Source organism: Arthrobacter sp. Sr24 (assembly GCF_054511175.1).
In genome coordinates this window covers 1-50,113 of record NZ_JBTNDB010000024.1, presented here as the reverse complement: position 1 = coordinate 50,113, position 50,113 = coordinate 1, and the positions used below count along the sequence as shown (strand labels likewise).

Annotated in this window: 49 protein-coding genes, 1 tRNA gene, 1 other RNA gene and 2 pseudogenes; 33 read left to right on the top strand and 20 right to left on the bottom strand. The window is 59.5% G+C overall.

Annotated elements, in window-relative coordinates; all coding sequences use genetic code 11:
- Window positions 1-134: 134 nt before the first annotated feature.
- The 3 genes from epsC to msrA all read right to left on the bottom strand — a co-directional run bounded on the left by epsC (window position 135) and on the right by msrA (window position 2,528).
- Complete coding sequence (gene epsC / locus ACX80D_RS14355) at window positions 135-722, bottom strand: serine O-acetyltransferase EpsC (protein ID WP_459323549.1); 588 nt, start codon at window positions 720-722, stop codon at window positions 135-137.
- Window positions 723-963: 241 nt separating this feature from the next.
- On the bottom strand, window positions 964-1,899 hold the full coding sequence (gene cysK, locus ACX80D_RS14350) for a cysteine synthase A (protein WP_459323548.1): 936 nt from the start codon (window positions 1,897-1,899) through the stop codon (window positions 964-966).
- Between the two features lie 104 nt (window positions 1,900-2,003).
- Window positions 2,004-2,528 carry a peptide-methionine (S)-S-oxide reductase MsrA gene (gene msrA / locus ACX80D_RS14345; protein WP_459323547.1) on the bottom strand — a complete coding sequence of 175 codons (525 nt, stop codon included), beginning with the start codon at window positions 2,526-2,528 and terminating at the stop codon, window positions 2,004-2,006.
- Between the two features lie 87 nt (window positions 2,529-2,615).
- Between msrA and ACX80D_RS14340 the strand changes: the two genes are divergently transcribed.
- From ACX80D_RS14340 to ACX80D_RS14295, 10 genes and pseudogenes are all read left to right on the top strand, one after another.
- A complete protein-coding gene (locus ACX80D_RS14340; protein ID WP_459323546.1) occupies window positions 2,616-3,716 on the top strand; it encodes a Nif3-like dinuclear metal center hexameric protein in 1,101 nt (366 codons plus the stop codon).
- 66 nt (window positions 3,717-3,782) lie between these two features.
- Window positions 3,783-4,520 (top strand): zinc ribbon domain-containing protein, encoded by a 738-nt coding sequence (locus tag ACX80D_RS14335; protein ID WP_459323545.1) that lies wholly within the window; start codon window positions 3,783-3,785, stop codon window positions 4,518-4,520.
- Between the two features lie 87 nt (window positions 4,521-4,607).
- Window positions 4,608-4,793: a hypothetical protein gene (locus ACX80D_RS14330; protein ID WP_459323544.1), complete on the top strand. Its 186-nt coding sequence runs from the start codon at window positions 4,608-4,610 to the stop codon at window positions 4,791-4,793.
- Between the two features lie 112 nt (window positions 4,794-4,905).
- Window positions 4,906-5,697: a hypothetical protein gene (locus ACX80D_RS14325; RefSeq protein WP_459323543.1), complete on the top strand. Its 792-nt coding sequence runs from the start codon at window positions 4,906-4,908 to the stop codon at window positions 5,695-5,697.
- A gap of 58 nt (window positions 5,698-5,755) precedes the next feature.
- Window positions 5,756-7,807: a hypothetical protein gene (locus tag ACX80D_RS14320; protein WP_459323542.1), complete on the top strand. Its 2,052-nt coding sequence runs from the start codon at window positions 5,756-5,758 to the stop codon at window positions 7,805-7,807.
- Window positions 7,808-7,989: 182 nt separating this feature from the next.
- The gene (locus ACX80D_RS14315) at window positions 7,990-9,285 is read left to right on the top strand and encodes a serine hydrolase domain-containing protein (protein ID WP_459323541.1); all 1,296 of its coding nucleotides are present in this window, start codon (window positions 7,990-7,992) and stop codon (window positions 9,283-9,285) included.
- A gap of 72 nt (window positions 9,286-9,357) precedes the next feature.
- Window positions 9,358-10,722, top strand: a complete 1,365-nt coding sequence (locus tag ACX80D_RS14310) for a histidine kinase (protein ID WP_459323540.1) — start codon at window positions 9,358-9,360, stop codon at window positions 10,720-10,722.
- A pseudogene (locus ACX80D_RS14305) lies at window positions 10,722-11,042 on the top strand (sensor histidine kinase); the annotation flags it as partial. The gene ACX80D_RS14310 and the pseudogene ACX80D_RS14305, both read left to right, overlap by 1 nt.
- A gap of 56 nt (window positions 11,043-11,098) precedes the next feature.
- Window positions 11,099-11,749: a response regulator gene (locus ACX80D_RS14300; protein WP_459323539.1), complete on the top strand. Its 651-nt coding sequence runs from the start codon at window positions 11,099-11,101 to the stop codon at window positions 11,747-11,749.
- Window positions 11,750-11,930: 181 nt separating this feature from the next.
- Window positions 11,931-13,187, top strand: a complete 1,257-nt coding sequence (locus ACX80D_RS14295; protein WP_459323538.1) for a serine hydrolase domain-containing protein — start codon at window positions 11,931-11,933, stop codon at window positions 13,185-13,187.
- Between the two features lie 31 nt (window positions 13,188-13,218).
- Here ACX80D_RS14295 and ACX80D_RS14290 read toward each other — a convergent pair whose 3' ends face one another.
- Window positions 13,219-13,983: a YaaA family protein gene (locus tag ACX80D_RS14290; protein WP_459323537.1), complete on the bottom strand. Its 765-nt coding sequence runs from the start codon at window positions 13,981-13,983 to the stop codon at window positions 13,219-13,221.
- Window positions 13,984-14,203: 220 nt separating this feature from the next.
- On the opposite strand from ACX80D_RS14290, the gene ACX80D_RS14285 reads away from it, so the two are divergent.
- From ACX80D_RS14285 to ACX80D_RS14270, 4 genes are all read left to right on the top strand, one after another.
- The gene (locus ACX80D_RS14285; RefSeq protein WP_459323551.1) at window positions 14,204-15,679 is read left to right on the top strand and encodes a glyceraldehyde-3-phosphate dehydrogenase; all 1,476 of its coding nucleotides are present in this window, start codon (window positions 14,204-14,206) and stop codon (window positions 15,677-15,679) included.
- 128 nt (window positions 15,680-15,807) lie between these two features.
- Window positions 15,808-16,191, top strand: an RNA gene (rnpB, locus tag ACX80D_RS14280) — RNase P RNA component class A.
- 613 nt (window positions 16,192-16,804) lie between these two features.
- The gene (locus tag ACX80D_RS14275; protein WP_459323536.1) at window positions 16,805-17,065 is read left to right on the top strand and encodes a GlsB/YeaQ/YmgE family stress response membrane protein; all 261 of its coding nucleotides are present in this window, start codon (window positions 16,805-16,807) and stop codon (window positions 17,063-17,065) included.
- A gap of 188 nt (window positions 17,066-17,253) precedes the next feature.
- Complete coding sequence (locus tag ACX80D_RS14270) at window positions 17,254-18,054, top strand: HNH endonuclease family protein (RefSeq protein WP_459323535.1); 801 nt, start codon at window positions 17,254-17,256, stop codon at window positions 18,052-18,054.
- A gap of 48 nt (window positions 18,055-18,102) precedes the next feature.
- Here the strand turns inward: ACX80D_RS14270 and ACX80D_RS14265 are convergent, their stop codons facing one another.
- From ACX80D_RS14265 to orn, 6 genes are all read right to left on the bottom strand, one after another.
- Entirely contained in the window at window positions 18,103-19,707 is a 1,605-nt protein-coding gene (locus ACX80D_RS14265; RefSeq protein ID WP_459323534.1) for a peptide chain release factor 3, read from the bottom strand.
- Between the two features lie 180 nt (window positions 19,708-19,887).
- Window positions 19,888-20,748: an acyltransferase domain-containing protein gene (locus ACX80D_RS14260; protein ID WP_459323533.1), complete on the bottom strand. Its 861-nt coding sequence runs from the start codon at window positions 20,746-20,748 to the stop codon at window positions 19,888-19,890.
- A gap of 244 nt (window positions 20,749-20,992) precedes the next feature.
- Window positions 20,993-22,444, bottom strand: a complete 1,452-nt coding sequence (locus ACX80D_RS14255; RefSeq protein WP_459323532.1) for a sugar porter family MFS transporter — start codon at window positions 22,442-22,444, stop codon at window positions 20,993-20,995.
- 187 nt (window positions 22,445-22,631) lie between these two features.
- Complete coding sequence (def, locus tag ACX80D_RS14250; protein ID WP_459323531.1) at window positions 22,632-23,204, bottom strand: peptide deformylase; 573 nt, start codon at window positions 23,202-23,204, stop codon at window positions 22,632-22,634.
- Between the two features lie 116 nt (window positions 23,205-23,320).
- Window positions 23,321-23,393, bottom strand: a tRNA-His gene (locus ACX80D_RS14245).
- 169 nt (window positions 23,394-23,562) lie between these two features.
- Window positions 23,563-24,165, bottom strand: coding sequence for an oligoribonuclease (orn, locus tag ACX80D_RS14240; protein ID WP_459323530.1), 603 nt, complete (start codon window positions 24,163-24,165; stop codon window positions 23,563-23,565).
- Between the two features lie 117 nt (window positions 24,166-24,282).
- Here orn and mptB (ACX80D_RS14235) point away from each other — a divergent pair, with 117 nt between their 5' ends.
- On the top strand, window positions 24,283-25,833 hold the full coding sequence (mptB, locus tag ACX80D_RS14235) for a polyprenol phosphomannose-dependent alpha 1,6 mannosyltransferase MptB (RefSeq protein WP_459323529.1): 1,551 nt from the start codon (window positions 24,283-24,285) through the stop codon (window positions 25,831-25,833).
- Between the two features lie 38 nt (window positions 25,834-25,871).
- Here the strand turns inward: mptB (ACX80D_RS14235) and ACX80D_RS14230 are convergent, their stop codons facing one another.
- Window positions 25,872-27,086, bottom strand: a complete 1,215-nt coding sequence (locus ACX80D_RS14230; RefSeq protein WP_459323550.1) for a hypothetical protein — start codon at window positions 27,084-27,086, stop codon at window positions 25,872-25,874.
- A 76-nt stretch (window positions 27,087-27,162) separates the two neighbouring features.
- Window positions 27,163-28,629 (bottom strand): glycosyltransferase 87 family protein, encoded by a 1,467-nt coding sequence (locus ACX80D_RS14225; RefSeq protein ID WP_459323528.1) that lies wholly within the window; start codon window positions 28,627-28,629, stop codon window positions 27,163-27,165.
- A 258-nt stretch (window positions 28,630-28,887) separates the two neighbouring features.
- Between ACX80D_RS14225 and mptB (ACX80D_RS14220) the strand changes: the two genes are divergently transcribed.
- The gene (gene mptB, locus ACX80D_RS14220; RefSeq protein ID WP_459323527.1) at window positions 28,888-30,519 is read left to right on the top strand and encodes a polyprenol phosphomannose-dependent alpha 1,6 mannosyltransferase MptB; all 1,632 of its coding nucleotides are present in this window, start codon (window positions 28,888-28,890) and stop codon (window positions 30,517-30,519) included.
- A 37-nt stretch (window positions 30,520-30,556) separates the two neighbouring features.
- On the opposite strand, the gene ACX80D_RS14215 is transcribed toward mptB (ACX80D_RS14220), so the two are convergent.
- Complete coding sequence (locus ACX80D_RS14215) at window positions 30,557-31,267, bottom strand: DNA alkylation repair protein (protein ID WP_459323526.1); 711 nt, start codon at window positions 31,265-31,267, stop codon at window positions 30,557-30,559.
- A gap of 327 nt (window positions 31,268-31,594) precedes the next feature.
- Between ACX80D_RS14215 and ACX80D_RS14210 the strand changes: the two genes are divergently transcribed.
- Both ACX80D_RS14210 and ACX80D_RS14205 read left to right on the top strand, forming a co-directional pair.
- A complete protein-coding gene (locus tag ACX80D_RS14210; RefSeq protein WP_459323525.1) occupies window positions 31,595-32,641 on the top strand; it encodes a Gfo/Idh/MocA family protein in 1,047 nt (348 codons plus the stop codon).
- 455 nt (window positions 32,642-33,096) lie between these two features.
- On the top strand, window positions 33,097-33,597 hold the full coding sequence (locus ACX80D_RS14205) for a universal stress protein (RefSeq protein WP_459323524.1): 501 nt from the start codon (window positions 33,097-33,099) through the stop codon (window positions 33,595-33,597).
- A 58-nt stretch (window positions 33,598-33,655) separates the two neighbouring features.
- Here the strand turns inward: ACX80D_RS14205 and ACX80D_RS14200 are convergent, their stop codons facing one another.
- The gene (locus ACX80D_RS14200; RefSeq protein ID WP_459323523.1) at window positions 33,656-34,120 is read right to left on the bottom strand and encodes an SRPBCC family protein; all 465 of its coding nucleotides are present in this window, start codon (window positions 34,118-34,120) and stop codon (window positions 33,656-33,658) included.
- A gap of 141 nt (window positions 34,121-34,261) precedes the next feature.
- Here ACX80D_RS14200 and ACX80D_RS14195 point away from each other — a divergent pair, with 141 nt between their 5' ends.
- The 3 genes from ACX80D_RS14195 (at window position 34,262) to ACX80D_RS14185 (ending at window position 36,054) form a co-directional block, all read left to right on the top strand.
- Window positions 34,262-35,173: an oxygenase MpaB family protein gene (locus tag ACX80D_RS14195; protein WP_459323522.1), complete on the top strand. Its 912-nt coding sequence runs from the start codon at window positions 34,262-34,264 to the stop codon at window positions 35,171-35,173.
- 82 nt (window positions 35,174-35,255) lie between these two features.
- The gene (locus ACX80D_RS14190; protein ID WP_459323521.1) at window positions 35,256-35,717 is read left to right on the top strand and encodes a DUF3817 domain-containing protein; all 462 of its coding nucleotides are present in this window, start codon (window positions 35,256-35,258) and stop codon (window positions 35,715-35,717) included.
- Between the two features lie 19 nt (window positions 35,718-35,736).
- Window positions 35,737-36,054, top strand: a complete 318-nt coding sequence (locus tag ACX80D_RS14185) for a hypothetical protein (RefSeq protein WP_459323520.1) — start codon at window positions 35,737-35,739, stop codon at window positions 36,052-36,054.
- Here the strand turns inward: ACX80D_RS14185 and ACX80D_RS14180 are convergent.
- The 3 genes from ACX80D_RS14180 to ACX80D_RS14170 form a co-directional block, all read right to left on the bottom strand.
- Entirely contained in the window at window positions 36,032-36,319 is a 288-nt protein-coding gene (locus ACX80D_RS14180) for a transcriptional regulator (protein WP_459323519.1), read from the bottom strand. The genes ACX80D_RS14185 and ACX80D_RS14180 overlap by 23 nt on opposite strands.
- An 18-nt stretch (window positions 36,320-36,337) precedes the next feature.
- On the bottom strand, window positions 36,338-36,769 hold the full coding sequence (locus ACX80D_RS14175; protein ID WP_459323518.1) for a hypothetical protein: 432 nt from the start codon (window positions 36,767-36,769) through the stop codon (window positions 36,338-36,340).
- A gap of 68 nt (window positions 36,770-36,837) precedes the next feature.
- Window positions 36,838-37,800, bottom strand: coding sequence for a hypothetical protein (locus ACX80D_RS14170; protein WP_459323517.1), 963 nt, complete (start codon window positions 37,798-37,800; stop codon window positions 36,838-36,840).
- Window positions 37,801-38,506: 706 nt separating this feature from the next.
- Between ACX80D_RS14170 and ACX80D_RS14165 the strand changes: the two genes are divergently transcribed.
- The 3 genes from ACX80D_RS14165 to ACX80D_RS14155 all read left to right on the top strand — a co-directional run bounded on the left by ACX80D_RS14165 (window position 38,507) and on the right by ACX80D_RS14155 (window position 40,683).
- The gene (locus ACX80D_RS14165) at window positions 38,507-38,638 is read left to right on the top strand and encodes a hypothetical protein (RefSeq protein ID WP_459323516.1); all 132 of its coding nucleotides are present in this window, start codon (window positions 38,507-38,509) and stop codon (window positions 38,636-38,638) included.
- Window positions 38,639-39,001: 363 nt separating this feature from the next.
- A complete protein-coding gene (locus ACX80D_RS14160; protein WP_459323515.1) occupies window positions 39,002-39,652 on the top strand; it encodes an alpha/beta hydrolase in 651 nt (216 codons plus the stop codon).
- A complete protein-coding gene (locus ACX80D_RS14155) occupies window positions 39,649-40,683 on the top strand; it encodes an LLM class flavin-dependent oxidoreductase (RefSeq protein WP_459323514.1) in 1,035 nt (344 codons plus the stop codon). Before ACX80D_RS14160 ends, ACX80D_RS14155 begins: the two co-directional genes overlap by 4 nt.
- A gap of 115 nt (window positions 40,684-40,798) precedes the next feature.
- On the opposite strand, the gene ACX80D_RS14150 is transcribed toward ACX80D_RS14155, so the two are convergent.
- Entirely contained in the window at window positions 40,799-41,770 is a 972-nt protein-coding gene (locus tag ACX80D_RS14150; protein WP_459323513.1) for an acyl-CoA thioesterase, read from the bottom strand.
- 166 nt (window positions 41,771-41,936) lie between these two features.
- Here ACX80D_RS14150 and ACX80D_RS14145 point away from each other — a divergent pair.
- From ACX80D_RS14145 to ACX80D_RS14130, 4 genes and pseudogenes are all read left to right on the top strand, one after another.
- A pseudogene (locus ACX80D_RS14145) lies at window positions 41,937-42,983 on the top strand (NAD(P)-dependent alcohol dehydrogenase).
- A 199-nt stretch (window positions 42,984-43,182) separates the two neighbouring features.
- Window positions 43,183-43,578, top strand: coding sequence for a hypothetical protein (locus ACX80D_RS14140; RefSeq protein ID WP_459323512.1), 396 nt, complete (start codon window positions 43,183-43,185; stop codon window positions 43,576-43,578).
- Between the two features lie 471 nt (window positions 43,579-44,049).
- Window positions 44,050-44,253 (top strand): hypothetical protein, encoded by a 204-nt coding sequence (locus ACX80D_RS14135; RefSeq protein WP_459323511.1) that lies wholly within the window; start codon window positions 44,050-44,052, stop codon window positions 44,251-44,253.
- A gap of 220 nt (window positions 44,254-44,473) precedes the next feature.
- Window positions 44,474-45,553 (top strand): NADH:flavin oxidoreductase, encoded by a 1,080-nt coding sequence (locus ACX80D_RS14130; protein ID WP_459323510.1) that lies wholly within the window; start codon window positions 44,474-44,476, stop codon window positions 45,551-45,553.
- 854 nt (window positions 45,554-46,407) lie between these two features.
- On the opposite strand, the gene ACX80D_RS14125 is transcribed toward ACX80D_RS14130, so the two are convergent.
- Together ACX80D_RS14125 and ACX80D_RS14120 are read right to left on the bottom strand one after the other, a co-directional pair.
- Complete coding sequence (locus ACX80D_RS14125; protein WP_459323509.1) at window positions 46,408-46,722, bottom strand: alcohol dehydrogenase catalytic domain-containing protein; 315 nt, start codon at window positions 46,720-46,722, stop codon at window positions 46,408-46,410.
- Entirely contained in the window at window positions 46,715-47,308 is a 594-nt protein-coding gene (locus tag ACX80D_RS14120) for a TetR/AcrR family transcriptional regulator (RefSeq protein WP_459323508.1), read from the bottom strand. Before ACX80D_RS14120 ends, ACX80D_RS14125 begins: the two co-directional genes overlap by 8 nt.
- Window positions 47,309-47,385: 77 nt before the next feature.
- On the opposite strand from ACX80D_RS14120, the gene ACX80D_RS14115 reads away from it, so the two are divergent.
- The 5 genes from ACX80D_RS14115 to ACX80D_RS14095 are packed head-to-tail and all read left to right on the top strand — an operon-like array spanning window position 47,386 to window position 50,063.
- Window positions 47,386-47,775, top strand: coding sequence for an MmcQ/YjbR family DNA-binding protein (locus ACX80D_RS14115; protein ID WP_459323507.1), 390 nt, complete (start codon window positions 47,386-47,388; stop codon window positions 47,773-47,775).
- Window positions 47,772-48,131: an MmcQ/YjbR family DNA-binding protein gene (locus ACX80D_RS14110; protein WP_459323506.1), complete on the top strand. Its 360-nt coding sequence runs from the start codon at window positions 47,772-47,774 to the stop codon at window positions 48,129-48,131. Before ACX80D_RS14115 ends, ACX80D_RS14110 begins: the two co-directional genes overlap by 4 nt.
- Window positions 48,128-48,256 carry a hypothetical protein gene (locus ACX80D_RS14105; RefSeq protein WP_459323505.1) on the top strand — a complete coding sequence of 43 codons (129 nt, stop codon included), beginning with the start codon at window positions 48,128-48,130 and terminating at the stop codon, window positions 48,254-48,256. Before ACX80D_RS14110 ends, ACX80D_RS14105 begins: the two co-directional genes overlap by 4 nt.
- Before the next feature lie 3 nt (window positions 48,257-48,259).
- Window positions 48,260-49,450, top strand: a complete 1,191-nt coding sequence (locus ACX80D_RS14100) for a replication-associated recombination protein A (protein ID WP_459323504.1) — start codon at window positions 48,260-48,262, stop codon at window positions 49,448-49,450.
- Window positions 49,451-49,493: 43 nt separating this feature from the next.
- The gene (locus ACX80D_RS14095) at window positions 49,494-50,063 is read left to right on the top strand and encodes a carboxylesterase family protein (RefSeq protein WP_459323503.1); all 570 of its coding nucleotides are present in this window, start codon (window positions 49,494-49,496) and stop codon (window positions 50,061-50,063) included.
- Window positions 50,064-50,113: the final 50 nt, after the last annotated feature.

Below are 50,113 nucleotides of genomic sequence, written 5' to 3'. Positions count from 1 at the left end.
CCCTCTCGTTCGACGACCCGGCCAGTCGCCCTCCCCTCTCAGACCCCCCCTCGCCCCCCCGCCGTCGTACTCCAGCAGGTGCCGTTTCTGGCAAGCTCGAAGCGGGAGCCTCGCCGGGGTGGGCCCAGGGAATATCAGATCCACATGGCGGGGTCAATGTACTCCGCGGGATCTACTGCCGGGGCCATTTCCTTGCGGGCGTCGCGGTGCCGGATGGTGGCAGGGATGCCGGTCAGAATGGACGCTGCAGGAGCATCCTTGACCACCACGGAATTGGCGCCGACGGCAGAATCGTCGCCGATGGTGATGGGGCCCAGGACCTTGGCGCCAGCACCAATGGTGACTCGGTTGCCGATGGTGGGGTGGCGCTTGGTTTTTTCAAGCGAGCGCCCACCCAGGGTCACGCCGTGGTAGATCATGACGTCGTCGCCAATTTCACTGGTTTCGCCAATGACCACACCCATGCCGTGGTCAATAAAGAATCGCCGGCCCACCGTGGCGCCGGGGTGGATCTCAATGCCGGTGGCGGAGCGGGTGAGCTGAGAGAGGACCCGGGCCGGGAAACGCAGGACCGGAACGGCCCACATTTTGTGTGTCAGCCGGTGCACCCAGATGGCATGCAGGCCGGAATAGACAAACAAGTTCTCCATGGAGCCCCGGGCCGCCGGGTCATGTGACCGGGCCGATTCTAGGTCTTCACGCATTCTGCCGAAAAATCCCACAGACTTCCTTCAGTTTATTGCCGTCACCTGGTGTCGGCGGAGTTTGCCATGCATTTGGGGCCACAGACCAGAAGACCCGCATTACTGACATAGCGTCAGTAATGCGGGAAAAATTCCAGTAACCACAATGTGGACTTCTGGGCCCACGCGCGGTGGATGTGCCCCGCGCGCGAAGCCCCCCTAGGTTCAGGTCACTTGCGCCCGTGAACCATCCGCCCGTGAACCTTCGGGGATTTGGTGCTTAGCCCCGGATGTCATCGTAGAGCACAGTTGAAATGTAGCGTTCGCCGAAGTCGGGAACCACGGCAACGATGAGCTTGCCGGCGTTTTCTTCACGCTTTGCCAATTCGATGGCAGCCCATATTGCGGCACCAGCGGAAATACCGCCCAGGATGCCTTCTTGGTTTCCGAGTGCTCGGGAGAACGCCACGGAATCTTCAAGGGTGGCGTCCAGTACCTCGTCGTAGATGTCCTGGTCTAGGATCTCGGGGATGAAGTTCGCGCCCAAGCCTTGGATCTTGTGCGGACCGGGTGTGCCGCCGTTGAGGATGGCTGAATCGATGGGCTCAACCGCCACAACCTTCAGACCCGGCTTGCGTGATTTCAGGTACTGGCCAGCACCTGTGATGGTGCCGCCGGTGCCGATGCCAGCAACGAAAATGTCCACGGCGCCGTCGGTGTCGTCCCAGATTTCCACACCCGTGGTGGTGCGGTGAATGTCGACGTTGGCCTGGTTGGCGAACTGCTGGGCCCAGATAGCGTTCTCGGTGGTGGCGACGATTTCCTTCGCCTTCTCCACAGCGCCACGCATGCCCTCAGACCCCGGGGTCAGTACGATATCGGCACCATAGGCGCGCAGCATGACGCGGCGCTCGGTGGACATGGTCTCCGGCATGGTCAAGATGACCTTGTAACCGCGTGCGGCGCCCACCATGGCCAAAGCAATTCCGGTGTTGCCGGAGGTGCCTTCAACAATGGTTCCACCGGGCTTGAGCACACCAGCGGCTTCGGCGGCGTCAACAATGGCGACACCGATCCGGTCCTTGACGCTGTTGGCCGGGTTGTAGAATTCCAGCTTCACAGCGACCGTGGCGTTAAGGCCCTCGGTCAGGCGGTTCAGGCGCACCAACGGTGTGCCGCCAACCAGCTGGGTGACATTGTCATAAATACGTGCCATGAGTGGTCCTTAATAAGTCTGTGAAGCGGAGGAGTGCGTGAGTTCGCGCGGGAACTAGTGACGCTGTACTTAGTCGTCAGCGTATCCAGTACCTTAGTTTGGTTCTAGGCAGTGAGCCACTTCGCGTAATGTTTTCTAACTTTAGAGATTTTTGGGTTGATAATGACCTGGCAATAGCCAACCTCTGGGCGCCGAGCGTAAAAGTCCTGGTGATCCTCGGTGGCTTCATAGACCACACCGAGCCGGGACACCTCGGTCACGATCGGATCCGACCACAGCGGCTGGTTACGTTCGATCGCTGCCCGGAACTCTGCTTCCTCGGCCTCATCGCGGTAGTACAGGACTGAGCGGTACTGAGTGCCGACGTCGTACCCTTGGCGGTTCAAAGTGGTGGGGTCATGCTGGATGAAAAACATGTCCAAAATGACCTCCGCCGGAATGATGGTCTCGTCGAAAGTCACGGAAACAATCTCGGCGTGCCCGGTCATTCCTGTGCAAATTTGGTCATAACTCGGGTTGGGAAGGGCTCCGCCGGTGTAGCCGGACACCACCGATTCCACGCCGCGGGTCATCTGATATACGGCATCTAGGCACCAAAAGCAGCCGCCGCCCATTACAAAAGTCTTCATGGTCATTTATAAGTCATTAACGGCTCTCAAGATTCCCGTGCGGCACCGATGTGTCCTGTACCTCCTGCCCGCCAGTAAGCTAGAAGTATGAGCAAGGAACCAACTTTTCCCACGTCCGACGACGGAAGTGATGCAGGTGCCCACCTCGCCGTCACTCCGGAACTGTCGGTAGTTGGCGCGGACGCCACTTTTTCTGGCGCGGAAACTTCTGATGAGCCCGCCGCTGCCGACTTGATCGGTGACGACGAAGGCGGCACCGACATGCTGGAATCGGAAGAAGACGTCTCGGAGGATTCTTTCGGCTCTGGCCTCGAACCTGTGCAGGGCACTGAGCTTGTGGCTCCTCTACAAACCCCTGTTCTTTCCGATGTCCTCCTCGCTGCAGAAGAACTGTGGCCGGAATCGCTCGCAGAGGATTGGGACCGCGTGGGCCTGGTGGTGGGGCGTCTGGAAGCCAGGGTAGAGCGGATCATGTTTGCCGTGGACCCCACACTTGAGGTCATTGAAGAAGCGTTGGAGTGGGGAGCCCAGCTGCTCATCACCCACCACCCGCTGCTACTCAAGGGCGTTAATTCAGTGGCCGCCACCACCGGCAAGGGCCGGGCCATTCATAGCCTGATTGAGGGCGGTTGCGCTTTGTTGACGGTGCACACCAACGGCGACAGTGCTGTGGGTGGTGTCTCTGATGTTCTGGCTGACATCTTGAAGCTGGATGAGGTCCTGCCACTGATGCCCGCGCCCAATGGTTTGGCTGAAGAGGGGATTGGCCGGGTGGGGTTCTTGCCCGCTCCTGAAAAGCTCGGTGACCTAGCCGCCAAAGTGTTTTTGACTCTGCCCGCCGTGGCCGGGGGAGTGCGGGTTTCTGGAGATAAGGATGCGCTAGTTCGCAAAGTTGCTGTGTGTGGCGGTGCTGGGGACAGCCTCTTCGATGCGGTGCGAGCCAGCGACGCTGATGTTTTTGTCACCGCCGATCTGCGCCACCACCCGGCCTCCGAGGCTCGAGAAGCGCGCCTTGATGGCAGGCCCTACCTTATTGATCTTTCACACTTTGCCAGCGAATGGTTGTGGCTACCTAACGCCATGGTTGCTCTTGGCAACGTCCTCGGTGACCAAGGCTTTGAGGCAGAACTGGCGCTGAGCCAGACCAACACGGACCCCTGGGACTTTATTCTGACTCCCGGGAACTAGGCTTGAACTAAAGCAGACAGCGCATCACCTTGATGCAACAGGATTTGATGCAACTGGAGGATTTACATGGCTAAGGCAGCACCGGCCGAACAAATGCGTTTACTCGAGGTCCAAGTACTGGATGGAAAGTTACGCGCACTCGATGTCCAGGCAAAAGCGTTGAAGGAAGATCCCAGACTCCCGGATCTGCATGCTGGCGTCACCGTGGCCAAGAGCGATTTAGTGGTCCTGGACACGGCTGTCAGCGACGCTCAGCGGGCGCTGACCAAGTCCGAAGACGATGTGGCCGCCGTGGTGGCCCGGATTGAGCGCGATGAGGCCAGGCTGAACAGTGGCACTGGCCTGTCCAAGGATCTAATGGCGCTGCAGAGCGAAATCGAGTCCCTGACACGGCGCCGCAGTGAACTTGAAGACACTGAGCTCGAGGCCATGGAAGCTTTTGAGGAAGCCACCGCTAAAGCTACGGCCGAACGTGATCTGGTCACCCAGATGCAAAGTGTCCTCGATGAGGTGCTCGATGAGGTCCGCAGCAAGCTTGGCGGACTGAAGATGGAACGAGATGCCATTCTGGCAGAACGGGCCGAGCTGGCAGCTACCTTTGATCCCGCACTCATGGCGATCTACGAGCGTTCCCTGGCTAAGTACGGTGTGGGCGCAGCGCGCTTGTTCCACGGCAAGTCCGAAGGCTCCGGCATGCACATTAGCGCCGGCGACTTGGCTGAGATTAAGAAGGCCAGCCCGGAAACAATCGTGATGTGCCCGGATTCCGGTGCCATCCTGGTCCGCTCGGAGGAGTGGAGCTAAAACCGGCACGGACTCAGCGGTAGCTCACCCCGGCCCGGTGTTGTTGCACAAATGCCGCCGTTTGGGACAAATCCCATGGATCAAACCATGGCATTTGTCCCAAACGGCGGCATTTTCATTGAGTCTGGGATTGGTGTTCTGTTCTCCGCCCCAGGCTGTGGCCCAATCCACGGCTTAGCCACTGAGGATGATATTCGGCGACGTGGGTCCGGACACCACCCGGCCTGCCTGGAAAATGCCGACATGCTCGAGATAGAACTCGTGACGCCCTAACCTGCACATGGACGACAGTATCTAAAAAGTAGCCGAACACCCGTTTTTCAGCCTCCACAGTGGGGACCCAGGTCTCTAGTCCGCTGGCCGCGCAGTCCGTAGCGTTGCTGCCATGAGTGAAAACATTTCGCCGAATGACCGGCGATTTAAGAGTCGGGGAAAGATCATCGCAGCGATTGTCGCGGTGGTGCTGTCGGGCGTCTGCGCTGCCGTGGGCGTCAACGCTGCGATGACAGGGGCATCAGAGCACAAGGCGGGCGCCCCGATGGTGGATCTGAGACCGCCCGCGACCGCCGAGCAGGCCTCCGCCCTAACCCTGCCGGTGCTCGATTCCTGGCTTGAAGAAGACTTCGAAAACTCATGGATCGTTGTCGCGAACACGCTCGAGCATGTTGCACACGCGCTCGATCAAGCGGCGGAGGACCCAGAACAATACGCCAATTGGGTGCCTCGGTTCGAGCAAGTCATCACACTCGCAGATGCGGTGTCGGGAGGTGACCAGGCGGGTGCGAAGGCCGCCTTTGATCCACTATTGGCAGCAGAACCCGGCCCCTACGACGACGCAGTCGTCGATGCCGCCATGTCAGAGGATCCATACGCCGACGCCGAGGCGTATCTGCTGGAGCTCGACGCGGCAATTGCCGCAAAGGATCGTGGCGCCACCCGGAAAGCTGTGGCCAACACGGCTGTATCGCTCTCCGAAGTTGTGCTCATGACGCAGCTGGACCTGTCCGCCGACGACGCACCGGAAGCGCTTGAACGGCTGCTGCCGGCATTCCACGCGATTGATGACGTCCAAGACGTCGTACTGCATGGCCACGCGAGCGATGCAGCGGCTGCAGCGACCACGCTGCACACCGAGCTGGCTGCCTTCCGTAGCTGGCAGCTGAGCCTGGCTTCTTAGGCAACTGCTCCATCCGCTTGGCACTTGCCCCTCTTTGACAATATCTAGGAACCCTCCCATGAGTGAAGCGAACACCATCCGATCACGCAGCCGCCGGTGCGCCGCTGCCTTTAGTGCCCTGGCTGTAGCGGCCGTGTTCCTCGTTGGCAGCCCCAACGCGGCGTGGGCCGTGGACGCCGTGGAAACGCCAACGCCGGCGCCCTCCATTGCCGTGCCGGCTACGAGTGAGCCTGCGCCGGCTCCAGCCTCGAGTGAGCCTGCGCCGGCTCCTGCGGCAGAAGACACCGCCGACGGGATCCCCGAAACACCTAAGGTACTGCCGCGCGCGGTGCAGACCATTGAACGCAAGGCGGTGCAGACGCAAGCGAACGGTGTCCACCTGCGGTACACCTTTGGATCCGACGTCTACCCCTATCATCCCCAGATCAACTACGACGGAACCGGCGGCGTCGGTCCTGTCCAGGACGTAAATGAATGGGTAGACGGGGAAGGACGCCACCTGCAGTGGAACTACCCCATGCCGACGGCCGAAGGACACCACACGGTTGTCCTCACGGTGCAACTGAACGACACCGGCACATTAACCGATTATTCGGCGCAGTACACCTCCGTGGTGAGCCGCACCGGAGGGTCACTTGCGGTAGACACTGAATGCGCCGTCCTCTACAAGGGGTCCGTGATCGACATCGATGATGATTCGCCCTTCGGCTGTGAAGGCAGTTCTGTTTCAGGCCAATCCGGGGTACTGGTGGCCGGTGGTGAGGTCGGAATTTATTCCTGGGCTGACATCACCGGAACCATCCGTGTCAGCAATGTTGACGACAGTGCTCCGAAGTTGTCCCTGGACAAGGGAATCTTCGGAACGGCGAACCAGGATCACCGCATCGTCATGAACGGCACAGAGTGGTACCCCTTCGACGGCGCTGGGATACCGGTGAGGGACGCGAAATATGCCACCATTTCCAGTGGGGAGTCCCTAACATGGACGGCATCGGCGCTGAACTCGCCGCACAAGCATGCAGAGCCGCTTACGCACGCACAGGCTTATTTTGTTTATGAGATCTTGCTAGACGGCGCTTCGAGCGGCTACTGGGTGAAAGGTTTCGCCGAGAATTACAAGTCGCATGTGAGGTGGTTTCCGAGTGCGGACTGTGAGATCTACTCCGGAGATCCCAACAATGCAGGAACTCTGGTGGCCGGTGACACTCCGTTCACCTGCGAACCGACCGCGATGACCAAGCCAAATATCAAGTGGAATGACGATACAACGTTTGTTGTGCAGATGGCTGCGGTGGATACGTTGAACGGCCAGGTGGAGGCGGTGCAGCGCGGAATCATAGAGGCTTGCGGTTCCGCTGACGGCCAATGCGTTCTCACCCAGGGCGGAGTGGAACACATCACCGCAGAACCTGCTGTTCCGAACCCGAGCAAGGGAAGTATGCTCTACGCCAACGGGTCCGGTACTAGCGGTAAGCAGGACTTCGATTTCACCTTTTCGAGGGAGGTAACCAACAACTTTGAGCAAATGTTCGGCGTCAAGGTTGGGTATGAGCAAGAGGCCGATGAGATAGTTGGCAAGTCCAAGACCAGCATCGAGGTCAGCTCGGAAACAACATTTGGTTATGAGCTCACCAACAAATTTGACGTGAGTCAAGGTGGCGAGGCAGAAGTGCCATTCTGGTCTGTGGGAGCCTTCTACTACACCGACAAAATGGACCGCTATTCCTCGGATGTGTACTTCTTGGGCGAAGGGGACAACTGGTATCGGGCTACCGGCGGCAAAATCACGGTCCCCATCAAAGCTGACGACACACCAAAATCTCCACCAGGAGCGCTCGCCGAGCCTGCTGCTGCGGGAACAGCTGTCGGCGCCGTCACCTACTGGTGTACCTGGATGGAGGACTCCGCGGACAAGATCGTCGGAAAAGTCATCGCAGATTATGATGCTGCACACCAAGTTCAAGTAGGAGATCGAACGGTCAGTAACTATGCCGAAGAACTGCAAATCTGCAAAGTGCCCAGCGAATGGGGCAAGCTGACCGAGTCGGCGTTCAAGGGGGCGGAGCGCAAGCTGAAATGGGAGGTCTTGCAGGAGTATCTCGGGAGCTAGGCACCGGAATTCCCTCAGCAAGTGAGCACGGCAGCTCATCCAGAGCTGGTTATCAAGGCGGGGTGTTCCGATGGTCACGAGACAGCGGCGCACCCCGCAGCATGGACCTAGGTCTATGGTTGAGCGGTCGATGAACGGAAAGAATGGTTCTGGGCACTGCGTTGCCCGGAATGGAGTGCCCCATGAAAGTCCGATCCCGGCTCACCCTCGCACCTGCTACGGCCGGGCTAATGGTTCTGTTGGCTGCCTGCGGTGGTGCGCCGCCAGCCGCATCTGACCCATCGACATCGACCACATCTGCCCAGGCAGGAACTGTCAGCTGCGTGGCTGACCCGGGAGCCGTCGTCGCACGTCACACTGGAGCATCTGCCACGCAGCCGCTCAGTGCCGCGAAGGCGCAGGCCCTTGATGCTGCTGCAGCCCGGGGCTTCACCGATGCCGCGAGCGAGGGTGCCGTTGTGGCGGTGCGCAGTCCGGAAGGCACCTGGCAAAAGGCCTATGGACTCTCGGACCCGGATGCCAAGGCTCCCATGACCACCGGGGTGCATCAGCGCATTGGATCTGTCACCAAGACTTTCACGGGCACCGTGGTCCAGCAGTTGGCACAGGATGGGCGGCTGAAACTTGATGATCCGATCGCTAATTTTGTACCCGAGGTGCCCAACGGGGAAGCCATCACCGTGCGCATGCTCTTGAACATGACCAGTGGAATTGCCAGCTACACCGTGGATGAAGGCTTCATGGTGTCGCTGTTTAACGATCCAACCCAGACGTGGACACCGGAAAGTCTGCTTGCCATGGGCCTCGCCCTGCCACCGCTGTTCGCACCGGGGGAGCAGTTCAATTACTCCAATACGAACTTCATTTTGCTGGGCAAAGTGGTGGAAAAGGTGACGAGCAAGCCCTTTGATCAGGTGTTGGAAGAGATGATCCTGACACCGCTTGAATTGAATGCCACATCCATGCCCGGCGGCGGCGATCCCTACCCGGATCCGCATGCTCAGGGATTCACGTTGCAGGGCACCGCCGAAGGCGTCGCAACACCGGTCAACAGCAGCGAGTGGAACCCCACTTGGGCGTGGACCGCCGGACAGATGGTCTCAACTGTTCAGGACTTGCTGGTCTACGGGCGGGCCTTGGGCACGGGTCAAGGTTTGCTGGAGCCTGTGGCACAGATTGAGCGCCTAACCTCCTTCCCTGACGGAGACGGCTATGGATTGGCCTTCGGCTGCATCGACGGCTGGGTGGGACACACAGGGGAGCTTCCCGGCTACAACACCTCAGTTTTCTACGACACAGACACTGACACCACCGTAGTGGTGGCGGCCAATAGTGACATCCCCTCCGGAGCATGCGCAGAGTCGAAAACGCTACCGGATACCCCACAGTCGCTGCCTTGCATGGACCCAGCCACCCGCATATTTGAAGCCGTTTCGGTGGCCCTTGGCCATGAATTCTCACCGGTACCTAAACAATGATCTCCAGAGACACCGCGGCCAGCTGGCGTCCTACGTTCATACCGCCGTTGGCCGGCCGGTAGATTGGGTTCCATGGCCCAGAAGGCACCGCGTTTAAAGCTCGCCAGATCCCTTGACCGTTCTCTCGTTGTCATCTTTGTGGCCGGTTTTTCCTTGGCTGCCATGCAATGGTTCCTGCTGCCCGTAGCTGGTCCGATGGGCCATGTGATGGTGCTCTTTCCTGTTGTTACGGTGGTCTATCTGCTGGCCGGATTGCGGGCGTGGCACCGGCGCCCGGGAAACCGGCTGGGTGCCCTGATCCTGTTTGGTGGATTTGCTGTCTTCTTGAACGGGATGAGCAACAGCGACATACCGGTCTTCGTGGCCGCGTCCACGATCGGTTCCACCCTCATCCTGGCTGTCATTGTCCACATGCTGCACGCCTTTCCTTCCGGCCGACTTAAAGGCTGGCTGTCAAAGGTCACCGTGCTCGCCGCCTATACAAACTCGCTCCTGCTTCAGGTTCCGAGCTATGTCTTCCGTACCAACATCGATGTGCCCTTCCTGGTCCTTGCCGAGAGCCCTCTCATGGTGGGTATTGCGCGGTGGCTGCAGGTATGGGCTGGGGCTGTGGTCATGTTGGCCACGGCTGTGGTCCTCATGAGGCGTCTGGTTGAGGCAGACGCTGGACAACGCCGGGTCCTGCTGCCCTTGTTCGCCTATGGCACCTTTGCCGTGATCTTTGTTCCACTGGTCGCCCAAGTGCTGAGTCCGCTGCTGGGCCTGAGCACGGATGTAAGGGCAGCGCTGCAGCTGATAGTCATTGGTGGAATCCCGCTTGCCTTCGGGCACGGAATTCTCCGGGGTGGATTCGCCAAGACTGGTGAGCTGGAGGAATTGGGATCTTGGCTGGGCGCCTCCGGGGGAGCCCGGTCCGCCTTGGCCGCGGCTCTGGTGCGTGCGCTGGGTGACCCTTCTGCCACCCTGTCCTTTTGGGTGCCCAAACGCGAAGTGTTTGTCAACGAGGATGGTTCACCAGCTCCCCTGGTGGCGCAAAGCACCAACCGGGGCCAGGTGGAGATTGTGCTGGGCGACAGGACAGTGGGAGCCATCACCTACGACTCCTCGCTCATTGAAGAGCCGGCGCTGGTCCGTGCCGCCGGGCAGGTGGTGGCCATCGCAGTAGACCGGGAACGGTTGACCGTGGAGTTGCGGGAAAGCCACGGCGCACTGCAACGATCCAGGGAGCGGTTGGTGGAAGCTGCGGACCGTGAACGCCGCAGGATTGCCCGGGATCTGCACGACGGTCTCCAAATGCAGCTTGTCCTGTTGGCGCTGGAGGCCCAGCAACTGGCCAAATCACACGGATCGGATGCCGCCGCTGCTGAGCGGGCCACGCACCTGAGGCAGGGCATAGATTCTTTGCGGCGGAGCTGCGAGCGCTGGTGCACGCGGTGATGCCCGCAGCCCTCATTGAGCGGGGCCTGGCTGAAGCGGCGGAGGACCTGGCCGACAGGATGCCCATCCCCACCATGCTGGAACTGGAGCTCGACGGCGGCACTCTCACCTCCGCCGTCGAACGTACCGCCTACTTTGTCCTGGCCGAAGCGCTCAGCAATGCCTTGAAGCATTCGCAGGCCACGAAGATTCACGTTGGGCTGATGGTCCAGGAGGGGTGGCTGCATCTGGAAGTGCGCGACGACGGCACAGGTGGAGCAGACCTCCATGCTGGCACTGGATTGCGCGGCATGGGTGACCGGGTGGACGTCCTGGGCGGCCTCTTTTACCTAGTCAGCCCAGCAGGGGAGGGCACCCGGATCAAGGTGGAGCTGCCATGCGCGGAGTCATTGCTGAGGATGAGGCGCTGCTCCGGCACGGACTGCAGCTGGTGTTGGAAGTGGGTGGATTTGAGGTGGTGGCTGCAGTCGGCGACGCTGTGGAATTGGAAAGTGCCGTTAGTTTGCACCTTCCGGAGTTGGTCATTACCGACATCCGCATGCCGCCGACCCACAGCGATGAGGGTCTGCGGGCGGCACTGCGCCTGCGGACAAAGCACCCGGAGATAGCAGTGGTGGTCCTGTCCCAACATATGCAACGGCGATACGCCAACGAGCTCCTGCGGTCCTCCGGCGGCAAGGTGGGCTACCTGCTCAAGCAGCGCATCGCCGACGTTGACACCTTTCTGGGCCAGCTGCGGGAGGTTGCCGCGGGCGGCATGGCTCTCGACCAGGATGTTGTAGCGCTCATGGTGGCGCGCGCCCAACGCTCCAATGGAGCAATTCGTGCACTGACCCCGCGGCAGCAAGAAGTTCTGGCATTGATGGCCGAAGGTCGCAGTAATTCCCGGATTGCTGCGGAGCTGTTCCTCAGTGAAAAAGCCGTTGTGCAGCACACCTCTCGCATTTATGACTCGCTCAACCTGGCTCTGGACGGGGAATCGCACCGGAGAGTGCTGGCGGTCATGCACTACCTCAGCGATAACTAACGCCGCGGCCAGCGCCGGTCCGCTGGAGGCTCCCAGATGGCTCCCAAGTGGCTCCCAAGAGGCGACCTGGGTCCATTCCGTACCCGATACCGCGGCACTAGCATCGTTGCAGGGCAGCTTCCCCGTGGCCCGAATAGGGTCAGGGAAGTTGCGCTATCCCCACGATGAAAACAGGAGTCACATGAGTGCGCTTAAACAGGCCAAGAGCGGCCTGATCTACGGCATGGTGGCGGTGCCTGCGCTCGCAGGCTGTTCTCTGCAGCCAGCAGAATCAACTGCATCAACTGCGTCGTCCTTGCCTGCCGCGGCATCTGCCGACCCAAAGCTGGCCGAGCAGGTGCGGGCCATCGTCGCAGAAGAGATGGACGCGCGAAATCTGCGGTCGGTGATCTTGCGTGTCACGGTCGCAGGCGAGCCTGTACTAACAGAAGCATTTGGCGAATCCATGCCGGGAGTGCCGGCAAACACCGATATGCATTTTCGCAACGGTGCCGTTGCGATCTCGTATATGGCAACGGCCTTGTTGCAGTTAGTAGATGAGAAGAAGGTTTCCCTGACGGATAAGCTGTCCAACTGGCTGCCAGAGGTGCCTCATAGTGACCAAGTGACCTTGGGGCAGCTGGTTCAGATGACGTCTGGTTATGAAGACTATGTGCCGGATCCGGCATTCCAAGAGGAGTTATACGCCGATCCGTTCCGGGCGTGGACCCCGGAAGAGTTGTATGCCTTTGGTACCTCCAAGCCGCTGATCTACGCACCGGGGACCAACTGGAACTACGCACACACCAATTACGTTTTGTTGGGGCTGGCCCTTGAGAAAATCGCTGAGATGCCGTTGGAGAAACTGCTGCAGCAAAAAATTCTGACACCGCTGGGACTGACCGGGACACGAAGCTCGAACACACCCTATATACCGGAACCGGTGCTGCATGCCTATACGGGTGAGCGCAAGGAAGCCCTGGGTCTGCCCGCCGCGACACGGTTCATGGAAGACAGCAGCTTCTGGAACCCGTCATGGACCTTGGCCCGCGGCGCAATTCAAACCACAACTATCACCGATATGACCACGTCAGCTGACGCGATTGGTTCCGGGTCACTTCTCTCGGCAGAGTCCCATGCGGCCCAGATTGACACGAACCTCCGGGGCAAGACCACCAAGGTACCCGGGTGCATCAACTGTACGGAAATGGGGAATGGCTTTAGCTACGGGCTGGGCGTGGTGCTCAGTGGCAACTGGGTGCTGCAAAATCCCATGTTCGGTGGCTACTCAGCGGTTGAAGCCTCGCTGCCGTCAGAGAAGATTGCCATTGCGGTTGCCGTGACCTACACCGAAGCCGCCTTCGATGATCCCGACGGCGTACCCAACCAGGCGTTGGAATTGTTCAAGATCATTGGTGCCGTGGCAGCCCCAGCCGACGCGCCGCCCATGAGTAGGTAAGCGAATCGGAGATGCGCTGGATGGGTGGGTATCAGTCCGTCAGAATGATGTTCAAAGCGTGGGCCTTGCGTGCCGTGCCGGGCACAAGTTCCACCACCCACTTTTCCGCGGCCGCCTTGGCCAGCGCCGCGGGTGTCTCCGGCGCCTTGCCGCCTCGGGTCAACAAATGCCGGGCCAATTCGCCGCGAGTATGTTTGGCGAAGTGCGAGACCACTTTGCGGACGCCGTCGCGCTCGGTGAAGACATTCACTGCCACGGTGTGAACCGGATCCGGAACCCAAGCCGCCGCATAGGTACTCGAGCGGCAATCAACCAGCAGATGCCCCTCCGCGTGGCCTGCAACAGCAGCGGCAAGTTTCGGTTTCCAATAACTGGCCAATTTGCCCAGACCTGGCAGGCCCACTGACATGGACAGCCGGTAGGCGGGAATCCTGTCGGCAAAGCCCACCGCACCCCACAGCCCCGAGACAACGACGACGGCGGCATCGGCCTTGCGCTGTTGCGTTGCGCTCATGCTCGCATAACCCAGGGCGTCGAACAGCACGCCCGTGTAGATGCTGTGCGCCGGTGCGGCAGGCTCGTGGGCCAACCGGGTATTGCGGCTGACTTCTTGAACCAAGGTGGCACCAACACCCAGCTGCTTCAGGGCGTCGTCCTGCCCTGAAACGGCGGCCAGCGCCTGCGCAACGTCCTGCCGGGCGATGGTGAGTTCGGGAAAACTCAGCTCGGCCAGATCAACGGGAGCTCCGGCGTCGGGCGGGGTTTTACCTTCAGAAGGGGGAAGCAAAATTAGCACCGTTTGAGCCTACCGGTTGGCGGGCCCAGCATTTGCGTTCCACCCCTCTCGCCGCGGTAGCTTCAGCCATCACTGGGGGAGGCGCTGCTGGCACATAGACCGGTCTAGTGAGTACGCTCACTGAACTCGCCGGTACTATGCGCATCCTGAGACACTGAGGATGGCTTAAACCAAGGGTGTTTTGAGCTAGAAGAGGGTAACTACAGTGGTGCAAGAACTCGTGGCTAACAACTCCGACGTCGTCCTGGATTCCTGGATCGGACGCGAAACCATGGCCGAGGCCATGATTCCGCTCATCGGGAAGCTGTACCGGGAAAACAATGTCCTGACTAACATTCACGGCCGTTCATTGATCAACCAATCGGTGATTAGTCTGTTGAAGGCTCACCGCTTTGCCCGCCAGATCGACGAAGTTGAACTTCCGCTGGAGGAAACTCTGCCGCTCCTGCGGGCCCTTGTGACGCTGCAACTTGGCGCCGCATCGCTGGATTTGGCCCGCCTCAACGCCGGTTTCAAAGCGTCGGGAGAAGCTGATCTCGAAGCCTTCCTGCGTACCGAGCTGGCGGACATTGTTGACCGTTTCGGCGCCGACGAACGCACCAGCACCGATGTTGTTCTGTACGGCTTTGGCCGCATTGGCCGTCTCTTGGCCCGCATCCTCATTGAACACTCCGGCGGTGGCCACGGCCTGCGACTGCGCGCCATTGTGGTCCGCAACGGCGGCGAGATGGACCTGACCAAGCGTGCCAGCTTGCTGCGCCGCGACTCCGTCCACGGACCGTTCAACGGCACCATCACGGTGGACCACGAGAACAACATCATCCAGGCCAACGGCACCGCCATCCAGGTCATTTACTCGGACAGCCCGGCCACCATTGACTACACCAGCTTCGGCATCAACAACGCGCTGATCGTGGACAACACGGGCCGCTGGCGCGATGAAGAAGGCCTGTCCCAGCACCTGGCGAGCACGGGTGTGGCCCGAGTCTTGCTCACCGCTCCGGGCAAGGGAACGCTGAAGAACGTGGTGCACGGCATCAACCACGGCACCATCACCGCCGAGGACAAGATTGTCACCGCAGCTTCTTGCACCACCAACGCCATCACCCCGGTGCTGAAGGTCCTCAACGACAAGTACGGCATTGTGCACGGCCATGTGGAGACGGTTCACTCCTTCACCAATGACCAGAACTTGACGGATAACTTCCACAAGGGCGATCGCCGTGGCCGCTCAGCAGCGTTGAACATGGTCCTGACTGAAACCGGCGCCGCCAAGGCCGTGGCCAAGGCGTTGCCCGAGCTCGAGGGCAAGCTGACCGGTAACTCCATCCGCGTCCCCACCCCCAACGTGTCCATGGCGATCCTGAACCTGACGCTAGAAAACGCCACCACCAAGGATGAGGTCAACACTTACCTGCGTGAGATTTCACTGCATTCGGGTCTGCGCAAGCAGATCGATTACATAGATTCCCCCGAGGTGGTGTCAAGCGACTTCGTGGGCTCACGCCGCGCCGGCATCGTGGATGGATTGGCCACCATCAGCACCAACAAAAACCTTGTCCTCTACGTCTGGTATGACAACGAGTTCGGCTACAGCTGCCAGGTAGTACGCGTCATGGAGGAAATGGCCGGGGTCCACCCGCGCGCATTCCCCACCCTGGACGCGTCCGCAGAGCTAGCCACAGCGCAGGCCTAGCCAGGGCACCTGCCCCCGGCGCCGGCGTCGGACGTAAATCTTCGACGCCGGAGCGCGAACGCCCAAACTCGCGATGGAGAAATTCCGTCTAGTGACAGCGGACCAATCGACTAGTATTGACAGTTGGATAGGGCAGCTAGGCAACCGCGCGTCACGCAAGTGGCTCGAGGAACGTCCGGGCTCCACAGAACAGGGTGGTGGGTAACGCCCACTCGGGGTAACCCGCAGGACAGTGCCACAGAGAATAGACCGCCCGCACGGTTCGTAAGGACCGGCGCGGGTAAGGGTGAAACGGTGGTGTAAGAGACCACCAGTTCCCTAGGTGACTAGGGAAGCTAGGTAAACCCCACCCGGAGCAAGGCCAGACAGGGCATGATTGAGGGCTGTTCGCCTGAGTGTCTGGGTAGGCTGCTAGAGGGCGTCGGCAACGGCGTTCGTAGATGGATGGTTGCCTCTCTGCCGCGGGTAACTGCGGCGGATGACAAAACCCGGCGTAACGGCTGCCCTATCCACTTTTTGGTGTGTTGTTCCCGTGTTTTCGCGGGGATGTGCACCATTTTTTGTTGAGTTTTTCGGGTCGGCGGCGTGGCTTGTGGGGTTTCGTGTGGCTTGTGTGGCCGGTGTGGCCGTTCCGTGTCAGCGGCATCCTCGAGACCTCAGATCTGGCCCCCTAAATCGCTTTTAGGGGGCCACATCTGAGGTCTCGTGGTGGGGGAGATAGAGGCTAGCTGCTAGCGGATCGATTTAGTGTTTTGTGCCACAATATCGGCGCTGTGTCGCGCAGCGCCGTGCCGTGTCAGGCTGTGCTGGGGCCAGACCTTGCAGCGCCTTGCCGTGCTGGGCGGTTGCGGCCGCCGTCGCGCATTGACCCGTGAGGAAAGGTCGTTTAGAAAGGGCAAAACGACCATTCCTCACGGGTGAAGTATCAAAGATGCTTCCGAGCGGCTTCAGGACGCCGAAAATTCATACCCCGCTAATTCACGCCCCCGAGATACTTCACGTCCGAGTACCTGCCGCTGCGCCGGAGCTCCTCGATTTGGTGTTCGTCTATCCACTGCGTACTATTGCCGGGTGCATCGTAATTTGATGCTGAGACTAATACCTTCATCCGAACGGAGAAAAGACATGGGTTTCATTGGTTGGATTATTTTGGGTCTGATCGCCGGCGCAATCGCGAAAGCGATTAAGCCAGGCAATCAGGGTGGCGGCTGGCTCGCGACTCTGGTGCTTGGTGTGGTGGGCGCAATTTTGGGCGGCTGGATTGGAAGCGCAATTTTCGATGTTGGTATCAACTCGTTCTGGTCTCTCTCAACGTGGCTGCTCGCTATTGGTGGTTCATTGATCGTCCTGATTATTTGGGGACTGTTGACGCGCAAGAAGGCTTAATAGCTGCACATGGGGGAGGTTCCGGTTCGCAAGAATCGGGGCCTTCCTTTTTCTTGCCCAACCGGGCCTGTGGATAACCGGACGCACGTTTTCGGGTAGCTCCCTAGACTTAAACTCATCACGATTCACCGAGTCCTGCGAAACCTCGGGTGGGTCTAAAACGTCGGTGGGTCAGGGCGGGGTGGTCGATGTCACGACATGCGCAACCGCTCCCGATGCGCCAACGGCCCGCAGCGCGCCCGCCCCTCACTGCTGCGGCGGTGCTACTTGTTCTCGTCGCAGTAATCCTGGCTGGCTGGCTGCACACCTCTGGCCGCTGGCCCTTCACACCCGACGCCGGCCCACCGCCTGCCGTGGGCAGCTCACCTCCCGGTTTGGGCAAGCCGGTGGCCGTGGTGGGCCCAGGAACTGCGCTGGCCTTGCTGGAAACGCTTCTGGTGAAGGGTAAATCGCCGCGCAACAACTATGAGCGCAGCGCTTTCGGTGAGGCGTGGCTGGATGCAGATGCCAACGGCTGCGACACCCGCAATGACATCCTGCGCAGGGACATGCAGGGCCTCACTTTCACGGATGGCTCCCTGTGTCTGGTGGCCTCGGGGGAACTGTCGGAGCCCTACACGGGGCATGAGGTGTCTTTTCAACGGGGCAAGGACAGCAGCAAGGAGGTGCAAATTGATCATGTGGTTGCGCTGGGCAACACGTGGCAGACCGGAGCCGGGGAGCTGACGGACGTACAGCGGCAGAGCTTGGCCAATGATCCGCTGAACTTGCTGGCGGTGGATGGTCAGGCGAATCAAGACAAGTCCGACGCCGATGCCGCAACTTGGTTGCCACCGTCCAAGAAGTTTCGTTGCCACTATGTGGCTCGCCAGATTTCGGTCAAGGCCGCCTACCAGTTGTGGGTCACCCCGGCCGAAAAGACGGCCATGCAACGCGTTCTGGGGCTGTGCCCGAAACAGCAGAGCCTGCCCTCCGGCTACCTCCTGTGAAGGACGTGGCTGGAAGACAGGCTCACCAACAACAGAGCCGAAGCGCTGCTACATTTTGGTGCCAATCTCGGTCAATGGTAGATCCGGGTGGTTCTTTTCCACGCGGCGCATGGCCCAAATGTCATTGAACAGGGCCAGGAATTCACCGTCACTGCGCTCAAGTACCTCAGCGCCATGGACATTGGCGAGCACGGCTGTTGCGTCCGGCGTCGTTAGCCGCGCGAGTGAATAGTTGAGGCGCTCCAGACGCATGGGGGCGTTGAAATCGTGGTGCATCCTGTCATCCACCACCTCGAACTGCATAGGTCCGACGGCGGCCAGCACCGGCGCCTGATCACCGCGCAGATCCGAGCGCAACACCTGGATGACGCCTTCGTGTTCGAGCTGTTCGATCCCGCGGCGGAACTGCTTGTACTTGCTGGGGTCCTTGGACCGGGCCACTTGGAAGTGCTCGGGTGCGAACAGCGGGATGGCCGGGTATTCCACCGGCTCCTCGACGAACAGCGAATCGCCAACGCGCAGGGCCGAGGCGTTGACGAGTCCCACCACGTCGCCCGGGAAAGCGGTGTCGATGACCTCGCGGTCGCGACCAAAGACCTGCTGAGCGTATTTGGTGGCGAAGGACTTGCCGGTGCGGGTCTGGGTGACCACCATGCCACGCTCAAACATCCCCGAGCACACGCGCACAAAGGCAACGTGATCGCGGTGGGCCTGGTTCATGCCGGCCTGGACCTTGAACACGAAGCCGGAGAACGGGGCGTCAATGGCGCGGCTGCTGCCATCAACATCGGGGCGGGGTGCCGCCGGCGGAGCGAAGTCCACCAGCGTGTCCAGAATCTGCTTGACGCCGAAGTTCAAGGCTGCCGAGGAGAACAGCAGGGGAGTGGCCTTGCCAGCGTAGAACGCCTCCAAGTCCAGAGGTGCGTCCTCGTCAATGACCAGGCTGGCCTCGTCGATGGAATCGCTCCAGGCGACACCTTCAGAGGCGGCAGCTTCCTCGAGGGTCATGATCTCGGTCAGGGCAATCTGGGCGCCGGAGCTGTTACGGGCGAACTTGGCGAATTCATTGCGGCGAACATCCCACACACCACGGAAATCGCCAGCAATGCCGATAGCCCACGTGAGCGGCATGGGGGTCAAGCCAGTGCGCTCGGTGATCTCATCCATCAGTTCCAGCGGATCAAGGCCTGGACGGTCCCACTTGTTGATCACGGTGATGATGGGGAGGTTGCGCTGACGGCACACCTCGAAGAGTTTCATGGTCTGCGTTTCCAGACCCTTACCGGCGTCCACCAGCATGACGGCGCAATCCACGGCGGCCAGCACGCGGTACGTATCTTCAGAGAAGTCGGCGTGGCCGGGGGTATCGAGCAAGTTGATGACGGTGTCGCGGTAGGAGAACTGTAGCGCTGCCGAACTGATCGAGATACCGCGATCCTTTTCCATCTGCTGCCAGTCAGAAACCGTGTCCTTACGGTTGGACTTGCCGTTCGTGGCACCGGCCGTACCGATCACCTTGGCGTGCAGCGCCAGTGCTTCGGTCAGCGTGGACTTACCGGCATCGGGGTGAGAGATGACGGCGAAGGTACGGCGACGCTCCGCCTGGCCGGAAATTTCGGTGGCGCGGGCGGGGGACTGGGCCGGAGAGGACACAAGACTACTTTCTAGCGATAAAGAATTTGTTCAAGCAACGTAAAGAGGGCGCAATGATCTAGTTTACCGCAGCCCGCGGCCCTCTTGGGTGGCACGCACGACGGCGGTATCCCTGGCTTGCGTGCGCGTGCACGGGCCCAGCACAGGCTGGTCGCAGTTCAGGCGATGCTCAAGTGCGGGCTAAACAGGGAGTTTGAGGCTGCCGAAGCCTAGCTGCCAAGCACCTCCGGCATCGATGCGGTTCAGGACAATCTGTTGCAACGCCGTCGTCCGCGGGAGGGCTCCCAAACTCTCCATGCTGCGGGTGCGGAAGGTGAAGTACACGGCGTCGGTGGGTTCGGTGCGGGGTTCGCCGTAGGGGGTGAAGAGCGCGGCGAATATTGCGATGTTGGAGGCGGGGGCCAAATGGGCGCTCAGGTAGGGATCCAACAGCCAGGACTCGCAATTGGCATAGCGGACTGGTTTTTCGGGAAAGTGCTTGGCAAAGAAGGGGGCGGCCAACGCCAAGCTGTGGGCCACCGCGTCTTGTGGCAGGCCGCCGTCTTCGGGTATGTGAATGCCCAGAATCCACTCATCGGAGCCAACGCCTGGGATCTGCGCTGCGGGTTGGTGGATGAGGTATTGCAGACGGCCCAGCTGGTAGATGCGGCCGGAGAAGACATGGTTGAGCCACTTGTAAGTGTCCATGCCGAAGCGCTGGTGCACGCGGCGGTTGATGGCCATGTTGCGGCCGAAATCAGCCAGCGTTTCCCGCGAGGTGGTCTCGGGAATACCGCGTTCGCGATGCCAAGCCACGATCTCGGGGACAAAGTGCAACATGGCACTCAGCCAGTCAGATTCCGTGACAGGAGCTTCCTGGCTGCCTAACTCAGGAAAGGAGTCATCGGAGCTGCCCAGACGTGCTGCCAAATGAGCCAGCACCGCCTCCACTGCCGGAGTTACCGGCTTCTGCAGCAGTGCCAAAGCGTCGGGGCGATCCTCCGGAGCAATGTTTAGGTACTCAAGTGTCTGTTCTGGGCTCATGGCAGTGCGCAAGGTCATTGGGACAGTTTAGCGACCCTCAACCGGGGGCATTGCTGCGACTGGCGACTCAGTGTCAAGCGACCTAATGTCTACCAACTTCGCACCCGGTGACTTTGCGTCTGCGCGTGGTTAAACCCTAACGGAGCGCCACTCAATGAGTGGCGCTCCGTTAGGACGTAACCGTACGCAGCTTCAGACTGTGTGCAGCATAGGGAATGCCGAATGCGGAATGCGTGCGGAGTGCCGAATGGTCCAGCTGAGGTCAGGACTGCTTGGCAGCCATGGGCTTCTTATCGAACAGGGTTTCAGCCTGCTCCAGCGACATGCCGTTGGTTTCTGGGATCTTGAACATCACGAAGAAGAAGGACGCCACGGCGAACAGTGCGTACATGCCATAGGTCAGCGGCAGTGATGCGGCGGCCATGGACGGGAACGTCAGCGTGATGGCGAAGTTGGCGATCCACTGGGCCGCTGCGGCCAAACCGAGGGCGCGGGCGCGGATACGTGAAGGGAAGATTTCGCCCAATAGCACCCAGACCAGCGGGCCCCATGAGGCGCCGAAGCTGACCACGAACACGTTCGCGGCAACCAAGGCTACCGGGCCCCACGCACCGGAGAGGGAGACGTCGGAGCCGCTACCTGTAGCGGTGGAGAAAGCCAAAGCCATGGTACCCAGAGACAGTGCCATGCCGACCGAACCGACGAGCAGGATTGGGCGGCGGCCGATCTTGTCCACCAAAGCAATGGCGACCAAGGTGACCAGAATGTTCACAATGGCGGTCACAACGGAAATAGTCAGCGAGTCCTTTTCCTGGAAGCCCACGGCCTTCCACAAGGTAGTGGAGTAGTAGAAGATCACATTGATGCCAACGAACTGCTGGAGCATGGAGAGGATAATACCGATCCACACAACGGGCATCAGGCCAAAGCGCTTGCCGCGCAGGGTTCCCTTGCGGGCGGCCAGCAGATCGGCCTGCACAGCATCCTGAATCTCCCTGATGCTCTTCTGTGCGTCTTCTTCGGGGGCAATGGTCTTGAAGACCTTGGCAGCTTCTTCTTCCTTGCCGTGGAGAACCAAAAAGCGCGGGGATTCCGGCAGGATCATGGCAATGATGAAGTAGACAACGGCCGGCACAGCTGCGGCGAGGAACATCCAGCGCCAAGCTGGCAGACCTAGCCATAGCTCCTGAGCGGCTCCGCCGGCGGCATTGGCGAATAACGCATCAGAGAGTAGTGCCGCGAAGATACCTACCGTGATGGCCAGCTGCTGCAAGGACGCTAAACGGCCGCGGTGCTTGGCTGGTGAGATTTCCGAAATGTAGGCCGGGGCAATGACGGAGGCTAGGCCAATGCCCAAACCGCCCACGAAGCGCCAGAAAACCAAGTCGTAGACACTGAAAGCAAAACCAGTTCCCAAGGCGCTGATCAAGAAGAGGATGCCACCAATTTTCATGGCTGGAATGCGGCCCTTGGCGTCGGCGATACGGCCTGCAGCATAGGCACCTACGGCACAACCCAAGAGTGCGATGGCCACCGCGAAGCCGGTGAGAGCGTCACCGAGCACGTAATGGGCTTGCATGGCGTCAACGGCTCCGTTGACTACCGATGAATCAAAGCCAAAGAGGAATCCTCCCACCGCACCGGCGATGGCCAATCCGGCAACTTTTCGAGGAATCCTCGTTGCTGACTGTTTTGGCATAGTTGTCCCGGACATGGTTCCCCTTTGAAGCCGCCACGCTGCTAAGCGCGGCCCGTTTGAAAAAATTGCTTAGTAATTCCAAATGGTAAAGCTACTCCTAGTGGAGAGTTTCTGGCTTCCAGAATGGGTTATCTGAGCCGTGAGATATGCCTCATAGGTAATAGCTCACCTGGGGTAGTGATATAGGACTCAAGGGCTAAACTCAGTGGCCGAAGGGGTCCGGATCTACACCGGGCATCCAGGTTAGCCCAGGTACTCCCCAGCCATTGTTCTTGGCCGCCCGCTTGGACTTCTTGGAGTAGCGCGCATTGAGCCTGTCCACGTAGAGCTTGCCGTCGAGGTGATCGTATTCGTGCTGCATGCAGCGGGCAAACCATCCGGTTGCTTCAAAGTCGAGAGGGTTGCCGTCTACATCGAAGCCACGCACACGGACCCACTCTGCGCGCTTGAGCGGGTAGTCGATGCCGGGAACGGACAGGCAACCCTCCACCTCATCGTCCACGCTGGGTGGGTTGCCGGAGATCTTACCAACGGTGAGCGTAGGGTTCACAACAACGCCCCGCTCAGGAACGTCGTCGTCGTTGTCCATTTGGTAGGTGAAAAGCCGCAAGCCAACACCAATCTGCGGGGCAGCCAAGCCTACGCCGTGAGCGGCATCCATGGTCTCGTACATGTCGGTGACAAGGGCCTTGAGGTCCTCATCGAAAGCCAAAACCTCTTCGGCGCGGCGGTGGAGTACAGGTTCACCCAAAATGGTCACGGGGCGGATGGTCATGACGGATTCCTTTCCAGGCTCGAAAACATTTTCAAGTTCTAGCGCATTCAGGCAATGAAAAACACCCCGATCAAATGACCGGGGTGTCTTCGTGATTCGTAGTGAACCACATAAGGGGTGAGATACGGGGTTTGAACCCGCGACCTCCTGGACCACAACCAGGCGCTCTGCCAACTGAGCTAATCCCACCATGTCCGCCGCAACCTCTTGGAGCATCTTGCGATGTCCGCCTTGCTTGTGGCAACGACAAATAGTCTACCCGAAATAAAAGGTGGTCAAGACCAAAGTTGTGCCCTTTGTCGTATTTGTGATGTAAGTCCCAATCAGGCGGTGGAGGAGGGGCGAGAAGACGCGGAATTTATCCCGAGAATTGTGCCGAAATCTTCTTGGCTGTTTTGGTATCCGGGCCCGGAGCCGACACAAAGACCGCCTCACGGTAGTACTTGAGCTCGTTGATGCTGTCGATAATGTCCCCGAGTGCACGGTGATTTCCGGTTTTTGCGGGCGACTGGAAGTAAGCGCGCGGGAACCAGCGGCGTGAGAGCTCCTTGATGGTTGAGACATCAACAACACGGTAATGCAGGTGCTCCACCAGTTCTGGCATGTCTCGGGCGAGGAACACCTTGTCGGTGCCGATGGAGTTCCCAGCCAACGGAGCCTTGTTAGCCACGGGAACATGTTCGCGAATGTAAGCCAGTACCTGTGCTTGCGCGTCCTCCATGGTGGTGCCGCCGGCCAGTTCGTCGAGCAGTTTTGAGGTGGTGTGCATGGTGCGCACAAAGTCGCCCATCTGCGCCAGGGCCTCGTCACTGGGCTTGATGACGACATCAACGCCCTCGCCCAAAATGTTCAATTCGGAGTCTGTGACAAGTGCCGCGACCTCGATCAGGGCGTCATTGACGGCATCCAAGCCGGTCATCTCACAGTCAATCCATACAATGCGTTCATTAGTTATAGCCACCTGTCCAATGTACCGTGAACCCGTCCCCTGCCGCCTTGTGCGCTAAAATTGAGGCTTCAGGGTTGCTGTTCCGCCCACATGAGACGAAACTACTTTTTTGATGGCCGGAGGCTTGGGATGAGTTCCTCAGCGTCAGCGGCTACCCCGGCTTCCCCTGTGAAAAGTGCCGTGCGGGGGCCTTGGTTCGCGTGGCTGCAGTTATTAGAGGGCTTTATTGGTTCCTTGATGATCCTTGTCGGATCAGTGGGCGTGGGCTGGATTGCCAATGGCTCACCCATGATCCGCAACCAGCTGGTGATAGGGATGCGTACCGAGGGCGCAGGGGTCATCACCTCCACCATCCTTCTAACATTGGGCGCCATTGTTCTTCTGCGCTCCTGGTTGCGGCTGGGACAGCGCCTTCGCGCATGGCACCCAGACTCGCTGCAGCCAGGCTCGCTGCGCACAGTGGTAACAGCAGTGGTGCTCTGGGGTGCCCCGCTGTTCGCCGCGGTTCCGATCTTTTCCCGTGACGTGTACGCCTATACGGGCCAAGGCCGTCTCATGGCTGCGGGCCAGGACCCGTACACCACAGGAATTTCGGCACTGAATAATTGGTTCATGCTCGGCACCGACCCCTCCTGGGCTGAAAACCGAACCCCCTATGGGCCCGTTTTTTTGTGGCTCTCCCGAGGGGTGGTGGCCTTGACCGGCGGTCAGCCGGACACCTCGGTGTTGCTGTTCCGGGCACTGGCGTGTGTAGGTGTGGCGCTGTGTGTCATCTATGTCCCGAAGCTGGCCGCTCTCCATGGTGTTGACGGTGCCAGGGCGTTGTGGATCGCCGTGGCGAATCCCTTGTTCTTAATTTCCTTCGTGGCCAGTGCCCACAATGACGCATTGATGGTGGGATTGGCCGTTGCCGGGACCTATTTCGCGGCAACCCGGCGTGGCGTGCTGGGTGTGTTGTTAGTGACGCTGTCCATTGCAGTCAAGCCCATTACTATTGTGCTGCTGCCGTTCATCGGCTTGCTGTGGGCTGGGCACCAGGCCGGGTGGGGGAGGCGCTTCCTGTTCTGGGCAGGAACGGGAACTCTGAGCCTGTTTATTCTTTGGATCCTAGGCCTGCCGGGAAATCTAGGCTTCGGCTGGACGTGGGCGCTGCTGGATACGACCCCTGGCTACACCGGATACTCACCTTCGGGCTTTGGCGGACAAATGGTAGGGGAGCTCGGCAGGCTGCTGGGCTTAGATGGGGCGGCCATCGAAAACGGCTTCCGGACGCTGCTCAGTGTGCTCAGTGTGGGCCTGGTCCTCTGGCTCATGTTCCGAGGGAACCCGCAGCAGGTGGTGCGTCGAATGGGGTTGGCGTTTGCCGCCGTCGTACTAATGGCGCCGATTATCCAGCCCTGGTACGTGCTGTGGTTCCTGCCGTTCTTAGCGGTCACGGGTCTCCGCAACAACTGGCAGATCAAAATTTGCTACGTAGTGATTGCCTTCTTCGTGGTGTTTGGGGCCCAAGACCAGTTGTTTGTGTGGGGCTTTGTGGAACTGCCGGTGGGAACAGCATCGCTGTCCATGGCGGTGGCCCTAGCCGGGGTCTTCTACTTGCTGGTGGTGGATGTGTACACACGAAAACTGCTGCTGAGCCGCGAATCCTCCCACGGCATCAAAAGCTCCAAAGGCACCTAGAATTCAGAGCACCACCGCCAAGAACTAGGCCGGACTGGCTAGTTGGCGGCGGGCCGCGTAGCGCTGCGGCCCAGTTCCACGGTGCGGCGCACAGCCCAGATCAGTAGTGTCACCAGGAGCACGTTGCGGCTGGTGAGTACGGCCGCCATGATCGGGTTCGCATGGATCAGGGGGGTGTAGAACAACGGGTAAATGATGAAGGTCGTGAAAGCGATCCCCATCAGCAGCGTGGCCGGAATTTTCCACCGTTCCCAGTGGTGCACCAGGCCCGCAACTACCACCGGCAACAGCCAGATGATGAACTGCGGAGAGCCGACTTTGTTGAAGACGATGAAGGCCGTGACCATCAGCAGTGAACCTTCAAGGAGTAGCTCTTGGCGTTCGGCTCCGCGGCGCAAAGCCCAGATCATCAGCACCGCTCCGGCCACGGCGGCCACAATTAGCAGTGGCTGCATCAAGAACGCGGCCACCTCGGCACCCGGACCGTACACTTCGGTGGAGTTGATGGCGACGTTGTCGGCGATCTTGGAACCTCCAACGTTGAACACGCTGAGCCAGACCCAGGGGGTGGAGAAGGTAGCTTCAAGCTGCATGCCGCGATCGCCTTGGTTGATGGCAAAGTCCAACAGGTGCGAGCCCGCGCCGGTCAGCACTGCAAAGGCGGCAACAGCTACGCTCACAGCCATTCCGGTGAGGAAAATCTGGACGCGCTTGGCGCTGGCAATCAGCAAGGGTGCAATAACTGCTGCTGGCCAGACCTTGATCCAGGTAGCCACCGAGAGAAGCAGAGCAGCCACCACAGGCCGCTCCACCGCGTAAAGCAGTGCAATCAACACCAAGGAGGTGGTGATGCCCTCTACCCGGGCAAAGCTGAGAAAGCCCATGAACATGGTGAAGAAGAGCCAAAACCATGCCGGGGCAATGCCACTTACCGAGCGTTTTCCTCGGGTCAAGAATGCGAGTCCCAGAGCATTGAGGGCGGTGATGATCAGCGTCCAGCCCAGCAGATAGAGCGAGGGGCCGAAAATGTTGGCAGCAAAAATAGGTATTTGCGCCAGCAACGGATAAACCCAGGGGCTGATGGCATCGCCCAACGAGGAGGGGTTGTAACCCAGCAATGCCCATTGCCGGTACTGCTCGGTGTCACTGAACGTGTCCCCGTGGACAAAGAAGCTGAACATCCAGGCCAAGAAAAAGGCGTGCACGGCAGCAAATCCCCACCAGACGCTGGCTGGAGTGCGGAACCAGGCAATTACCGAAGGTGGCAGGAAGCGGCGACGCACGGCAACCGCCCGTTCAAGGACGCGATCAAACAACGGGGCAGAAATCTTAGTGGTCCTTGTTTAGTGGATTGCTCGAAGGATTGTTCACGGAATTCTCCACAGGAGAATCGCTGGCGGGAGAATCGCCGACGGGAGTTTCGCTGGTGAGCGTGTCACCGGTGGTGGCGTTCGCTGAGCTGGCCAGAGCGGCAGCTTCGGGAACTGCGGGGGAGGATCCGGCGTCGTGCCTGGGAATAGCCAGGGGATTGCGGCCCATGATCAAGAGCTGACGTACGCTCCAAACAAAGAGGACAATCAGCAGCAGATTCCGCATGGTCAGCACGCCGGCCATGATGGCGTTGTTGTGCGCAAGAGCGTCGTAGAACAGCGGATAGACCACAAACGTCAGCATCGCTATGGCAATGAGCAAGGTCGCCGGAATGCGCCAAGCCTTCCACTGGTGGGTCAGGCCGACGGCGACCGCGGGGGCCAGCCACACCATGAACTGGGGTGAGCCCACCTTGTTGAACACAATGAAAGCGGTGACCAGGGCGAGGGAACCGAACAGAAGCAGGGCGGTGCGGTCGGCGCCACCATTACGTTTTCCGGTGTGCAGTGCCCAGAAGATCAGGCCCGCGACCAGTAGCGCTGCGGCAATCAAAAGCGGCTGCATGAGGAAGCTCATGACGTCGGAGCCGGGACCATCCACTTGCATGGAGTTGATGTCCTGGTTCATGTACATGCGGGCACCGCCAATGCCGAGCACGCTCATCCATAGCCAAGGCGTGGTGAAGGCGGCTTCGAGTTGCATGCCGCGGTCGCCCTGTTCGAGGAGGAAGTTGAACAGTAACGGCAGGGCGTTCATGGCCATGGCCAGAGCTACCGCAAATGCGGTGACCAACATGCCTGCCAGCACCACCTGCACGCGTTGCTTCACGACGGTGAAAAGGGCCAAGATGATGGCGGCCGGCCACACCTTGGTCCAGGTGGCCACACTGAGAATGAAGGAAGTCAGGAACGGGCTCGCGACGCCGAAGCACAACGCGATCAGCACCACAGGGGCCGTGAGCCCGTCCACACGGGCAAAGCCAAGCCAAGCCATCAAGGTGGTGAAGGAGATCCACCACAGGGCTGCCGGAATGGCCTTGCGGTTGCGGCCCCAACTGGTGAGCTTGCCCACGGCCAAGGCGTTCAGTGCGGCGATCATCAGGACCCAAATGAACAAGAACGGGCCGAGGCCGAAGATGTAGGCCACGGCCATGGGAACCAAAGCCAGAATGGGGTAGACCCACGGGCTGGGGCCATCCACACGGGAGCCGTCAAAGTCCACGTAAGCCCAGAGCCGGTAGAAGCTGGTGTCGCTAAACGCTTCGCCGTGGAGGGACAAAAGGCCCGCCAAAGTGAGGAAGATGAGGTGGATGGCAGCAAAGAAAATCCACATACCACGGGGGGTCTTGAGCCAAGACTGGGCCCCTGGGGGCAGTACTGCGTCCCGGGATCGGGTGAGGGTGGCAAAGAATTTGTCCGTAGACATGGTCCGGTCCTTCTCAAGTGTGGGGCGCCTGGGCCGGGCCCGGGGCGGTCAAGATGCACCGTGTTGCGTGGCGTCTTTCCAGCGGTCCGTCCTGCTGGAGTGGGTAGAATGCCAAGAACGGTGTCCGCGGCTGCTTATATATTAGCGCAGCGGCCCTGTGTAGCTCGGGAGTCGCTCGGGTGTTGCCCGGGCCGGTCCGTCTCGCCACAGGCTAGCCATTGCCGTCACGATCGGCGGAACAAGTTCAGGAGATTGTTGTTGACAAGCACGCGCAGTGTCCAGTCGGAGGTGAACGCCAAGGTGTCAAAAAAGCTGCTGTTCCGCGCCGGAACAGCTAATTCGGCCGTGTGGCAGGGTTTCGCAGGTTCTCTGATGCTGCTGGTGGGCTCACTCGGAGTGGGCTGGTTGGCTGGCAGTTCGGTGCTGATCCGGAACCCGTTGTTCATTCTGGCCCGAACCACACCTGTGGCCGTTGTCACCGCTACTGTGCTGTTGTGCTTGGGCGCGGCGCTGATGCTGCGAGCCTGGTTGCGGCTGCGCCAGCACCTATCCGGATGGGATGAAACCAGCGCACCTGTCCTGAAGAAGGCACTGATTCTGTGGGTGACGCCGATGATGCTGACGCTGCCTCTCTTTAGCCGAGATTCGTACGCGTATATTGGCCAGGGCCGGCTCATGCAAGAAGGGCTGAATCCGTACACGGACGGCATCTCAGCCCTCAACAACTACTTTTTGCTAGGCCCGGACACGCTCTGGACCGAGGCGCCCACTCCCTACGGGCCTTTATGGCTGTGGCTGGAGCACTTCGCGGTCACGCTGCCATCCAGCACCCCCGAAATTGCGTTGATCCCATTTAGAATCGCCTGCCTGGCGGGCGTAATTTTGTTGGCCTTCTACGTGCCAAAACTGGCCGCCCGCCACGGCTTCAACCCGCACCGTTCGCTGTGGTTGGTGGTCCTGAACCCAGTGCTACTGATCAACTTTATTGCCAGCGTCCACAACGATTCGCTCATGCTCGGTCTGGTGGTGGCTGGCCTCTACTACGCCTCCGTGAAGCGTCCAGTGTTGGGCATCTTGCTGGTCACTGCCTCCATCGCCATCAAGCCGATCACCTTGATTGCGCTGCCGTTTGTTGGTCTGCTCTGGGCCGGTTCGCAGGCTGGCTGGGTGCGAAAATTTGGCCTCTGGGCGGCCACGTTGGGCATTTCAACCTCCGTCATGGCGATCATGGGAGCCATCAACGGATTGGGTTTTGGCTGGTTGGCGGCCCTTCAAACGCCCGGAACCGTGTGGATTTGGTACGCGCCGGTGGGGCTCTTCTCCAACACGGTGGGTTTTGTAGTCATGCTCCTGGGCGGAGCCGGCGCAGTTGTCACCGACGTCATTCAGAACATGGGGCAGGTGGCCTCAATTTTGATCGTCATGGCCCTCGCATTCCTCCCTGTCAAGGCGCGCAGACTTCCCATGTCTGGAGTTCCCCTCTCCAAAAAGTACGAAGCCGGCACTCCTGTTCTGGACGAAACGCAGCTTTACAGCCTGGCCGTCATGCGACGCATGGCGTGGGCTTTTGCTGCCGTGGTCCTCATGGCGTCGATGATCCAGCCTTGGTACATGCTCTGGCTATTGGCGTTCTTTGCGGTGACCGGAATTGACGAAGGCTGGCAGACACGCACAGTGCTGTACTTGACGGCGTTCTTCACAGTGATCGCCCTGACCGACCAGCTGAGCGTTTTTCCCTGGATTCCGGTGGTCATGGTAAGGGCTGTGGCCATCGTGGTGGGCTTCGCAGCGGTGCTGCACGTCATGTATGGAGATAAGAGGACGCGGGTGCTATTTGTTCGCCAGCGCGAGCATCCAGATACCCAGGGGGCTGCGCCTCTGGCGTCCTAGGTGTGTTTGCGCTCGCTGGCTGGCTTGGGCTCGCGGTTCAGAGGTGTTTGAGTGCCTCGCGCCGGGACAACGGGCTGAGTTGCTCCTCATGGACGGCAACGTACTGACTCACCCAGCCGGGATCGGTCCGTGCATGCTGACGCAGTGCCCAACCTATGGCCTTGCGGATGAAGAATTCGCGGTCTGCCAGATTTGGGGCGATCACCTCGCTCAGCAATTGCGTATCCGTGGCTGATTTTCCCGCCAGCTGGGAAATGATGGCGGCCCTGCGAAACCAGAAATTGGGGTGAATGCTCCACTCCCTAAGCACCGGTTCCATGACTGCCCTGTGCTGTTGCAGAAGTTCGCACAGGCGAGGAGCAATGGAATCCACATAATCCCACCATTGGCCAGTCCCAATAACGACGGCGTAAAACGGCAGGAGCGCGGGTTCACCACGCCCTAGTGTGGAATCGGTGAGCATGATCGCGGCGTAGCGTTCTTCGCGATATGCTGCCGCAGTCCAAAGATGGGTCACGGTGGCATGAAGTTCCTGCGCGCTGGTGAAGGGGTGCTCTTTGGCCAACGCACGCACAGTCCTGCGGACCGCGGGGGAGGGGACGCCCTTGAAGGGCATGGTCGATTTCATATAGCTGGCCATGCCGAGAGCCTTTTCGGGGACACTGCCTGCGTCTAGGGCAGGACCCAATGCCTGCAAGAATGCTGCGTTGAAACTCAGCTGCTCGGGGGAGTCAGGCGCGGATATCATCTCCCCAGCGTAGCTCTGACGGGACTTAGCTGTGAGCGTCCTCGCTGCCATCTCGGATTGCGCGAAGACGTGGTCCTTCTCATCGCGCGAGCATGTATTCATGAGGGACCAATCGCATTGGTGGGCCACCAACCTGAAGCCCACCCGCCGGCGGATTGTGGGCTTGGCTGATTTTATGGTCTGCGCGCTTGGCGTCCACAGTAGAATTTCTGCAGAAGCACCCCCAGTGGCTTTGCCGGGGTGCGGGTAAGACTGTACGCACAACATGGCTTCGTCTAAAAACGAGATATAAAACGGGCCATTATCACGTGAAGCTAGGATCTAGCTATGACTCTTTTTCCCGCCACCCTGCCCGTGCCCGCCGAGCCGGATCCGGCCAGTGCCCCACCGCTGCGATGGGGAATCTTGGGACCGGGGGCCATCGCCGCGGATTTCACTGCGGCCCTGCTGGAACACACTCAGCAGCGGGTGGTTGCAGTGGCGTCCCGCAGCGAGGAGCGGGCCCAAACGTTTGCTCAACGCTTCGGGACGGCGCGGGCGTACGGAAGCTACGAGCAGTTGCTAGCGGACCCGGAGGTTGACGCGGTCTATATCGCGACCCCGATGAGCGAACATTTTGCACAGACGCTGCTATGTATCGAGGCCGGCAAGCATGTGCTGGTAGAGAAATCCTTCATGCGCACCGCGGCGGAGGCCGTCGCTGTGCGGGAGCGGGCGGCCGGTTCCGGGGTCTTTGTGATGGAGGCGATGAAAACCCGGTACGTCCCGCAGATGCAAATCATTGATACATTGCTTGCCGATGGCGTGCTCGGGAACCTGGACAGCGTGTGCGCCGGATTCAGTTCCTTCGTGCCGTACCAGGCGGACAACCGACTCTTTGATCCGGCACTTGGCGGCGGGGTTTTGCTGGACATCGGCGTATACCCACTTTCCTTTGCCTATGCCGTGCTGGGACCGTTCGCTACTGTTCAGGCCGCTGGGACGCTGGCGGAATCGGGAGTGGACGACTCGGTGTCCGCAGTGTTGACGACGGGTTCCGGTGGAAGGGCGCTTCTCAACACCAGCTGGCGGGGCAATGCTCCTGTGCGGGCGGAAATTAACGGCAGCCTAGCCAGGATCGAGGTGGGTGAACCGTTCCACAATGCAGCTCCGCTCGCCCTGATTTCCGCAGATGGCCGCCGGCTCGCCTTCGATGATCAGCGGATACCGGGCCGACAAGGCCTCTGCTTTCAAGCCGCCGCGATGGCCCGGTACATCAACGAGGGACGGGTCGAGTCACCTGTGCATTCTCTGGCGGACAGCGTGGCGGTGATGACCCTGCTGGATGAGCTGCGCCGACAGGTAGGGGCGCGCTTCAAAGATGAGCTGTCATAGAACTGAACGCCCTTAGCCCAGATTGTCGTCACGGGTTTACCTAACGGCAATGCCGGCCACTTCCGTCGATTACCGGTGCTCTCGAAGCGCCAGTAGAGGTTGTTGGGTGCTGAGTTCACAGAGTGGACGGCACAGAGCTAGTTTCCAATAGATGGTGGTGTTCGCGGCATTGATAGGTGTCTATGAGACCAAGACGCCGCGAGGGCCATTCCCCTGTAATGAATTTTAGCCGAGAGCACTATTTAGGTGCGCTCACTGCCTTGCGACGAGACACATGCATCTGAGCGCGTCCGTAGATTGCATGGATTCCCAACCAGTTTTGCCAATAGCAAAGGGCTGCAGTCGACAGCGAACACGGGTCGGAAGGAAACTCGCTCTTTCATAGCTGGCGCTGATGCGGGAAACTTGAGGGAGAGCCCGCATACCGTGGTGGGCCCGGACTGAACGGTACCGCCATGAAACCTCGATTTAGCCAAGGAGCCGTAATTGTAGGACTACTGCCGGAGCAGGATCCCGCCGTGCTGAATCAAGCCGCCGCCTTGGCAGCTGCTCTGGGTGCTGAATTGATTGGCGCCTACGTTGACCCCGGCAGCTACCTAATTGAATGGGATCCCAGCGGAAATGTGAGGGGCCAGTCTCTGGAGCGGGCTCTGGATCCGGACGACGAAGCCGCCAGTGCAGTGAGGGAGCTGGGACCTCTCCTAGAGCAAGCGGCGTCACTCTATGGACTGAAGCACAGCTTTCGTGTCCTAGGCGGAGAACCCGGGATGGCACTAGGACGTCTGGCGGCGGCTTCCGAGGCTGCCGCTATTGTTGTCGGGGCCCGCCGTCCGGGGCTACTGGCTGGCGTCAATGAGGTCCTTACCGGGTCCGTAGTCCGCAAGTTGTTGGCCACTCAGTCCACCCCGGTGCTGGCCATTCCGCGTGTTGATGCACGCTCGCCGCTGCACGGCTGAACCGCTGCACGGCTGAACACAGCATGTAAGCCACATCAGAGATCACGCTGCAGCCGGGTTAGCGCCCGCGGGCCACGACGGCAGCTAGTTGAGCCAGCCCCTTTTCGAAATCGCCGCCCACCATCTTGTCCATGTTCATGAACAGCGCGAACACTCTCCCCACGCCTTTGCTTTCCCCTGTCATGGTCCAGGTAACCGTGGTCCCATGGCCTTCAGAGACAAAATCAAAGGTGGTGGGGTTCAGCGCCTTCATGGGTTTGGTAAATTCAAGGCGGAGATGGATGCGTGAGTATTCCACCGCTTCGAGTATTTCCATGGTCCCGGCTCCAGCCTTACCGTTGCCTTTCCATGCGTACTTGGCTCCCACACCCTCCAGCGGGCCGGAAAAACTGCGTTGCATGGACGGGTCGATTCCCTCCCATGGCGACCAGTGCAGCCACTCCCTGAAGTTGATGACATAGGGGAAGATTTCATGCGCCGGGGCGGGGATGAAGGCGCTGCGGGAGACGCTAAAAGTGGACATGGGGACAGCTTATGCCCTCGGCTACCTCGGTGTCGGTATTCTCAGGCATGGCATGGCATGGCATGGCATGGCGAGCGAGCTGTCAGCAGTCAACGGCCACCGCGTGTGGCTCTCCCGTGATGAAAGGGACAGACTGGGAACATGGACAACATCTTCAACAGCACGGTGGGCCGTTGGCGCAAGGAGTTGCGTGGGACCTTCAGCAACAATTCACCCACCGTCCCGCAGTGGGAACTTGACTTAGAAAAGGGCGACGACGGCGGCTACTTTGGCCCCGAAACGGCCATTTGGGCGGTGCACGGCTCTATGACGACGCTCGTGGCCGGGATCCAGTCATTGTTGATCCAAGCGCTTCACCCGGGTGCGCTCGCAGGAGTTCATGACCATTCCAGCTACCGCAGCGACCCCCTCGGACGGCTTGCCGGCACCATCCAGTGGATTTTTACCGTCAGCTATGGCGACACAGTGGCGGCCCGGACCGCATCCAATAAGGTGCTGCACATTCACGAATATATACGCGGCATTTACACCGCAAACTCCGGGGAAGAGCGGCCCTACACAGCCAACGATCCCGATCTTCTCCGCTGGGTCCATCTCGTCTTCACCCAAGCATTTCTGGGCACACATCAGGCCTATGGCACCACCATCCCCGGTGGCGCCGACGCCTACGTTGCCGACTGGGCCGTAGCCGGGGCGCTGATGCGAGTGGAGAACCCGCCCACCACCGCGGCAGAGTTGGCAACGCAGTTGGCCGCCTTCACCCCAGAACTGCGTTACGACGAACGCGTCGCCGAAACGGTAGCTTTCATCAAAGATCCGCCGCTGCCGCGCTCACAGCAGGCGGGATACAAGGTCCTATTTGCGGCGGCCGTGGCATCATTGCCGCACGGCTACAGGGAACTATTGCACTTGAAAAATCCTACTCTGGGTCCACTGCCGCTGCCGGTGACGGCGCCCACTAAAGCCGTGCTCGCCGTCGTGCATTGGAGTTTGGGCGATACCGGGCCCAGTGAAGCGGCTGCACGTGCTCGCCGGAAACGCTTGGGCCTGTGAGCAGACTCCCAGAAAGCCCCGCTAAACTAGCGATGGCACATTTGCCGGACTTTTCCAACGAACCAAGGACTGAATTCAGCCCATGACGCCCCGCACTTTTTACCGCACCATTGCCATCGCTGAAGCAGTTACCTGGACACTGTTGATTGCCGGAATGATTATGAAGTATGCGCTGAAGGTGGGGGACTGGCCTGTTACTGTGGGCGGTTTTGCGCACGGATTGGTATTCATCGCCTACGTGACCACCGCTGTTCTGGTTGGCCTGAACCAGCGCTGGCCCAAGCGGCTGATCGTGGGAGCGGCCGCCACTGCCTTTGTGCCGTACCTGACCATCCCCTTCGATAAGTGGTTGGAGAAGAACAACAAGCTCGACGGCGGATGGCGCACCTCGGTCACCGACCACCCGCGCGACAATCATTGGGTCAACGTGGTGCTGCGCTGGATGCTCAACCGGCCGGTGCTATTGAGCGTGGTGTTCGTTGTATTTGTTGGCGGGGTTATGGCCACCATGATGTTCGTTGGCCCGCCCGGCGGCCGCGCGTAGCTTGATCTATGGTGGGGCTATGAAAATTGCTGAAGTCGATGGGCTAGACATCACCTGGGAGCAGCACGATTCCATCTTTCGGGTCTACTTCGCCAAGGGTGCTGATCGTTTGGTCACCACGGTTGACGTTTCCGAGGCCACCTTCAGCGAAGTCCGCGCGTGGGCGCGCGAAAATGCTGGCGATGACACTCTCGTGGCTATCGCCCTTGTGGGTCGGGACGCCCGGGGGCTAAAGGGTTTGACTTGGTTGTTGGGGATGGATCCCGAGGATTCCCCTGCAACTGATATCGAAGTGCGAATGTTTGCCGAAATGGTCACTGACCCGCGGTGCGGTTGAGCGTCTGCAGCAGGTGCTTGAATTTTTTCACGCCTTCCGGGGTTAGCCGGACGAGCGTATGACCGTAGCGGTTCTTGCGTTCTTTAGTGACCGCAACCAGCCCCCGCTCTTCAAGATCCCGGATGATCTTGGACAGGTCAATGGTGGTGAGACCTGTTGATTCTTGGAGGGCAGGGTAATCGGCCTGCTCCACCTGATTCAGGTGCGCGAGCGTGACAAAGCGTTTGGGCGCCAGCAAATGGGGGTCAAGTTCTTGATAGCTCATGATGGGCCTTAGAGGTACTCAGCGTCGGATCAGCAGGATCAAGTAGAAGATCAACCAAACAGCCGGTGCGAGTCCGGCCAGAATCAGCGACTCCGGGAACGGTGCCATGTCGCCGCGAGTGATGCCTCGCCAGATCGGCAAAATCAGCAAGGTGTTAAACACGGTGGTTGGAACCATCATCGCTGTGAACCGAGGTTCATTGGCTTGTGCCCGCCGGCCCGTCAACCAAAAGACCGAGATGCTCAGCGCTCCCAATGCGGGGAGAATAGCCCACCAGGGTGCCCCGGCGAGGGCAATGACGCCCGAGAGTAGAGACAAAATGATGGTGCTGAGGGCACATAGATGATCCCGCACTCCGAGTCTACGCTTAGGTCGGTTCGGCAGTGAGGCGAGAAGCTCCCGTGCGAGCTGGGGCGTAATCTGGCCGTTTCCGGAGTTCTGATCATCCATCGCTATAGTTTTGCAACTAGTTACTAAATTTGCAAGTAGTAATTTTTTCTGAGCCCTCTCCAACGAAGTTATTCGTTGGCTGCGTAAGGATTTACCGGGCTGTCCCCAAAGGGGATGAACCAGGCGGACACGTCGAGGTCAGCCATTCCCAGGGATGCTAAAGCCGGGTCATGGCTGATGCCGTCCAATTCCGGGTCGTAGAGCAGCTCATGATCCAGATCCTCGAAGAGCGAATCCAGTAGGAGCTCTTGCCAGCCTTCGGGTAGCTCTAGAGATGGGAGGGCATCCGGCAGGATCTTGATTCTATCAATGACTAGGCGAAGGGCTAGCTCCTGGGCCACACAAGTTGGAGTCTGAAATGAGGATGCCAACGCCGGTCCAAGGTCCAGGGCCACCGCTAGGAATCGCTGTGCGAACAGTGGTCCGTAGTGGGCTCGGTAAAGGGGTGGAAGGTTGCATATTTGCAAGGTCTCGTCGACGGTGTTGGGGTTTTGTCGGAGTATTGAAATATCGTCAAAAAGTTCATCGATGAATGACTCATAGGCCCAATGAATGGATCCTCGAAGCACCGTTGCATTCTGCAGGGAACGGGCTCGAGCATCGGGATCACGCTCGTCGGGGTTGTATCCCAATGTTTGCAGATCCAGCCCCGGCAGCCTTGCGGCGTCGGAGAGGATCTTGTTCACCCACTCTTCTTCACTCTCTATTTCATCCTCGGTGATAACGCCGTCGCCTGCCGACGCCGCCTCTTCGGGCCAGTTATCCGGTGCATCATCGGATTCACCAGCCCACATGGCTGCGCCTAGAATCTCTGTGCCGGGGATCTCGCCCAGCAGGTCCTCAGGATCCATCATCATTATCAACGCGGACTCGGTGCCTTCGGCGGCCTGATCGAGCATGAGGGCAAGTGCTTGCTGGTCGTCACCGGCTTGTTCCCTTGCCCACGAGCGTGCATGGTGTTGCACCGCTGTGGGATCAGTAATTTCGATGTCGAGTTCAAGGTGAAGTTTGAGTGCACGGGAGTCTTCCATGCCAGAAAGCCTACCGGCGAAAGCGTGCCCGCCAGCCGCAATGACAACTGCTGGGTTCATATCCGCCGGGGCTTCATGAGACCAAGCATGAGGCCAGGCCGGAGAGGGAGGATTTCATGGTGCCGTAGGTGTTGCTGGAAGCACTGACCTGAAGGGTCGTTTTCCTGACTGCGAAAAAATATAAGAAATAATTGAAATTATTACACTGCAGACTGGATTTATGTTGAGATTCTGCTGTAGTTTATTTACTAGTCCCCGACGAGTTGTCCGGGATGTACGCGTGCAACTGAAGGGAGGTCATGATGTTTACAAATACCAAGTCCGGAATTGACGGATCACATCATACCTTTACCGGCACGCCCGCTAATCGCTGGAATATCTAACACAGATACAGCGTAGGGCCGTCGCCGCAAGGTGTTCGGCCAGTGCTGCTTTCGGGTAGCCAACTCCGGACCGATGATTCTGGTCATTCACCGTATTCATAGCTAGTAACGTGCTGATCAATGCATGCGTTGCCGGGCTGAAAATGCTGCTATTACGGTGTTCCATAATGTCCTGGTCCAATCAATCCGTACAAAACAAATCGCGCAATTTTGTACTCTCATACTGCCAATTTTCATTTATTCGATAAATGGAATAGGGCTTTATTTGCCGCGCCCCAATATGTCCGCCTATTCATGATCAATCCCGAAAGGAGGTGCCAAAAATGAACCCCAAGCCCACGAAGTCATCCATCAAAAGGATCTTCTTCACGCCCGTGGATCAGCAAAAGTTCAACGAGCTTCGCGAACGTCAGTATCGCGAGATCGTTCGAGTTGACCTCTTCAATATCCGGTAGTCTCCGCTGCCCTGAAGCGGTGCCAGCCACGGCACCTCACTCGCACGGCACCTCACTGAAAGGAGGCGACGAAATGACCATTACGCATTTCGACCACCTCATCCTCCGTCTTGGCAATCACTGCCTGGACACAGAGCATGATGTCTCTGGTAGCCACCGTGAACAGCCCGTGCTGACAAGCACGGGCTGTTTCGTTTAAGGGTGTTTCCTGCAAGGTGCGTCCGCGGATGTGGGAACTAAGGTGAGGTTCCCGCCGTCGTAGTTCTCACAACTTCTCGCCCTAATAGTTGAAGCTACAAGTAAAGGGTGTATCTTTAGAACATAGACCCAGTGCCGTAGCTGGCCACTACCCAAGGAGTTCCAATGTTCACCACCCTGCGCGATGTGCGATCACCCGACTGGAACGCAGCTGATGCTCCTGAGGCGATGGCCCTTTTCCTGCATGGCTTCGGGTCCAACGAGCACGATCTCACGCAGTTGGCACCTGCCTTAGAGCTGGCGCTGCCGTGGGCTTCCTTACGGGCGCCGCTGGAAGTGGGCAATGGGGGAGCGGCATGGTTCTCCATTACCACGCCCGGAAATCCCGACGCCGCCCCGGTTGAAGACGCCACTGAGGCGATTTGGGCGTGGATTGATGAAAACGTGAATCCGGGAACCCGCATCGTTCCCATCGGGTTCTCGCAGGGCGGGCTCATGGCAAGTCAACTTTTGCGCACCCGGCCAGAGCGCGTGGTTGCGCCAGTGGTGTTGGGTGGATTTGTTGTGGGTGCCCGGCAACCGGGGGATACTCAACTGCTTGAACAGCGCCCGGCTCTGTTCTGGGGACGCGGAGCGCAGGATCGGGTTATTGCCCCGATCGCCATCACGCGCAGTAGCGAGTTTTTGCCGCAGCACACCTCACTGGTAGAGCATGTTTATCCAGGGTTGGCTCATGGGATCAATGCAGCGGAACTCAGTGATGTCCGTGACTTTCTGGTGCGTGAAGTTGGTGCCCACGTGGTGGCTTCGGCATGAGCTCCGCCAAAGAATTTGAGATTGGCATTTTCACTTTTGGTGAGCTGACGCGCGATGCCCACGGCCAGCCCATTGACGCCATGACGCGAACGCGTGACATTCTTCAGTGGGCTCGCGTTGCCGATGAAGCTGGGCTGGATGTGTTCGGAGTGGGCGAACATCACCGAGAGGATTTTGCGGTGTCTTCACCGGCCGTGGTGTTGGCGGCTGCCGCAGCACAAACCAAGGACATCCGGCTCACCAGTACCGTCACGGTACTCTCCAGCGCTGACCCCGTTCGTGTTTTTGAAGACTTTGCAACGCTGGATCTGATTAGTGGTGGACGTGCCGAGATCACCGCAGGCCGGGGCGCCTATGTGGAATCGTTTCCACTGTTTGGTCAGAAGCTGGAGCGTTATGACGAGTACTTTGAGGACCGGCTCGATCTGCTGCTGCGCATTCGCGATGAAAACCCTATCACCTGGAATGGCACCACGCGCGCCCCGTTGACGGACGCTGGCGTCTGGCCCAGGCCTGTCCAGACCCACTTGCCCATCTGGGCTGCCGTGGGCGGCACGCCGTCTTCCGTTGAGCGGGCCGGTCGGCTGGGGATGCCTCTGTACTTGGCGATCTTGGGTGCCCCTGAACGTTTTGGTGCCTTGGCGCAGTTGTACCGGCGCGCTGCGCAAGACGCTGGCCGGGAGCCGGGGCAGATCGGTGTCACCTCCCACTTCTACGTGGAGGAAACCTCCCAAGGTGCCAAAGACACGTTCTTCCCGCACTACTCCTCTTATATAGAGCAGAATATGCCGCGTGCTGGCAGGCTGGATCGGCCCAGTTTTGACGCATGGGCTGGGCCTCGTGGGGCGCTGTTCGCAGGCAGCCCCGCCGAAATTGTGGACAAGATCCTGTGGGAGCACGAGGTTTTGGGCCATTCCCGATTCCTCGCTCAGGTGGGCTTGGGTGGTTTGCCACAAGCTGCCACCCTGCGCTCCATTGAACTTCTGGCCACCGAGGTACTTCCCGCCGTGCGCGCCGCGCTGAAACACTAGGGCTCTGACTATGTGAAGTTCGACGGCGTTCCTCTCACCTGAGGTGGGCCGAACGCCGTCGAGCATTGCTGTGGTTAGTAGGGTGAGACGTCACGGCGAGGGAGGAATCTCGCTGCTAGGACCCAGCTGACAAAAGGTGGTTTGGGAGCCGGTTTCCGGGTGCCCGGCCACGGATTTCAAGGAGATCCTTGGCATGGGCGTGCAGGCGCTTGTCCTCCTCGGACACGGGAATCCACGGGGGCACCGGAACCGAATTTCCGGCGTGATCACGGGTGACCATCACGCTGAGGCAGTACGTGGTCAAGTTCATCTCACGAGCCTTGGGATCTCCGGATCGGACGTGGATGGCGATGTGCATGCCCTTGCTTCCGGTGTAAATCAGCCTGGCCTCGACCTCAACCACGTGGCCGATCAGCAGTGGCCGGTAGAAGCGGATGCCGCCGGAAAAGACGGCCACGGTGTCAGCGCCGCAAAAACGGGTGGCGCACAGGTAGGCGGCCTCGTCAATCCACTTCATGACGATCCCACCGTGAACCTTGCCGCCCCAGTTCACATCCGTGGGGGCAGCCAGAAAACGCAGGACCACGCGTTCGGCCGTCCCCGCGTCGGTGTATTCTTGGACTTTCATGGCTTCCACAATCTCTTCGCGGACGCCAATCCGGTCCAAGGCGTCATCGCGGTGATGGATCTGCTGGGCTGTGACAGGCTCAAATGGCGTCACGGGGATGGGCTTGCCGTCTTTGCCCACGGCCACGAAGATGACCATGCACTGACTGCGCATGGTCGGGCTCCCGCCACGAGGATCACCCGAAGAAACCACAGTCCTAATGTGCATTGAGGACCTCCCGGTATAGACCACCGTGGCTTCCACTTCCACCATGTCCCCGCTGTTGACGGGGTCCGCGAAGTGAATGTTACCCACATAAGCTGTCACGCAATAGGACTTGGCCCAGCCCACTGCGGTGGCATAGGCGGCCTTATCCACCCACTCCAGAACGGTGCCGGCGTCGACGGATCCGCTGTGACCGACGTCGGTAGGGGCAGCAAGGAAACGAAGGGTTACGGAATTCGCGGGGGACTCGGTCATAGTGAGACTCTATTGAACCAGCCTTGAACCGGCCAAGCGGTCTCGAGATGGGCTGTCTCATTGCCCCCTGCACTCGTCATAATCGTGGGCTGTTTGGGTTCTCTCGATAAAGCTGAGCCCTTGGACTACGCTGATCTGACCGTTGCTTTTACGAGAAAGAGGCGTCATGCGTGCTGTAGTTTTCGAAGAGTTCAAGACATTTCCAGCCCTCCGGGATGGGAAAAACCTGTTACGAAACCAGGCGAGGTCTTATTGAAAGTGGCTGGCGCCGGAGCCTGTCATTCAGACGTCGGCATTTACCACGATTTCGATCATGACACCCCGGGGGGCCATCAAGCCCGGATTCATTTTGGGGCATGAAATTTCCGGTTGGATCGAAGAAGTTGGCGCCGGCGTCGAGGGCTTTAAAGTTGGTGATGCCTACCTGGTGTACGGTCCCATTGGCTGTGGCCGATGCATGGCGTGCTCGCGCGGCCAGGACACGTACTGTGAAAACGCCGCGACGAACCCTTACCTGGCTGTGGGGTTGGGGCGCGACGGCGGCATGGCCGAATACGTCACCGTCCCGGCACGGAATCTGGTGCCCTTGGGTGACGCGGATCCGATTGCCGCTGCTCCCTTATCGGACGCTGGGCTGACCCCGTATCACGCCATTAAGAACTCACTTCCCAATCTTGCCGGTGGTGGACGGTACGCGTTGGTGGTGGGTCTGGGAGGGCTGGGCCAGATTGCCGTGCAGATCCTGAAGGCACTCACTGGTGCCACCGTGATTGCCACTGACATGAAGCAGGATGCAATGGACAGGGCTGAAGCGGCCGGCGCCATTGTGGTCCCCGGTGGTGAAGGCCAAGTGGAGCGTATCCGCGAGATCACAGGCGGCCGTGGCGTGGATGCCGCGTTCGACTTTGTTGGTGTGTCGCCCACTATTAAGACCGCTGCCGCGTCGATGGCAATTGGTTCTCGGCTCACCGTGGTGGGGATTGCCAACGGCAGCTATGAATGGTCGTTCTTCGGCACGCCTTACGAATCCACCATCACCAACACCTACTGGGGCACCATTGAGGAACTCCATGAGGTGGTAGCGATGTACCGTGCAGGCCAGATCACGCCAGATGTGGAGCGCTTCGAAATGGAAGAGGCACTGGAGGCTTACCGCAAACTGCAGGCTGGCGAGCTCTCCGGACGCGCCGTAGTGGTTCCGCACGCATCGTAAATATCCCTGAGTCGTCCTACCGGTGAGCCGCCGCCCCATTATTTGCGCAATGGGCGGCGGCCACCTCTGTTAGGGCTTGGTTCTATGGACCCTGACGAACGCGTCACAACCCGGCAAAGCTGTGGCCCTTCCACCCAGTACTTCCGTTACTTCCGTTACTTCCATTACTTCGGGGCTGCTAGGTTGCTAGGCTTGACTAGTGCATATCCGGCCGCTCGATCTCGTGGATATCTTCGTGTACCTAGTGGTGCTCGGCGTTTTCACCCAGCTGTTTCCTCAGGTCATTTCCGAATCATTTCTGCTGGCGCTGCTGACAGCAATCCTGCTCAAGGCTGTCCTTGACATCGTGTTATGGGTTAAGAAAAGCATTGTTGGCAGGATCAAGACCACTGAACGCGTGGTGGTGCGGGTCGCCAATGTTGCGGCTCTGCTGTTGGTGCTGCCGGGGAGTAAGCTCTTGGTTCTGGAATTAGTTGCGCTGACGTTTGGCGATGCAGTTCAACTCGGTGGCTTCTTCCAAGTGACGGCTCTGATCGTTGTGCTCATGCTTGCCCGAGGCGGTATGAGGCGCGTGTTTGGCTACTCCGAAACCTAACTCCGGTTCCCAGCCGGTTTTTAGCTTGCGACATGCCGGCGAGATGCCGGGAGCGTGCTATTCAGATGCGGACCAAGAGGGCGGCGAATACAGCGAGGCAGTGGGTTGCGCCGATCGCCAAGGGCATGAGTGGGTCGGTCATGAAGTAACCGCGCCAGCTACTTGAACAAATTACTTGCGTACTTTTGAAATCTGTTGAATGGGTCAAATTCGCCCCGAACCTTCTCTCCCGTGCGGCACAGTGTCGTGGGGATGGTGGACCTGCAGAGACGTCTGCCACGCCGCCGGCGCTAACTCCGGTCGGTGGAGAGCGTCATCGATGGAAGCTACAGGTGCGGCTATGTTACGCATTGGGTCGATGGAATTTGAGTGCTCCGTCACAGTGAGTGCCTTTGGGAGCATTAGTCGCATAGCCTCAAAGAGCTATCTCAATGACGAGGTGGCCGGAAAAGTCAAAGAAAGCAATGGCGCATGAACTTTGAATTGAACACCCTGACCCTGAAAATTTGGGACCCATCAACTATCGATCACACTTTGGAAGCGGCGATTACACACGTTTCCACCAAGGCCAACGCACCGAGAGACCGAATTCAGGTCACTCGAAGTGGTCCTAACCTATTCACCGTCAACGTGACCGGCGGAACTCCCGGTGACTCAGTGGCGAACCTCAGCTAGGCCCTTGATCCACACAAATACCGCTCCAACGCTATGTTGGGGCGGTATTTTTGACTGTGGAATCAGCCGTGTGTGAGCTTGTTTCGACCACATAGATCCCCTGACTTTCATTTCTCGCTTAGCGGGACAGCGTCAAACGGCCTCCAATGACGCGCCGATCGCTCCCGAGGCTGGGTACAGTTCCAACTAACTAAATAAATCCTTACCTTAGGGGAGCCGCATGACTAATCTTTCAGACCCGCTCGTTCTGCGACATGGGCGCCCATTGCCCAATCGTCTGGTCCTTGCGCCCTTGACGAATCAGCAGAGCAATCCCGACGGCACCCTGTCCGACGATGAGCTCACCTGGCTTCTCGCCCGGGCTGAAGGCGGTTTTGGACTCTTGCAGACCGCGGCCGCTTATGTGAACCCGGCAGGGCAAGTGTGGCCTGGCCAGTTGGGTATCTCGTCCGATGATCATCTACCTGGTTTGGAGCGTCTTGCCGCCGCAGTCTCCGCTGCTGGTGCACGGCCCTCGGTGCAACTCCATCACGGTGGAGTTCGTGCAGAGAAGTCACTGACGGGCCTAGATGTCGTGGGTCCGTGGGACGATGCGCAGACGGGGGTTAGGGCCATGACCACAGAAGAGGTGCATCTGGCCGTCGAGGATTTCGTCGCGGCCGCGGCCCGGGCTGAGAAGGCCGGAATTGACGGCATCGAGGTACACGGCGGTCATGGCTACTTGGTTGGCCAGTTCCTGGACGCTTCGAACAACCTTCGGCAGGATGGGTACGGCAGTGACCCCGCTGGCCGAAGCCGTTTTGTGAAAGAGGTGGTGCGGGCGATCCGGGAACGTACCGGACCGAACTTTCATGTGGGGCTCCGGCTCTCTGCGGAACGTTACGGAGTGGTCTTGGCAGACACTGTTGAGCTTGTCCGTGAGCTTTTCGCCAGCGGCAACATCGATGTCCTTGACCTATCCTTATGGGACGTTGAGAAGCTTCCTGCCAACGCGCCCGACGGCGGCCGGACCCTCCTTGAGCACTTCCTGGACTTACCACGCCACGGTACGGCGCTTGGTGTAGCTGGGCACATGTCAGACTCCGCCGCAGTTCAGCGGGTACTCGATCAAGGAGTTGACCTTGCCTACATTGGCAAGGCTGCTATCGCAGACCATGCCTTCGCTCGTCGGGCAATAGCCGAGCCCGACTATCGCGGCCCATCATTCCCTGTGACGCGGGAACATCTCCGTGCACAGAAGCTAGGGGAACCGTTCGTGAGCTACTTCGCGAGCAACTGGCCTCATCTAGTGGAAGGCTGACAGTTGGCGACTGCGTCCCTCTGTGAAGCAGTGGCCTCGTATAGGTAGTGATTGCGCGACCGTCCTTCCAAGCAACGGTGGGGACCGTGCTTGAAACTGAGTAGGGCCATGCAGGGTGGCACTCTCTAGCGGTTCGCCCGGCAGTGCGATCAAGAGCTTCCAGACGCTGAACTTGAGGACCTCTTCGGACCCCATTCCTCGGTAACTTGCAGACTTCATCGCCTCCAACCTCAATTATGAAGTGGGAATAATCTGCAACGGGCCACCACATCACGGCACCCTGTTCGCCGCCTCGTGCGAGAGCTCGCTTGAGATCCAAGAATCAGGCATCGTTAACCTGGGCGCCGTCACCGCCAGATTTGAAACCGCTCCGTAGGCACGGGCAGCCATTCACCCTGATCCTCGAAAACCCCTGAGAAGTTATTCCTCCCGTGGCACGAGGATCCCTATCGATCCATAGGGCGCCTGGAGTTGGAAACTTGCAACCGGGACTGGCTCAGGAAGAGGCGAGGACAACGACGTGCTTCCCTGGCTGACGGTCAGAAGCAAGCGCGCGTTGGGCTTCCGCTAGGTTCGCGGCAGTTCCGCTGTAGCTTGTGAGCCGGGTGCCGTTTGGAATGCTGAATGGGGAGAAATCCGCAATGGTCCATTCGCCCGCGACGGAGCCGGTGAAGCAGGCGGTACCGCCAGTTCGAACGTGGCGAAGCATTTTCCTCAGTGGTGGGGCGTTGACCAGCTCCAGCACGGCGTCGAGGCCTTCCGGAGCAAGCTCGTCTATTTTGTCCGTGAGGGCGACATCGTCGAGCGCGGCATGATCGGCGCCGGCCTCTTTCAGTCACTCGAAGCGGGCCGGGTTACGGGTGGTAGCGATGAGCGTCGCTCCGATGTTGTGGGCCACGGCGATCGCTGTCAGGCCCACCGTCGAGGTCAACATTGTCGCCGACGACGTCGATTACACCGACCGCTTCGATGCCGAGGCTCCGGGGGAAGGAGAGGCCGACGTCGGACTCACCAGCCAAGCTGGTGGCTTCCGATTCGTTGACCCCGAACGCCCTCACCTTGATACGGACCCACCCGGGTCTCACCTCGGGGATCAGCACGTCGCTGACGATGAGCCCCTCGGTATCGACGGCTCCGGTGAGGCGAATAACACGCATCGTGTCAGGCATGATCCTGCTCCTTCATGGGGAATGGGTGATCCCCAGACGGTAGCCCGAGGAGGGCTTCGTAGGCCCGGCGTACCGTATTTTCATCGAGGGTGCTGTCTGGGTGGATCACGCGGTGACTCCACCAGCCCCATAAGAGGGCATTGACGGCAAGAGCCGTTCCATCTGGGAGCACTCTGTGGAGCATCGCGAGTGATTCCGCCTCGACGAGTCGCAGGACATCTTCGACCTTTTGGTTACGGGCCCCGAAGTGTCGTATTTCCTCGTAGAGCCGAATGTCGACAAGGCTCGGGCTCGTCGCACCGATCGTGGCGTCAACGAGTACATCGACGACGTCGGCGATGGTTCGAGCTTCACGTAAAGGTGCCGCATAGCGGGGTTCAAGTTCACCTCGGGTCGAGTCGATGGCGCTCACGATCAGGCCCTCGAGGCTGGGGAAATAGTAAGTCATCGACCCCAATGGGACTCCGGCATGGGAAGCGATGCGACGATACGACGCAGCGTACACCCCCTCGGCCCTGATCACCTCAAGAGTCGCTTGCAGAATGCGTGACCTTCTTCCCGGGTCATTCGGTTTCCCTCGGCGCAATTTTTCCCCATTGTCAATCAGAGTGCGTACACTGGTACATATTATATTTCAGTCTAGTCCAAGATGAAGGGGGTCTCGTGATCGGTGAGGAACTACAGCAGCGCGCAAGGGCACGAGTTGAGGAGCTTCCCGGTGCGAGTCTGGAGTACCCATTCGGACCCGACTGGGATGTCTTCAAGGTCCGTGGCAAGGTCTTTATGCTGATGACTGATGTCACCGGTGAGCCGATCGTGATTCTGAAGACCGATCCAGAGGACGGAATGGCCCTTCAGGAGCAACATGATGACATCACTCCGGGCTATCACATGAACAAGAAACACTGGATCACCTTGAATCCAGGTGGAGACCTGGAAATGGTTCTCGTCGATGACCTCGTCACCGAGTCCTACCTCCTCGTCGTCGAGAAGCTTCCTCGCGCGACACGGCCCGTTGATCCCGAACTCTTCGGCGATCGGAGGGGCCAGTGACCCTCTCGAGCGAGCAGTTGCAGAAGCACGCCAGAGACATTGCGGCGTCGCTGGAGGATGTCACTCACGGATACCCGTTTACGGCGCAACTGGGAGTGTGGAAGGTGAACGGCAAGGTCTTCCTCATCGTCACCGAGGATGATCCGGAGCTGGCTATCATCACACTGAAAGCAGACCCGCACAGGGGGGATGCGCTCCGCCGCGACTTCGGCACGATCACGATCGGACGCTACCTGAACAAGCAACACTGGATTTCCATCGGACCCGGCACCGGGATCACGAAGCAACTGATCTCTGACTTGGTCCATGATTCCTACGACCTCGCCAACAATTCGCACCCTAAGCAGCAGCCATGAGTGAGACACCGTCCCTGTTCGACGTCGATGACACCTCGCGGCCGCTGGCTGACCGGCTCCGTCCACGCACCCTGCAGGAGGTCCTCGGCCAAGACCACCTCCTCGCCAAGGAGGCACCCATTTGACGAATGGTTGACTCCCAGCGGCTGGTATCGATGGTGTTATGGGGACCGCCGGGTTGCGGAAAGACAACCATCGCCAGGCTCCTCGCCCAACGAACCGACCTCGCCTTCGAGCCGCTCTCGGCCACTTTCTCCGGCGTCGCTGACCTCCGCAAGGTGTTCAGCGCTGCTGCGAGTCGGCGCGAGATCGGGCAGGGAACGCTGCTTTTCGTCGACGAGATCCACCGCTTCAACCGGGCCCAGCAGGACTCCTTCCTGCCCTATGTCGAAGACGGCACCATCATCCTTGTCGGCGCAACCACAGAGAACCCCAGCTTTGAACTCAATGGCGCGCTCCTGTCTCGCAGCCAGGTCTTCGTCCTGAAGCGCCTCGGTGATTCAGCGCTCAGCGCTCTCATCACCCGCGCCGAAGCACTGATCGGGGGTCCGCTGCCACTGACTAATGAAGCCCGGCAGGCACTGATAGCGATGGCCGACGGGGACGGCCGGTACCTGCTGAACATGATTGAGCAGGTTCAGGCACTGCCCGCTCCCGTAGACCCGGGCGCTCTTGCCGCCGCCGTTCAGAAACGGGCGCCGCTCTACGACAAGGCCCAAGAAGGCCACTACAACCTCATCTCCGCTCTCCACAAGTCCATGCGCGGCTCTGACCCGGATGCAGCTCTGTATTGGTTGGCACGGATGCTCGACGGCGGCGAAGACCCCCTCTTCATCGCCCGCCGCATTACCCGCTTCGCCACCGAAGACATTGGTATGGCCGACCCAGGCGCCCTCCAGCAGGCACTCGCAGCCTGGGACGTCTACGAACGCCTGGGCTCACCAGAGGGCGAACTCGCCATCGCCCAAGCGGTCATTTACCTGGCGACCGCACCGAAATCGATCGGCGTGTACCGCGGGTTCAACAAGGCGAATGCTGCGGCGAAACGCACCGGCTCGCTCATGCCCCCCGCCCACATCCTCAACGCCCCGACCCGACTCATGAAGGACCTCGGCTACGGCGACGGATACCAATACGACCCCGACACTGATACCGGGTTCTCCGGCGCCAACTATTTCCCCGAGAACATGCCCAGAGAAAAGTTCTACGAACCCACCAGCGGCGGCTACGAACGAGCCATCACCGAGCGACTCCGGCACTGGGCACAATTGCGCAGCGAGCAAAGCGATTCCGCAGCGACACAGCCAAAAGATAAATGACCGCCCTTGAACACAACGGACCACACCTCGAAAGGCTCACACCATGTCCGAACCGCACTCCGTCCGTTCCTGGCTCGGCATTCCCTACGCCACCGCCGAACGCTTCCGCAGCCCCATCCTCGTGCCCTTCAACCCGGGACTGCAGTACAACGAGATGGGGCCCGCACCTTTCCAAGCCGGTGATACCACGTGGTTGGAAGCTGACAACGGGATTAGAGAGGACTGCCTAAACCTCAACGTCTGGGCACCCCAAAACGCCGGAGACGAGCCGTTGCCAGTAGTTGTCTATATATTCGGCGGCGGCTGGGTGCTCGGTGCGAACACGCAGACCACCTCAAACGCGTCAGGCCTCGCCGCGACCGGGCGGGTCATCGGGGTGTCCCTGAATTACCGGCTCGGCCCATTTGGGTGGCTGTCCCTCTCGCACTACGGTGGGGCACTCGCGGAGGCGACGAACCTCGGCCTGCAGGACATCATCACAGCGCTGAAGTGGGTGAGGCAGAACATCGCCCGGTTCGGCGGAGATCCGAACAATGTCACAGTCACCGGTCACCAGGACTCCGGTCATGGTCGGGGACAGGCATTGAAGTTCGTTGATTTTCAGGGGTTTTGAGTGGCTGAAGGGCTGTTAATTTCGCCCAAGATACGATAAAATAGAGTTAG

What these genes read in the sequence shown, in the direction of transcription:
- cysK (WP_459323548.1), bottom strand. Translation starts at nt 1,899, where the DNA reads ATGGCACGTATTTATGACAATGTCACCCAGCTGGTTGGCGGCACACCG.
- msrA (WP_459323547.1), bottom strand. Translation starts at nt 2,528, where the DNA reads ATGAAGACTTTTGTAATGGGCGGCGGCTGCTTTTGGTGCCTAGATGCC.
- ACX80D_RS14340 (WP_459323546.1), top strand. Translation starts at nt 2,616, where the DNA reads ATGAGCAAGGAACCAACTTTTCCCACGTCCGACGACGGAAGTGATGCA.
- ACX80D_RS14335 (WP_459323545.1), top strand. Translation starts at nt 3,783, where the DNA reads ATGGCTAAGGCAGCACCGGCCGAACAAATGCGTTTACTCGAGGTCCAA.
- ACX80D_RS14330 (WP_459323544.1), top strand. Translation starts at nt 4,608, where the DNA reads ATGGCATTTGTCCCAAACGGCGGCATTTTCATTGAGTCTGGGATTGGT.
- ACX80D_RS14325 (WP_459323543.1), top strand. Translation starts at nt 4,906, where the DNA reads ATGAGTGAAAACATTTCGCCGAATGACCGGCGATTTAAGAGTCGGGGA.
- ACX80D_RS14320 (WP_459323542.1), top strand. Translation starts at nt 5,756, where the DNA reads ATGAGTGAAGCGAACACCATCCGATCACGCAGCCGCCGGTGCGCCGCT.
- ACX80D_RS14315 (WP_459323541.1), top strand. Translation starts at nt 7,990, where the DNA reads ATGAAAGTCCGATCCCGGCTCACCCTCGCACCTGCTACGGCCGGGCTA.
- ACX80D_RS14310 (WP_459323540.1), top strand. Translation starts at nt 9,358, where the DNA reads ATGGCCCAGAAGGCACCGCGTTTAAAGCTCGCCAGATCCCTTGACCGT.
- ACX80D_RS14300 (WP_459323539.1), top strand. Translation starts at nt 11,099, where the DNA reads ATGCGCGGAGTCATTGCTGAGGATGAGGCGCTGCTCCGGCACGGACTG.
- ACX80D_RS14295 (WP_459323538.1), top strand. Translation starts at nt 11,931, where the DNA reads ATGAGTGCGCTTAAACAGGCCAAGAGCGGCCTGATCTACGGCATGGTG.
- ACX80D_RS14275 (WP_459323536.1), top strand. Translation starts at nt 16,805, where the DNA reads ATGGGTTTCATTGGTTGGATTATTTTGGGTCTGATCGCCGGCGCAATC.
- ACX80D_RS14270 (WP_459323535.1), top strand. Translation starts at nt 17,254, where the DNA reads ATGTCACGACATGCGCAACCGCTCCCGATGCGCCAACGGCCCGCAGCG.
- ACX80D_RS14260 (WP_459323533.1), bottom strand. Translation starts at nt 20,748, where the DNA reads ATGACCTTGCGCACTGCCATGAGCCCAGAACAGACACTTGAGTACCTA.
- ACX80D_RS14255 (WP_459323532.1), bottom strand. Translation starts at nt 22,444, where the DNA reads ATGTCCGGGACAACTATGCCAAAACAGTCAGCAACGAGGATTCCTCGA.
- def (WP_459323531.1), bottom strand. Translation starts at nt 23,204, where the DNA reads ATGACCATCCGCCCCGTGACCATTTTGGGTGAACCTGTACTCCACCGC.
- mptB (WP_459323529.1), top strand. Translation starts at nt 24,283, where the DNA reads ATGAGTTCCTCAGCGTCAGCGGCTACCCCGGCTTCCCCTGTGAAAAGT.
- ACX80D_RS14225 (WP_459323528.1), bottom strand. Translation starts at nt 28,629, where the DNA reads ATGTCTACGGACAAATTCTTTGCCACCCTCACCCGATCCCGGGACGCA.
- ACX80D_RS14215 (WP_459323526.1), bottom strand. Translation starts at nt 31,267, where the DNA reads ATGATATCCGCGCCTGACTCCCCCGAGCAGCTGAGTTTCAACGCAGCA.
- ACX80D_RS14210 (WP_459323525.1), top strand. Translation starts at nt 31,595, where the DNA reads ATGACTCTTTTTCCCGCCACCCTGCCCGTGCCCGCCGAGCCGGATCCG.
- ACX80D_RS14205 (WP_459323524.1), top strand. Translation starts at nt 33,097, where the DNA reads ATGAAACCTCGATTTAGCCAAGGAGCCGTAATTGTAGGACTACTGCCG.
- ACX80D_RS14200 (WP_459323523.1), bottom strand. Translation starts at nt 34,120, where the DNA reads ATGTCCACTTTTAGCGTCTCCCGCAGCGCCTTCATCCCCGCCCCGGCG.
- ACX80D_RS14195 (WP_459323522.1), top strand. Translation starts at nt 34,262, where the DNA reads ATGGACAACATCTTCAACAGCACGGTGGGCCGTTGGCGCAAGGAGTTG.
- ACX80D_RS14190 (WP_459323521.1), top strand. Translation starts at nt 35,256, where the DNA reads ATGACGCCCCGCACTTTTTACCGCACCATTGCCATCGCTGAAGCAGTT.
- ACX80D_RS14185 (WP_459323520.1), top strand. Translation starts at nt 35,737, where the DNA reads ATGAAAATTGCTGAAGTCGATGGGCTAGACATCACCTGGGAGCAGCAC.
- ACX80D_RS14180 (WP_459323519.1), bottom strand. Translation starts at nt 36,319, where the DNA reads ATGAGCTATCAAGAACTTGACCCCCATTTGCTGGCGCCCAAACGCTTT.
- ACX80D_RS14175 (WP_459323518.1), bottom strand. Translation starts at nt 36,769, where the DNA reads ATGGATGATCAGAACTCCGGAAACGGCCAGATTACGCCCCAGCTCGCA.
- ACX80D_RS14170 (WP_459323517.1), bottom strand. Translation starts at nt 37,800, where the DNA reads ATGGAAGACTCCCGTGCACTCAAACTTCACCTTGAACTCGACATCGAA.
- ACX80D_RS14165 (WP_459323516.1), top strand. Translation starts at nt 38,507, where the DNA reads ATGAACCCCAAGCCCACGAAGTCATCCATCAAAAGGATCTTCTTCACG.
- ACX80D_RS14160 (WP_459323515.1), top strand. Translation starts at nt 39,002, where the DNA reads ATGTTCACCACCCTGCGCGATGTGCGATCACCCGACTGGAACGCAGCT.
- ACX80D_RS14155 (WP_459323514.1), top strand. Translation starts at nt 39,649, where the DNA reads ATGAGCTCCGCCAAAGAATTTGAGATTGGCATTTTCACTTTTGGTGAG.
- ACX80D_RS14150 (WP_459323513.1), bottom strand. Translation starts at nt 41,770, where the DNA reads ATGACCGAGTCCCCCGCGAATTCCGTAACCCTTCGTTTCCTTGCTGCC.
- ACX80D_RS14135 (WP_459323511.1), top strand. Translation starts at nt 44,050, where the DNA reads ATGAACTTTGAATTGAACACCCTGACCCTGAAAATTTGGGACCCATCA.
- ACX80D_RS14130 (WP_459323510.1), top strand. Translation starts at nt 44,474, where the DNA reads ATGACTAATCTTTCAGACCCGCTCGTTCTGCGACATGGGCGCCCATTG.
- ACX80D_RS14125 (WP_459323509.1), bottom strand. Translation starts at nt 46,722, where the DNA reads ATGCCTGACACGATGCGTGTTATTCGCCTCACCGGAGCCGTCGATACC.
- ACX80D_RS14105 (WP_459323505.1), top strand. Translation starts at nt 48,128, where the DNA reads ATGAGTGAGACACCGTCCCTGTTCGACGTCGATGACACCTCGCGGCCG.
- ACX80D_RS14100 (WP_459323504.1), top strand. Translation starts at nt 48,260, where the DNA reads ATGGTTGACTCCCAGCGGCTGGTATCGATGGTGTTATGGGGACCGCCG.
- ACX80D_RS14095 (WP_459323503.1), top strand. Translation starts at nt 49,494, where the DNA reads ATGTCCGAACCGCACTCCGTCCGTTCCTGGCTCGGCATTCCCTACGCC.